The 42061-nt window shown below is 62.8% G+C and carries 38 protein-coding genes; 16 read left to right on the top strand and 22 right to left on the bottom strand.

Translation table 11 applies throughout. The features are described from left to right. The 8 genes from ABZE94_RS04145 to ABZE94_RS04110 all read left to right on the top strand — a co-directional run. On the top strand, positions 1-858 hold an 858-nt coding region (locus tag ABZE94_RS04145), incomplete at its 5' end, for an AMP-binding protein (RefSeq protein ID WP_372874263.1). A gap of 757 nt (positions 859-1615) precedes the next feature. Further along, entirely contained in the window at positions 1616-2395 is a 780-nt protein-coding gene (locus tag ABZE94_RS04140) for an ABC transporter substrate-binding protein (RefSeq protein ID WP_372874262.1), read from the top strand. Between the two features lie 116 nt (positions 2396-2511). Further along, positions 2512-3201 (top strand): ABC transporter permease, encoded by a 690-nt coding sequence (locus ABZE94_RS04135; RefSeq protein ID WP_372874261.1) that lies wholly within the window; start codon positions 2512-2514, stop codon positions 3199-3201. A gap of 16 nt (positions 3202-3217) precedes the next feature. Continuing rightward, positions 3218-3916 (top strand): ABC transporter permease, encoded by a 699-nt coding sequence (locus tag ABZE94_RS04130; protein WP_372874260.1) that lies wholly within the window; start codon positions 3218-3220, stop codon positions 3914-3916. 10 nt (positions 3917-3926) lie between these two features. Beyond that, a complete protein-coding gene (locus ABZE94_RS04125) occupies positions 3927-5039 on the top strand; it encodes a succinylglutamate desuccinylase/aspartoacylase family protein (protein WP_372874259.1) in 1113 nt (370 codons plus the stop codon). Between the two features lie 18 nt (positions 5040-5057). Continuing rightward, entirely contained in the window at positions 5058-5822 is a 765-nt protein-coding gene (locus ABZE94_RS04120) for an ABC transporter ATP-binding protein (protein ID WP_372874258.1), read from the top strand. A 167-nt stretch (positions 5823-5989) separates the two neighbouring features. Further along, the gene (argR, locus tag ABZE94_RS04115) at positions 5990-6970 is read left to right on the top strand and encodes a transcriptional regulator ArgR (protein WP_372874257.1); all 981 of its coding nucleotides are present in this window, start codon (positions 5990-5992) and stop codon (positions 6968-6970) included. Between the two features lie 484 nt (positions 6971-7454). After that, positions 7455-8342, top strand: a complete 888-nt coding sequence (locus tag ABZE94_RS04110) for a hypothetical protein (protein WP_372874256.1) — start codon at positions 7455-7457, stop codon at positions 8340-8342. Between the two features lie 331 nt (positions 8343-8673). On the opposite strand, the gene ABZE94_RS04105 is transcribed toward ABZE94_RS04110, so the two are convergent. From ABZE94_RS04105 to gcl, 8 genes are all read right to left on the bottom strand, one after another. Further along, entirely contained in the window at positions 8674-9504 is an 831-nt protein-coding gene (locus ABZE94_RS04105; RefSeq protein ID WP_372874255.1) for an ion transporter, read from the bottom strand. Between the two features lie 186 nt (positions 9505-9690). After that, positions 9691-10053, bottom strand: coding sequence for a cupin domain-containing protein (locus ABZE94_RS04100; protein ID WP_372874254.1), 363 nt, complete (start codon positions 10051-10053; stop codon positions 9691-9693). A gap of 193 nt (positions 10054-10246) precedes the next feature. After that, positions 10247-11167 carry an urea transporter gene (locus tag ABZE94_RS04095; RefSeq protein ID WP_372874253.1) on the bottom strand — a complete coding sequence of 307 codons (921 nt, stop codon included), beginning with the start codon at positions 11165-11167 and terminating at the stop codon, positions 10247-10249. Between the two features lie 147 nt (positions 11168-11314). Then, positions 11315-12730 carry a pyruvate kinase gene (gene pyk / locus ABZE94_RS04090; protein WP_372874252.1) on the bottom strand — a complete coding sequence of 472 codons (1416 nt, stop codon included), beginning with the start codon at positions 12728-12730 and terminating at the stop codon, positions 11315-11317. Then, positions 12727-14013 (bottom strand): glycerate kinase, encoded by a 1287-nt coding sequence (locus ABZE94_RS04085; RefSeq protein ID WP_372874251.1) that lies wholly within the window; start codon positions 14011-14013, stop codon positions 12727-12729. The genes pyk and ABZE94_RS04085 overlap by 4 nt, the downstream gene beginning before the upstream one ends. 224 nt (positions 14014-14237) lie before the next feature. Beyond that, positions 14238-15128, bottom strand: coding sequence for a 2-hydroxy-3-oxopropionate reductase (locus tag ABZE94_RS04080; RefSeq protein WP_372874250.1), 891 nt, complete (start codon positions 15126-15128; stop codon positions 14238-14240). Positions 15129-15140: 12 nt separating this feature from the next. Beyond that, the gene (gene hyi / locus ABZE94_RS04075; RefSeq protein WP_372874249.1) at positions 15141-15938 is read right to left on the bottom strand and encodes a hydroxypyruvate isomerase; all 798 of its coding nucleotides are present in this window, start codon (positions 15936-15938) and stop codon (positions 15141-15143) included. A gap of 57 nt (positions 15939-15995) precedes the next feature. Beyond that, positions 15996-17771 (bottom strand): glyoxylate carboligase, encoded by a 1776-nt coding sequence (gcl, locus tag ABZE94_RS04070; protein WP_372874248.1) that lies wholly within the window; start codon positions 17769-17771, stop codon positions 15996-15998. A gap of 116 nt (positions 17772-17887) precedes the next feature. On the opposite strand from gcl, the gene ABZE94_RS04065 reads away from it, so the two are divergent. Together ABZE94_RS04065 and ABZE94_RS04060 are read left to right on the top strand one after the other, a co-directional pair. Beyond that, entirely contained in the window at positions 17888-18793 is a 906-nt protein-coding gene (locus ABZE94_RS04065) for a LysR family transcriptional regulator (protein WP_372874247.1), read from the top strand. Between the two features lie 158 nt (positions 18794-18951). Beyond that, on the top strand, positions 18952-19389 hold the full coding sequence (locus ABZE94_RS04060; RefSeq protein ID WP_372874246.1) for a heme-binding protein: 438 nt from the start codon (positions 18952-18954) through the stop codon (positions 19387-19389). Positions 19390-19835: 446 nt separating this feature from the next. On the opposite strand, the gene ABZE94_RS04055 is transcribed toward ABZE94_RS04060, so the two are convergent. Continuing rightward, positions 19836-20480: a TetR/AcrR family transcriptional regulator gene (locus ABZE94_RS04055; RefSeq protein WP_372874245.1), complete on the bottom strand. Its 645-nt coding sequence runs from the start codon at positions 20478-20480 to the stop codon at positions 19836-19838. Between the two features lie 187 nt (positions 20481-20667). Here ABZE94_RS04055 and moaA point away from each other — a divergent pair, with 187 nt between their 5' ends. From moaA to ABZE94_RS04040, 3 genes are all read left to right on the top strand, one after another. Further along, positions 20668-21696, top strand: coding sequence for a GTP 3',8-cyclase MoaA (moaA, locus tag ABZE94_RS04050; protein WP_372874244.1), 1029 nt, complete (start codon positions 20668-20670; stop codon positions 21694-21696). A gap of 37 nt (positions 21697-21733) precedes the next feature. Beyond that, positions 21734-22552, top strand: a complete 819-nt coding sequence (locus tag ABZE94_RS04045; RefSeq protein ID WP_372874243.1) for a substrate-binding periplasmic protein — start codon at positions 21734-21736, stop codon at positions 22550-22552. Between the two features lie 197 nt (positions 22553-22749). Further along, positions 22750-23553 carry a methyltransferase domain-containing protein gene (locus ABZE94_RS04040; RefSeq protein ID WP_372874242.1) on the top strand — a complete coding sequence of 268 codons (804 nt, stop codon included), beginning with the start codon at positions 22750-22752 and terminating at the stop codon, positions 23551-23553. Positions 23554-23875: 322 nt separating this feature from the next. Here the strand turns inward: ABZE94_RS04040 and ABZE94_RS04035 are convergent, their stop codons facing one another. From ABZE94_RS04035 to ABZE94_RS04010, 6 genes are all read right to left on the bottom strand, one after another. Continuing rightward, positions 23876-25240, bottom strand: coding sequence for an NCS1 family transporter (locus ABZE94_RS04035; protein ID WP_372874241.1), 1365 nt, complete (start codon positions 25238-25240; stop codon positions 23876-23878). A gap of 114 nt (positions 25241-25354) precedes the next feature. After that, positions 25355-26101 (bottom strand): aspartate/glutamate racemase family protein, encoded by a 747-nt coding sequence (locus ABZE94_RS04030; RefSeq protein WP_372874240.1) that lies wholly within the window; start codon positions 26099-26101, stop codon positions 25355-25357. 444 nt (positions 26102-26545) lie between these two features. After that, the gene (locus tag ABZE94_RS04025) at positions 26546-28018 is read right to left on the bottom strand and encodes an NCS1 family nucleobase:cation symporter-1 (RefSeq protein WP_372874239.1); all 1473 of its coding nucleotides are present in this window, start codon (positions 28016-28018) and stop codon (positions 26546-26548) included. A gap of 440 nt (positions 28019-28458) precedes the next feature. Further along, positions 28459-29319: an outer membrane protein OmpK gene (locus tag ABZE94_RS04020; protein WP_372874238.1), complete on the bottom strand. Its 861-nt coding sequence runs from the start codon at positions 29317-29319 to the stop codon at positions 28459-28461. Between the two features lie 95 nt (positions 29320-29414). Further along, the gene (locus ABZE94_RS04015) at positions 29415-30914 is read right to left on the bottom strand and encodes a nucleobase:cation symporter-2 family protein (protein WP_372874237.1); all 1500 of its coding nucleotides are present in this window, start codon (positions 30912-30914) and stop codon (positions 29415-29417) included. A gap of 509 nt (positions 30915-31423) precedes the next feature. Beyond that, positions 31424-31741, bottom strand: coding sequence for a transcriptional regulator (locus tag ABZE94_RS04010; RefSeq protein WP_372874236.1), 318 nt, complete (start codon positions 31739-31741; stop codon positions 31424-31426). Between the two features lie 198 nt (positions 31742-31939). Here ABZE94_RS04010 and ABZE94_RS04005 point away from each other — a divergent pair, with 198 nt between their 5' ends. After that, positions 31940-32326, top strand: coding sequence for a hypothetical protein (locus ABZE94_RS04005; RefSeq protein ID WP_372874235.1), 387 nt, complete (start codon positions 31940-31942; stop codon positions 32324-32326). A gap of 156 nt (positions 32327-32482) precedes the next feature. On the opposite strand, the gene alaC is transcribed toward ABZE94_RS04005, so the two are convergent. The 5 genes from alaC to acnB form a co-directional block, all read right to left on the bottom strand. Further along, entirely contained in the window at positions 32483-33724 is a 1242-nt protein-coding gene (alaC, locus tag ABZE94_RS04000; protein ID WP_372874234.1) for an alanine transaminase, read from the bottom strand. A 185-nt stretch (positions 33725-33909) separates the two neighbouring features. Beyond that, positions 33910-34488 (bottom strand): ANTAR domain-containing response regulator, encoded by a 579-nt coding sequence (locus ABZE94_RS03995; RefSeq protein ID WP_372874233.1) that lies wholly within the window; start codon positions 34486-34488, stop codon positions 33910-33912. 20 nt (positions 34489-34508) lie between these two features. Then, a complete protein-coding gene (locus tag ABZE94_RS03990) occupies positions 34509-35720 on the bottom strand; it encodes a CmpA/NrtA family ABC transporter substrate-binding protein (RefSeq protein WP_372874232.1) in 1212 nt (403 codons plus the stop codon). 211 nt (positions 35721-35931) lie between these two features. Further along, positions 35932-36141, bottom strand: coding sequence for a YgdI/YgdR family lipoprotein (locus ABZE94_RS03985; RefSeq protein ID WP_372874231.1), 210 nt, complete (start codon positions 36139-36141; stop codon positions 35932-35934). Between the two features lie 137 nt (positions 36142-36278). Further along, positions 36279-38888 carry a bifunctional aconitate hydratase 2/2-methylisocitrate dehydratase gene (gene acnB / locus ABZE94_RS03980; protein ID WP_372874264.1) on the bottom strand — a complete coding sequence of 870 codons (2610 nt, stop codon included), beginning with the start codon at positions 38886-38888 and terminating at the stop codon, positions 36279-36281. A 552-nt stretch (positions 38889-39440) separates the two neighbouring features. Here acnB and ABZE94_RS03975 point away from each other — a divergent pair. Continuing rightward, the gene (locus tag ABZE94_RS03975) at positions 39441-39926 is read left to right on the top strand and encodes a DUF1289 domain-containing protein (RefSeq protein ID WP_372874230.1); all 486 of its coding nucleotides are present in this window, start codon (positions 39441-39443) and stop codon (positions 39924-39926) included. 54 nt (positions 39927-39980) lie between these two features. On the opposite strand, the gene ABZE94_RS03970 is transcribed toward ABZE94_RS03975, so the two are convergent. Further along, positions 39981-40844, bottom strand: a complete 864-nt coding sequence (locus tag ABZE94_RS03970) for a universal stress protein (RefSeq protein WP_372874229.1) — start codon at positions 40842-40844, stop codon at positions 39981-39983. 175 nt (positions 40845-41019) lie between these two features. Here ABZE94_RS03970 and ABZE94_RS03965 point away from each other — a divergent pair, with 175 nt between their 5' ends. Beyond that, entirely contained in the window at positions 41020-41622 is a 603-nt protein-coding gene (locus tag ABZE94_RS03965) for a tRNA-(ms[2]io[6]A)-hydroxylase (protein WP_372874228.1), read from the top strand. A 33-nt stretch (positions 41623-41655) separates the two neighbouring features. On the opposite strand, the gene ABZE94_RS03960 is transcribed toward ABZE94_RS03965, so the two are convergent. Continuing rightward, positions 41656-42061 (bottom strand): YbfB/YjiJ family MFS transporter (locus ABZE94_RS03960; protein WP_372874227.1); only part of this gene is annotated, 406 nt, incomplete at its 5' end.

The following is a 42061-nucleotide window of genomic DNA, read 5'->3' as shown; positions in this document are numbered from 1 at the left end:
CAGGGCGATGCCGCCATGCAGGGCGCCGATGGCTCCAGCCTGCGCCTGCTCGGTTCGGTGGGCGAGCCGATCAATCCGGAAGCCTGGAACTGGTACTACAAGGCGGTCGGCCAGGAACGCTGCCCAATCGTCGACACCTGGTGGCAGACCGAAACCGGCGGCATCATGATCAGCCCGCTGCCGGGCGCGACCGCACTCAAGCCGGGCTCGGCAACCCGTCCGTTCTTCGGCGTGCAACCAGCGCTGGTGGACAACATGGGCAACCTGTTGGAAGGGGCCATCGAGGGCAACCTGGTGATCATCGACTCCTGGCCGGGTCAGGCACGCACCCTGTACCGCGACCACGACCGCTTCGTCGATACCTACTTCAAGACCTTCAAGGGCATGTATTTCACCGGCGACGGTGCTCGCCGCGACGAAGACGGTTACTACTGGATCACCGGCCGCGTCGATGACGTGCTCAATGTCTCCGGTCACCGCATGGGCACCGCCGAAATCGAAAGCGCCATGGTCGCTCACCCGAAAGTGGCGGAGGCCGCGGTGGTCGGTGTGCCGCACGACCTCAAGGGGCAGGGCATCTACGTCTACGTCACCCTCAACGGTGGTCTGGAGCCTTCCGAGCAACTGCGTCAGGAATTGAAGAACTGGGTGCGCAAGGAGATCGGTCCGATCGCCTCGCCAGACGTTATCCAGTGGGCTCCCGGTTTGCCGAAGACTCGCTCGGGCAAGATCATGCGCCGCATCCTGCGCAAGATCGCGACGGGTGAATACGATGCGCTCGGCGATATCTCCACGCTGGCCGATCCTGGCGTGGTGCAACACCTCATCGATACTCATCGCGACATGCAGGTCGCCTAACCGGCACCGGCAAACCGCGCCCCGCCCCGGCCACGAGCCGAGGCGGGGCGTTGTCGTTTGGGCTGCCGGAATATCGGTAGGAGATCCCCCGTCGTCCAGACGCCGCGCTGTCGCGCAGCAAACTGGGTGCGCGCGGGGCCCGCCGTCGTAGGAGCGGCTTCAGCCGCGAAGCTTTGCTGTGCCGCGAAGAATTCGCGGCTGAAGCCGCTCCTACAGAAAACGGCATCACCCATAACATCGATGAAATACGGATTTTTATCAGGGCAGGCTATGCCGCTAGGCTTTGTTTTGCAGGGCTTTCGCGGGGATAGCCTAGGCGTCCCCGTTGCTCCTTCGGGTTCAGCGCTGTCACCGAAAGGGTAACGCCGCGCACGTTTTTGGGCGGCAGGGAAACACTTCGCGTCGGTGTGGCCTGGGTTGGAAAAATACCAATGCCTTGAAAGCCCCGTAACTAAGGGGTTTTGCAATATCTGGCGCACTAATTGCCTTATAAACAGGTTGCCCCCTCTATCCTGTCTCTGCATGTTCGCCGGAGGCTGTCAATACGTCCGCGGTGCCCGTCCGGGCCTTTTGTAATTACTTGTCGCATTGAAGAAATATCGACTTTCGACCTGTCGCTAGAATGCCGCACACCCAGCCGGAACTGCTTGTCTCTGCCTGTTGCCCAGCAAAGACGGCAACTTATCCATGGCTGGATGCAGGTGCGCTCACAGGGTTACTGCCAGCCGCATCCATTCCCATTCGAAGGAGTCACAAGATGAAGAAGATTGCACTTCTCGGCGCATTGGCACTATCCGTGTTGTCGCCGCTGACCATGGCTGAAGAGACCAAGCCCCTGCGCATCGGTATCGAAGCGGCTTACCCGCCGTTCGCCTACAAGACTCCCGACGGCAATATCACCGGCTTCGATTACGACATCGGCAATGCCCTGTGTGAAGAGATGCAGGTCGAGTGCAAATGGATCGAACAGGAGTTCGATGGCCTGATCCCGGCGCTGAAAGTGCGCAAGTTCGACGCGGTGCTGTCGTCCATGTCGATCACCGAGGACCGCAAGAAGTCGGTCGACTTCACGGGCAAGTATTACGCCACTCCAGCCAAGCTGGCGATGAAGGCCGGCACCGAGATCAACGATCCGCTGGTCGACCTCAAAGGCAAGAAGATTGGCGTGCAACGTTCTTCGGTCTATGACCGCTATGCCTCCGACGTATTCGCCTCGGCTGGTGCCGAGATCGTGCGCTACAGCTCGCAGAACGAGACCTTCCTCGACTTGCAGACCGGTCGCCTTGACGCCACCCTCGCTGACTCGGTGAACATCGACGACGGCTTCCTCAAGACCGACGCCGGCAAGGGCTTCGCCTTTGCTGGGCCTGACTTTACCGCCGTGAAGTACTTCGGTGAAGGGCAGGGCATTGCCGTGCGTAAAGGCGACAAGGCCCTGGCCGACAAGTTCACGGCAGCCATTGCCGGTATCCGTGCCAATGGCAAATACAAGGAAGTGCAGGACAAGTATTTCGACTTTGACGTCTACGGCGACTGATTTCCGCAATCAAGTCGCGTATCACCGAGAGTGGCACCACCGGCGGATAGCGCGCTTGTGCCACTTTCCCATTGTGCTCCTCGGCGCCGCCCGGCGCCTGCATGAGGTACTTGAGCATGCTTGAAGGCTACGGCTCGACCATTCTCGAAGGCGCCTGGCTCACCCTGATGCTGGCTCTGTCATCCGTTGCGGTGGCTATCTTCCTCGGCCTGCTCGGCGCGGCGTTCCGTCTGTCGCCGATCAGGTGGTTGGCGATTCTGGGTGAAACCTACGCCACGGTGATTCGCGGGATTCCCGACCTGGTGCTGATCCTGCTGATCTTCTACGGCGGCCAGGACCTGGTGAACCGGGTGGCGCCGCTGCTGGGTTATGACGAATACATCGATATTAATCCGTTTATCGCCGGTGTCTTCACCATGGGCTTCATCTTCGGCGCCTACCTGTCGGAGACCTTTCGCGGCGCCTTCATGGCCATCCCCAAAGGCCAGAGCGAGGCGGGCGTGGCCTACGGCATGAGTGGCATCAAGGTGTTCTTCCGCATCCTGGTGCCGCAGATGATCCGTTTCGCCATCCCGGGCTTCACCAACAACTGGCTGGTGCTGACCAAGGCCACCGCGTTGATTTCGGTGGTGGGCCTGCAGGACATGATGTTCAAGGCGAAAAGCGCGGCCGATGCCACCCGTGAGCCGTTTACCTTTTACCTGGCGGTCGGCGCCCTCTACCTGGTGCTGACCAGCGTGTCCCTGCTGGCGCTGCGTTATGTGGAAAAGCGCTACTCGGTCGGCACCAAAGCCGCCGATCTGTGAGCATGGGAGTGAACGCATGATCTTCGACTACAACGTGATCTGGGAAAGCCTGCCGCTGTATTTCGGTGGCGTCCTGGTGACCCTGCAGCTGCTGCTGATTTCCCTGGCCTTCGGCCTGGCGCTGGCGATCCCGCTGGGGCTGATGCGGGTGTCCAAGTCGCCGCTGCTGAATTTTCCGGCCTGGCTCTATACCTATGTGATCCGCGGCACGCCGATGCTGGTGCAGTTGTTCCTGATCTACTACGGCCTGGCCCAGTTCGAGGCAGTGCGTGAGAGTTTCCTCTGGCCGTATTTCTCCAGCGCGACCTTCTGTGCCTGCCTGGCATTTGGCATCAACACCAGTGCCTACAGCGCGGAAATCCTCGCCGGCAGCCTCAAGTCGACCCCGCATGGCGAGATCGAGGCGGCCAAGGCCATGGGCATGTCGCGGGCCAAGCTGTACCGGCGCATTCTCCTGCCGTCGGCGTTGCGCCGGGCACTGCCGCAGTACAGCAACGAAGTGATCATGATGCTGCACACCACCAGCCTGGCGTCGATCGTCACCCTGATCGACATCACGGGCGCGGCGCGCACCGTCAGTTCGCAGCATTACCTGCCGTTCGAGGCGTTCATCACCGCCGGGTTGTTCTACCTGGCCCTGACCTTCGTCCTGGTGCGCCTGTTCAAGCACGCCGAGCGCCGCTGGCTGGGCTATCTGGCGCCACGCAAGGCCTGAGGAGCGGAGCATGCAACGGATCGATCATGTGTTGCCCTGGAGCTGCCCCGGCACGGAACGGCGTCTAAGCGTGTTCCGCTTTGGCAACGGCCCGTGCAAGGCCTATATCCAGGCCGCGCTGCACGCCGATGAGCTGCCGGGCATGCGGGTCGCCGTGGAGCTCAAGCGGCGCCTGTGCGAACTCGAAGCCCAGGGCCGCTTGAGCGGCGTGATCGAACTGGTGCCGGCGGCCAATCCCATCGGCCTGGGTCAGTTGTTCCAGGCAACCCAGCAGGGCCGCTTCGAGTTTGCCAGCGGCAAGAACTTCAACCGCGATTTCTTCGCCCTGGCCGAGGCCATTGCCCCGGCCCTGCAAGGCTGCCTGGGCGCGGATGGCCCGGCCAATGTGCGCTTGATCCGCGCGGCGATGCAGGCCGCGCTGGAGGCGCTGCCTGCGCCGACTTCCGAGTTGCAGGCCTTGCAGCGCCTGTTGCTCAAGCACGCCTGCGATGCCGATGTGGTGCTGGACCTGCACTGCGACTTCGAGGCGGTGGTGCATCTGTACACGCTGCCGCAGCAATGGGATCAATTGCGTCCACTGGCCGCCCGCCTGCAGGCCGGCGCGGTGCTGGTCACCGAGGATGGCGGGGGCCGTTCATTCGACGAAGCCTGCTCGCTGCCCTGGTTGCACCTGGCCCGGCAATTCCCCGATGCGGCTATCCCGCTGGCGTGCCTGGCCACCACGGTCGAGCTGGGTGGCATGGCCGATACCGGCAAGGCGCAGGCCGTAGCCAGTGCCGAGAGCATTCTGGCGTTTCTCGCCGAGCAGGGCCTGATTGCCGGCGACTGGCCGGCGGCGCCCGAAGACAGCTGCGAGGCCACGCCTTTCGAGGGCGCGGAATATGCCTGCGCGCCGCATGCCGGAGTGGTGAGCTTTCTGCAGCCGGTGGGGGCGCGAGTCAAAACCGGCGATCCGTTGTTCGAGGTGATCGATCCGCTCAGCGATCGCCACAGCACCGTCTGCGCCTCCACCGATGGTGTGCTTTACGTTCGTGAACGGATGCGCTTTGCCCAGCCGGGTCTGTGGCTGGCCAAGGTCGCCGGCCGTACCCCTATTCGCCAGGGTCGCTTGCTCAGCGACTGATTCAAGAGAGTGGAAATCATGTACAAACTCGAAGTTCAGGATCTGCACAAGCGCTACGGCAGCCACGAAGTGCTCAAGGGCGTGTCCCTGGCGGCCAAGGCTGGCGACGTGATCAGCATCATCGGCTCCAGCGGCTCGGGCAAGAGTACCTTCCTGCGCTGCATCAACCTGCTCGAACAGCCCCACGGCGGCAAGATCCTGCTCAACGGCGAGGAACTCAAGCTGCTGGCCAACAAGGAAGGCGCGCTCAAGGCCGCCGACCCCAAGCAGTTGCAGCGCATGCGCTCGCGCCTGGCCATGGTGTTCCAGCATTTCAACCTGTGGTCGCACATGAGCGCCCTGGAAAACGTCATGGAGGCGCCGGTGCATGTGCTCGGTGTCGCCAAGGCCGAAGCCCGGGAAAAGGCCGAGCACTACCTGAACAAGGTCGGGGTGGTGCACCGCAAGGACGCCTATCCTGGCCACATGTCCGGTGGCGAGCAGCAGCGCGTGGCGATCGCCCGGGCCCTGGCCATGGAGCCGGAGGTGATGCTGTTCGACGAACCGACCTCGGCCCTCGACCCCGAACTGGTCGGCGAGGTGCTCAAGGTCATGCAGGATCTGGCTCAGGAAGGTCGCACCATGGTGGTGGTCACTCACGAAATGGGCTTCGCCCGCGAGGTCTCCAATCAGCTGGTATTCCTCCACAAGGGGGTGGTCGAGGAGCGTGGTGACCCGCGCGAAGTGTTGGTCAACCCACAATCGGAACGCCTCCAGCAGTTCCTCTCTGGTAGCCTTAAATAATGCTATGCATCGGTTAGCCGATCGTAGGCGCGGCGGGGACGCCTAGCCCCATGGCCGCGAAATTGGCGGCCAGATTGCTATCGCGGGCATGGCCCGCTCCTGCGACAGTCGAAACTCTTATCCGTGTGACATGCCCTTAAATGCCTGCCAGAGCCTAAACTGCCCCTATGACTGCCCATCGAATCGGCTTCCTGCTATGGCCCAACTGCAAACCCCTGACCTTGGCGTTGGCCGAGGAGGCCTTGCGCGTTGCCCAGCGCGTCCACCCGGACGTGGTCTACGAACTGTCGTTCATGCAGGCCGAGCCCCCGGTCGAAGGCGCCTGGCGTCTGCCAGGAGAAGCCTGGACGGGCAAGCTGGACGGTGTGCACAAGCTCTTCCTGCTCGCCGACGAGCCCCCCGCACCCATGCCCCTGGCCTTGTCCAGCGCGCTCAAGCACCTGGTGCGCAGCGGTTGCGTGATCGGCGCGATATCCGCCGGGGTCTATCCCTTGGCGCAGCTGGGCCTGCTCGACGGTTACCGCGCCGCCGTGCACTGGCGCTGGCAGGACGATTTCAGCGAACGCTTCCCCAAGGTCATCGCCACCAGCCACCTGTTCGACTGGGACCGTGATCGCCTCAGCGCCTGTGGCGGCCTGGCCGTGCTCGACCTGTTGCTGGCCCTGCTGGCCCGCGACCATGGCGCCGAGTTGTCCGGCGCGGTGTCGGAAGAACTGGTGGTCGAGCGTATTCGCGAGGGCAGCGAGCGCCAGCGCATTCCGTTGCAGAACCGGTTGGGCTCCAGCCACCCCAAGCTGACCCAGGCGGTGCTGTTGATGGAGGCGAATATCGAGGAGCCGCTGACCACCGACGAAATCGCCCAGCACGTCTGCGTCTCGCGCCGCCAGCTGGAGCGCATCTTCAAGCAGTATCTGAATCGGGTGCCCAGCCAGTACTACCTGGAACTGCGCCTGAACAAGGCGCGTCAGCTGCTGATGCAGACCAGCAAGTCGATTATCCAGATCGGCCTGTCCTGCGGCTTCTCCTCCGGCCCGCACTTCTCCAGCGCCTACCGCAACTTCTTCGGCGCCACCCCGCGCGAAGACCGCAACCAACGGCGCAGCAACAGCCCCTTCGAGCTGACCTCGGCACCGGTCGAACGCGGCTAGCGCGTTATCCGGCCAACGATGTCGGTGCCGGGGGCGCGACTCTAGGCGCCTGCTTGTTGTGGTTGGGCATTGCGCCGATGCCTTTCATCTCGGTCGGTCGTCGGAGTCCCATCGCGCAACGACGCAGCAGGCGCCTGGAGACGGCCGCAGTAGGCGGGCGTGTCTTCATGCTTTCTATCAAGCAACCCGTATGTCATTGACTTTATGGGTTATGACGTTTTTTGTAGGAGCGGCCGAGCGGCGTTCCGTTTTAGCCGCGAATTCTTCGCGGCACAGCCAAAGCTTCGCGGCTGAAGCCGCTCCTACAAGAGGGGCGCCCGCGCACCCAGTTTGCTGCGCGACAGCGCTCCGTCGAAGACGGCGAGCGAACCCGTACCCTTCGTATTTCCCGGCCCGGCCGGCGGTCAGCTCGCTTCGCCGTGATAGCAATTTGCTGTTTCGTTTGTTGTCCAATTCAGCAGGTCACTACGATGGAGTCCCTTCCATGAGGTTTCGCTTGCTGCTGCTGTTTGTCCTGCTCCTGCCGCTGACTGCCTGCACCGTATATTCAGGGGGTTACGGCGGTTATCGGCCGCCGTACGATCCTCCCGCGTACGGCCAATGGCGCTGGGACCCGAGCCTGAGAGTCTACGTGAGCCTCGGCCACTCCCACCTCTACTTCGGCGACCGCTACTACTACCGCTGGCGCGACGGCAGTTGGTACTGGTCCAGCCGCTTCGACGGCCCCTGGCGAGTGCGGGACTATCGCTATGTTCCGCCAGCCCTGTACAAGAAATATCCCGCTCCAAAGGGCGCTCCCCGTTACCAGGGCCGGGAGCGCGGTCAGGGTGACCCCGGCTACCAGGGCCAGGGCCGGGAGCGCGGCCAGGACGACCGCCGCTACCAGGGTCAGGGCCGGGAGCGCGGCCAGGACGACCGCCGCTATCAGGGTCAGGGCCGGGAGCGCGGCCAGGACGACCGCCGCTATCAGGGTCAGGGCCGGGAGCGCGGCCAGGACGACCGCCGCTATCAGGGCCAGGGCCGGGAGCGCGGCCAGGGCGATCCCCGCTACCAGGGCCAGGGCCGGGAGCGCGGCCAGGACGAACCCCGCTACCAGGGCCAGGGCCGGGAACGCGGCCAGGACGAACCCCGCTATCAGGGTCAGGGCCGGGAACGCGGCCAGGGCGATCCCCGCTACCAGGGCCAGGGCCGGGAACGCGGCCAGGGCGATCCCCGCTATCAGGGTCAGGGCCGAGAACGCGGCCAGGGCAACAGCCAGCAGCAAGGCAAGGGCTCGGTTAAGCGTGCACCGCAAGGCCAGCCCAGCAATCGGGATGGCGACAATAAGGATGGCCAATGGCAGCGGCAAAACCAGGGCCAAGAGCTGTATTGATCCGAACGCAGGAGCTAGCCCGGAGGCTGGTCCGGGCTAGGGTTCCTGAACCTCGGCCTCGGCGCAGGCAGCTAACGGGGGGCGGTGGCGCTTGCAGGTTCTCCCGTGCCCGCGCGTCTCAGAGGCTGTTCACGTAGCGCAATAGCGCAGCCGGCGTTTGCAGGCGGCCGCAGTAAGCGAGAGTTTTTGAGCTCCGCTAATGGCGCGAGGTCCAACAGGCACGGCGTGGTTCGGGGCCCCGGGCGTGTTGCTTCGTTGACTTGACGCGCCGCTTCGGCCTGGCCAGACGTTGCCGGCGAGGACCTCGCGGGCGCATCCCCCGCGCGCAGGGTCAAGCCTGCTCATGCGACCGCGCTGGATACAGCGGACCGCCGCAACGGTTGCAGAAGGCCGCGGTGCTGTCATGGCGATCTTTGTGGCAGTGCGGGCAGGCATGTTCGAGTTGGCCGTCGGCGCGCATCGCCGAGGCCAGTTCCGCGGTGAAGATGCCGGTGGGCACGGCGATGATCGAGTAACCGGTGATCATCACCAGGGTCGCCAGCGCCTGGCCCAGCGGCGTATGCGGGACTATGTCGCCGAAGCCGACGGTGGTCAGGGTCACTACCGCCCAGTAGATGCTGATCGGGATACTGGTGAAGCCGTTCGCCGGGCCTTCGATCACGTACATCAGGGTGCCGTACACCGTGACCAGGGTGGCGATGCCGACGAAGAATACGATGATCTTCTGTCGGCTGCCGCGCAGCGCGGTGAGCAGGAAGTTGGCCTGGCGCAGATAGCGGCTGAGCTTGAGCACGCGGAATACCCGCAGCATGCGGACCACCCGGATGATCAGCAGGTATTGGGCGTCGGCATATAGCAGGGCGAGGATCGCCGGCAGCACCGCCAGCAGGTCGACCAGACCGAAGAAGCTGAAGGCATAGCGCAGCGGCTTGGGCGAGCAATACAGGCGCGTGATGTACTCGATGGCGAACAGGGCAGTGAAACCCCATTCCAGGCCGAGCAGTTGCGCGCCGTACTGGCTGTGAATGCTGTCGATGCTGTCGAGCATCACCACCACCAGGCTGGCCAGGATGGTCAGCAACAGCCAGCGATCGAAGCGCTGCCCGGCCGGGGTGTCGGTGTGGAAGATGATGACGTAAAGACGCTGGCGCCAGTTATCCATGGCGAACTCCCTGCTTGCGAGAGGGGCAAGCCTATGCAGGATGGGGCCGGAGTGGCAAGGGTTAATCCTGGTAGGTGGCTGGATGTCGTGCGCTGGTGCGCTGCAGTCAGAGAGCTGCTTGCGCGTGGTGTTGCGCCTCGTCCGCGCTTACGCCTGGCCTGCCGGCGGGGCATAAGCGCGCCGTTGTCAGTCGACCGCCAGGTAGTGCTTGGTGAAGCTGTCGCTGACGACTTCCCACAGGGTGGGGGTGCCGCTGGCGACGAAGAAGGAATCGCCAGCCTTGTAGTGGGCGGTCTCACCGGTCTGTTCGTTGGTGATCTTCACCTCGCCGAGGGTCACTACGGCCTGCTCATGGAAGGTGTAGGGCAGGCGGAAACGGCTGCGGCGTACACCGAAGTAGCCGGCGCTGACCGACTCGTCTTCGGTGGCGAAGGTGGTCAGGGCGAACATGCTGTTGTCGCCTTCGATCATCTCGACACCGATGTCTTCGAGGGTGCCGCTGAGTTCCAGTTCTTCCAGGGTGATGCCTTGCTTGATGCTGTGCAGCATGTCGTTCTCGCTCGGTGGAGGATGGGTCTCGGACCCGGAGGGATGAGGTTCTACGCTAGCAGGGCGGGTTGCCCTTACCATGCGTATTCACGACACCGGCAGCCGGGGAAACGCCGTGCTGCAGGCAATTGCACGGACGATTGGCGACTGAGCGGCACCGCGCGATCTTTGAGCCCGGAGGGCAAGCGCCTGCCTAGTGAATTTGCCGCCCGGGCGCGCTGGCCTTTACCGCGCGTTGCCAGCTTTGTGCACTGGCCTGGATCAGCCAGCAGGCGAGGATGAAGGGCATGGTCAGTGGCGGCAGGCCAAGGGCACCGAAGCCTGGCTGCAGGAGCAGGGCGAGGCCGATCCCCAGCAACGGCAGCCAGGGACGGCGATGCACCTGGCTAAGGGCGATGGCTGCCAGTGCCGCGTTGTAACCATACAGGCCGGCGAGGGCGCTGTGCTGTTCCCAGTCCTGCTGCAGCGCCAGGCCCAAGCCAGCGGCGGAGCCGAGCAGGGCCCAGAGCGCGGCGCGGCGGTCGGCCAGCAGCAAGCCGAGCCACAGGCACAGCCCGGCCAGGGGCTTGTCGAGGAAGATCACCTGGCCCAGGCCGCGCAGCAGTGCCTGCAGGCTGGCGAGCCAGTCGAGGCTATGCGCTGCCGTGACAGGGGCGCTGTGCAGCTGCAGTTGCAGAGGCTGCGTCAGGCACACCAGCAGCCAGCTCAGGGCGACGAAGGGAAAGGTGAAGGCCGGCAGCCACTGGCGTTCGCGCATGCAACGCATCCAGGGCGCGAGAATCAGACTGGACAGCCCTGCGCCGAGCACGATCAGCAGCGGTAGCAGTGGCGACCAGCTGAACTTCAGGCTGACCAGCAGCCCCAGCAGGATGCCGTTGTAGCCGTACAGTCCGGCGTCGATGTCGGCCTGCGGGTAACCCCGGCGCTGCGCCGTGAGCATGCCGCTGCAACCGCCGAGCAAGGCGCCGCCGAGCAGGTGCGGCGCGCCGATCAGGATCGCCAGTAGCACCAGCAGGCCGCAGCCGGCGTGGCTGAGCAGGAAAATCTGACTGAAGCCGTTGAGCAGGGCGCGCAAGCCGCGCAGTGCATGGGGTGGCAGAGACAGTTGGTGCATGCACGGTCTGCCTGAATAAAAAGAGGCGCCGATCAGGGCGCCTGGAATAGATGGCAAAGCCAGCGTGGGATTGTTCGGTAGGGTGCGCCGCGCGCACCACAAACCGGATAGGCCGTTGGCAGGTGCGCAGGGCGCACCCTACGCCGCTCACTGCAGGGTTTCGATCCGCAGGCTGTTGGTGCTGCCGGGTTGGCCGAAGGGTTCGCCGGCGGTGATCACCAGGGTGTCGCCGCGCCTGGCCATGCCTTGGGCCTGGGCGATTTCCAGGGCGGTGCTGGTGACTTCCTCGACCTGGTGCAGGCGCTCGTTGACCACCGAGTACACACCCCAGGCCACCGTCAGACGCCGTGCGGTATCCAGGCTCGGCGTCAGGCTGAGGATCGGCGCCATCGGTCGCTCGCGCGAGGCGCGCAGGCTGGAGGCGCCGGATTCGCTGTAGTTGACCAGTACGGCCACCGGCAGGATCGAACTGATCCGACGGATCGCGCAGCTGATCGCGTCCGATGCGGTGGCTTCGGCCTGGGGCCGGCCGACGTCGAGCTGGGCCTGGAAGTCCGGGCCGTTTTCCACCTGGCGAATGATCTTGCTCATCATCTGCACCGCTTCCAGCGGGTAGTCGCCCGAGGCGGTTTCCGCCGAGAGCATCAGCGCATCGCTGCCTTCGGCCACGGCATTGGCCACGTCGGTGACTTCGGCGCGGGTCGGTGCCGGCGAGAAACGCATGGATTCGAGCATCTGGGTGGCCACCACCACCGGTTTGCCGAGCTGGCGGCAGGTGCGGATGATGTCCTTCTGGATGCGCGGCACGTTCTCCGCCGGTACTTCCACGCCCAGATCGCCACGGGCGACCATGATCGCGTCGCACAGACGGGCAATTTCTTCCAGGTGAATGACCGCCGAAGGCTTCTCGATCTTGGCCATCAGCAAGGCGCGATCGCCGATCAACTGACGGGCCTCGATGATGTCTTCGGGACGCTGGACGAACGACAGGGCGACCCAGTCCACCCCCAGTTCCAGGCCGAAGGCCAGGTCGCGGCGATCCTTCTCGGTCAGCGGGCTCAGTTGCAGCACCGCTTCGGGCACGTTGACACCCTTGCGATCCGACAGCTCGCCGCCGGCGATCACGCAGGTGTCTACCGCGTCCTGTTCCTTGGCGGTCACCTTCAGGCGCAGGCGCCCGTCATCGAGCAGCAGGCTCATGCCCGGTCGCAGGGCTGCGATGATTTCCGGGTGCGGCAGGTTGACCCGGCACACGTCGCCCGGGGTGCTGTCCAGGTCCAGGCGAAAGGCTTGGCCCCGCGGCAGATTGACCTTGCCGGCGGCAAAACGGCCGACCCGCAGTTTCGGCCCCTGCAGGTCCATGAGGATGCCGATCGGCGTGTCCAGCTGCCGCTCCACTTCGCGCACCCAGGCGTAGCGCTGGGCGTGGTCGGCGTGCTCGCCGTGGCTGAAGTTGAGGCGAAACAGATTGACCCCGGCCTCGACCAGTTGACGGATGTCGTCGCTGCCTGCGACGGCTGGACCGAGGGTGGCGAGGATTTTGACTTTCTTATCAGGACTCATTGGGCAGGGCTCTCGAGAATCAGAATGGCGCGAAAATCGTTGACGTTGGTACGGGTCGGCCCGGTGACGATCAGCGCGTCGAGGGCGGCGAAATAGCCGTAGCCGTTGTTGTCATGCAGTTGGTCGCTGGCGCTCAGGCCCAGTTGGGCGGCACGGGCGTAGCTGTCGGGGGTCATGATGGCGCCGGCGTTGTCTTCCGAACCGTCGATGCCGTCGGTGTCGCCGGCCAGGGCATAGACCCCGGGCAGGCCCCTGAGGCTGTCGGTCAGGCTCAGGAGGAACTCGGCGTTGCGCCCGCCACGGCCGTGGCCGCGCACGGTCACGGTGGTCTCGCCGCCGGAGAGGATCACGCAGGGCGCCTGGATCGGCTGGCCATGCAGGACCACCTGTTTGGCGATGCCGGCATGCACCTTGGCCACCTCGCGCGACTCGCCCTCCAGGTCGCCGAGGATCAGCGCATTCAGGCCGGCTTCGCGAACCTTCGCCGCGGCGGCGTCGAGGGATTGCTGCGGGGTGGCGATCAGCTGGAAGTGGCTGCGCGAGAGCATCGGGTCGCCGGGCTTGAGCGTTTCCGAGGCCGGGCTCTGCAGCCAGGCGCGCACATTGGCCGGCGTTTCGATGTGATAGCGGGCGAGAATCGCCAATGCCTGGGCCGAGGTGGTGGGGTCGGCCACGGTCGGGCCGGAGGCGATCACCGTGGCCTCGTCACCCGGCACGTCGGAAATTGCATAGGTGTACACGCTGGCCGGCCAGCAGGCCTTGGCCAGGCGGCCGCCCTTGATCGCCGAGAGGTGCTTGCGCACGCAGTTCATCTCGTCGATCGCCGCGCCGGACTTGAGCAGCGCCCTGTTGATCGCCTGCTTGTCCTTGAGGCTGATGCCCTCGGCGGGCAGGGCCAGCAGGGAAGAGCCGCCGCCGGAGAGCAGGAAGATCACCCGATCGCTTTCCGTCAGATTGCTGACCAGTTCCAGCACGCGGCGGGCGACCCGTTCGCCGGCATCGTCCGGTACCGGATGGGCGGCCTCGACCACCTCGATTCTCGTGCAGCTGGCGCCGTGCTCGTAGCGGGTCACCACCAGGCCGCTGACCTCGCCCTGCCATTCGCGCTCGATCACCTCGGCCATGGCCGCGGCGGCCTTGCCGGCACCGATGACGATGACCCGGCCGCTACGATCCGCCGGCAGATAGTCGGCCAGCACCTGGCGCGGGTGGGCGGCGTCGATGGCGCTGGCGAACAGCTCGCGCAGCAGAGACGTTGGATGGAAAGACGGATCGAGGGGCATGGCGATCTCTCTTGGTATGACTGGATCAACATTGATTCTAGTGCGCAGCGTCCGCTCGGCAGGCGCTGCGCACTAGAATCGACCATCCCGGCAGGCGGGCCGTGACACCTTCTGCCGGGCGGTCGAAAGGGTTCCACGCCGAAGCATGGGGCGTGGTGCGTGGTGCGCATGGCGCACCCTACGGGGTATCGCGATCCGTAGGGTGCGCTGTGCGCACCGCGGGTTCATTCACCGCGGATCGAGAAGTTGGCCATGTGCTCCAACCCCTTGATCAGCGCCGAGTGGTCCCAGTTGCTGCCGCCGATGGCCGCGCAGGTGCTGAACACCTGCTGGGCGTTGGCGGTGTTGGGCAGGTTCAGGCCCAGTTCGCGGGCGCCGGCCAGGGCCAGGTTGAGGTCTTTCTGATGCAGGCTGATGCGGAAGCCCGGATCGAAGGTGCCCTTGATCATACGCTCGCCGTGCACCTCCAGGATCTTCGAGCCGGCGAAGCCGCCCATCAGCGCCTCGCGCACCTTGGCTGGATCGGCGCCGTTCCTGGCGGCGAACAGCAAGGCCTCGGCCACCGCCTGGATGTTCAGGGCGACGATGATCTGGTTGGCGACCTTGGCGGTCTGGCCGTCACCGTTGCCGCCGACCCGGGTGATGTTCTTGCCCATGGCCTGGAACAGCGGCAGGGCGCGCTCGAAGGTCTGCTCGCAGCCACCGACCATGATGCTCAGGGTCGCGGCCGTGGCGCCGACTTCACCGCCGGATACCGGCGCGTCGAGGTACTGCGCGCCGGTGGCCTTGATCTTCTCGGCGAACTGCTTGGTCGCGGTGGGGGAGATCGAGCTCATGTCGATCACCACCTTGCCGGCACCGACGCCTTCGGCGATGCCGTTCTCGCGGAAGAGGACGTCCTCGACCTGGGGGGTGTCCGGGACCATGACGATGATGAACTCGGCTTCCTGGGCGACTTCCTTCGGGTTGGCCAGGGTGATGCCGTTGTCACCGAGCAGGTCGGCCGGGGCCTTGTCGAAGTGCTCGGAGAAGAACAGGGTGTGGCCGGCGTTCTGCAGGTTCTGCGCCATGGGCTTGCCCATGATGCCGGTGCCGATAAATCCGATTTTAGCCATGTGGTTGTCTCCTTAGATGGCGTTATGGATGCTCTTGTGGAAAGGAGCGAGCCAGCCCAGGCCGGCGGCGGTGGTGGTGGCCGGCTTGTATTCACAGCCGATCCAGCCCTGGTAGCCGATGCGGTCCAGGTGCTCGAACAGGAAGCGGTAGTTGATCTCGCCGGTGCCCGGCTCGTGACGGCCCGGGTTGTCGGCAAGCTGCACGTGGTTGATCGCGGCCAGGTTGCTCTCGACGGTGCGGGCCAGATCGCCTTCCATGATTTGCATGTGATAGATGTCGTATTGCAGGTACAGGTTGGCGCTGCCGACCTTGTCGCGAATGTCCAGCGCCTGCTTGGTGGTGCACAGGTAGAAGCCGGGAATATCGCGGGTGTTGATCATTTCCATGACCAGCTTGATCCCGGCTGTTTCCAGCTTGGCTGCGGCGTAGCGCAGGTTGTCGACCAGGGTTTGTTCGATACTCGCGCAGTCGACACCCTGCGGGCGAATGCCGACCAGGCAATTGACCTGGCGGTTGCCGAGCACCTGGGCGTAGGCGATGGCCTGGTCCACGCCGGCGCGGAATTCCTCGACGCGGTCGGGGTGGCAGGCGATGCCGCGCTCGCCCTTGGCCCAGTCGCCGGCGGGCAGGTTGAACAGCACCTGTTCGAGCTTGTTGGCGTCCAGGTGGGCTTTGATTTCTTCGGCGGCGAAATCGTAGGGGAACAGGTATTCGACTCCGCTGAAACCGGCGTCGGCGGCAGCGGCGAAGCGGTCGAGAAAGTCCACTTCGGTGAACAACATCGACAGGTTGGCGGCAAAACGGGGCATGTGATGCTCCTTGTTTTGGTAGCCCGGATGGCATCCGGGCTACGGGTTAGCGGGAAATCAGTCCAGCGGCATGATGCTGGTGGGGGCATCTTCGCGAATGGTGGCCAGTGCCTCGAACTCGTTGATCGCGTCGATCTCGGTGCCCATGGCGATGTTGGTCACCCGCTCGAGGATGATCTCTATCACCACCGGTACCTGGTACTGCGCCATCCAGGCTTCGGCCTGCTCGATGGCCGGGCGCAATTCGGCCTGGCTGCGCACGCGGATCGCCTTGCAGCCGAGGCCCTCGACCACGGCGATGTGATCGACCCCATAACCCGCGACTTCCTCCGAGTTGATGTTGTCGAAGGCCAACTGCACGCAGTAGTCCATGTCGAAACCGCGCTGGCTCTGGCGGATCAGGCCGAGGTAGGCGTTGTTCACCAGGATGTGCAGGTAGGGCAGCTTGAACTGCGCACCCACGGCCAGTTCCTCGATCATGAACTGGAAGTCGTAGTCGCCGGACAACGCCACGATCTTGCGCTGCGGGTCCGCCACGCGCACACCCAGGGCTGCCGGGATGGTCCAGCCCAGCGGGCCGGCCTGACCGCAGTTGATCCAGTGCCGCGGCTTGTAGACATGGAGGAACTGCGCGCCGGCGATCTGCGACAGACCGATGGTGCTGACGTAGCAGGCGTCCTTGCCGAACGCGTTGTTCATGCACTGGTAGACGCGCTGCGGCTTCATCGGCACGTCTTCGAAGTTGGTCTTGCGCAGCATCGTGCTCTTGCGCTCCTGGCAGTCGGCGGCCCAATGGCTGCGGTCTTTCAGGCGGCCGGCGGCCTTCCACTCGCTGGCCACCTGGACGAACAGGGCCAGGGCCGCGCCAGCATCGGAAACGATGCCGAAGTCCGGCGAGAACACCCGACCGATCTGGGTTGGCTCGATATCGACGTGAACGAAGGTGCGGTCTTTTGTATACACCTCGACCGACCCGGTGTGCCGATTGGCCCAGCGGTTACCCACGCCGAGGACGAAGTCCGAGGCCAGCATGGTGGCGTTGCCGTAGCGGTGGCTGGTCTGCAAGCCGACCATGCCGGCCATCAACGGATGGTCGTCGGGGATGCAGCCCCAGCCCATCAGGGTCGGGATCACCGGTACGCCGACCAGTTCGGCGAATTGCAGCAGCAGTGCCTCGGCACCGGCGTTGTAGATGCCGCCACCGGCGACGATCAACGGCCGCTCGGCAGCGTTGAGCATGTCCAGCGCCTTCTCGATCTGCGCCCGGCTGGCCGCCGGCTTGTACGGCTGCAGCGGTTGATAGGTGTCGACGTCGAACTCGATCTCGCCCATCTGCACGTCGAACGGCAGGTCGATCAATACCGGCCCCGGACGGCCCGAACGCATCACGTGGAAGGCCTGTTGGAACACCCGCGGCACCAGCGCCGGCTCGCGTACGGTGACTGCCCACTTGGTCACCGGCTTGGCGATCGACTCGATGTCCACCGCCTGGAAGTCTTCCTTGTACAGACGCGCACGGGGCGCCTGACCGGTGATGCAGAGGATCGGAATGGAGTCGGCAGAGGCCGAGTACAGCCCGGTGATCATGTCGGTGCCGGCCGGGCCGGAAGTGCCGATGCACACGCCGATATTGCCGGCCTTGGCGCGGGTATAGCCTTCGGCCATGTGCGAGGCACCCTCGACGTGACGAGCGAGGATGTGACGAATGCTGCCGTCCGCCTTCAAGGCGGAGTACATCGGGTTGATGGCCGCACCCGGTATGCCGAAGACGACGTCGATGCCTTCCTTTCGCATTACCGCCACTGCTGCATCGATTGCTCTCATACGCGCCATGAAAAATTCCTCCAGGCTTTAGTCGATATTTTTTCTACATGTCAAAAGCATGAAGGCAAGGGGTTAATGGGGTAAATTGCAGGATTCAGCATTTCTGTCGGTATCAGGAGTATCGAATGGACCGTTACACCGCTTTGCACAGTTTCGTTCTGGTGGCCGATCACGGCAGCTTCGCCGCCGCCGCCCTGGTCGAAGGGGTGACCCCGGTGGTGATGGGTCGGCGCCTCGACATGCTCGAGCGCCACCTGGGGGTCAAGCTGATGCACCGCTCGACCCGTGGCTTGTCGTTGACCGATCTGGGCGAGCAATACCTGGAACGTGCCCGCGGGTTGCTGCGCGATTTCGCCGAGGCCGACGCCAGCATCACCCACGGCAGTCATTCGGTGAGCGGGCACCTGGTGGTGTCGGCGCCGGCGGCATTCGGCCGTCGGCATATCGCGCCGCATGCGCCGGCGTTCCAGGCGCGATATCCGGACCTCAACCTGTCGTTCAACCTGACCGACAGCGTGGTCGATCTGGTGCGCCAGGGCTACGACATGGGCATTCGCATCGGCGAGGTGACCGACCCCAACTACGTGGCGGTCAAGTTGTTCCCCAATCGGCGGGTGGTCTGCGGTTCGCCGGACTATTTTCAGCGCCATCCCACCCCCCAGTCCCTTGAGGACCTGGCCCAGCACAACTGCTTGGCGTTCAATCTGCAGGGTGGCCAGCAGCGCGGCTGGACCTTCCTGCGTGATGGCAAACAGGTGGCGGTCAAGGTTTCCGGCAATCTCGATTGCAATGACGGCGAACTCCTCTACGACTGGGTCAAACAGGGCCTGGGCATCGGCTGGCGCTCGACCTGGGAGATCCAGGCCGAGCTCAAGCGCGGGCAACTGGTAACGGTGCTCGACGAGTTCGCCGTGCCGGCCTACGACATCCAGGCGGTCTATCCGCAGCAGCGCTATTTGCCTGCCAAGGTGCGTTTTTTCATCGACTACCTGAAAGCGATCTACAACACCCCAGGGTATTGGGAAGGATGAAGTAGGGTGATCATGTATACAAATAATATTTTAAATGTACTAAAAATATTATTTTTTGTGTACGATTTGTTCGTTGGGCTTGTCCCGCCTGTCCGCTGCGGACGCCGACGTCGTGGTGCAGGCCCTGTTTCCATCCATTGCCGAGGAGGGCTCCAGATATGAGCGCTTTGAACCTGCACACCGCGACCACCATCAGCAACCATGCCCTGGCGCTTGGCCGGGAGCGGTCCGCGGCACCCTTGACCGTTGCCGTGCTGGATGCCGGCGGCCACCTGGTCAGCCTGCAGCGTGAAGACGGCGCCAGCCTGCTGCGTCCGCAGATCGCCATCGCCAAGGCCTGGGGCGCGGTGGCACTGGGCAAGGGGTCGCGTGCCATCGCCGCAGACGCGCAGCAGCGCCCGGCCTTCATCGGTGCGCTGAACAACCTGGCCGACGGCAAGCTGGTACCCGCGCCGGGTGGTGTCTTGATCCGTGACGAGCGGGGCGAAGTGATCGGCGCCATCGGCATCACCGGCGATACCTCGGATGTCGACGAGCAGTGCGCGATCGGTGCGGTGCAGGCGGTGGGGCTCAAGGCCGATGCGGGGGCGGCGTAGGTTGGGTCGGGCCACGCTGGCTGAGCTCCGCGAAGCCCCACTAGGCGACCACGACCTTGGGCTTCGCCGCGTGTAGAGCGGGTTAGGCGCGTGACAGTTGGGCAATGGTTGCCACCGAAACCAGGCGGGCCGTAACCCGCCATGGTGTTGTCGACGATTTACCGTGGGTTGGCGGGGTACGCGGCGCTTCGAATCCGCAGGCGGTCGTGGGTAAGCTGGCCCCGCGCCGCTAACCCGCCCTACAGGTCGGATGCGATTGGCCGCCTGGTGGAGCCGTCGATTGGACCAACAAGTCCCTTCCTGCAGGGCTGTAGTGCTCTTGTGGGAGGGGCCTTGGCCGCGAACCGCCAACCATCCATCGCTGTTTTGTCGGTTAGGCACCGCCCGGCTTTATTGGCCGTTTGCGAGCGGGTGCTCTGCGCCGCTAACCCAACCGGACCACAGGATCAGGCGCGGGTGACTTGCTCGGAGGCGGCGCTCTGGGTTTCGTCGATTTCGCAGCCCTTGATCACCAGGCGGATGATGGTCTGGGCGGCAGCTTCGTAGTCGGCGTCGTCCAGGCTGGCCTTGCCGGTGACAGTGGCGATCTGCCAATCGAAGTCGGCATAGGTTTGGGTCGCGGCCCAGATGCTGAACATCAGGTGATGCGGGTCGACCTTGGCCATCAGGCCCTGGCCGATCCAGCGCTGGATGCAGGCGATGTTGTGCTGGGCCTGGGCGTTGAGCTGTTCGGCCTGTTCGGCGGACAGATGCGGCGCACCGTGCATGATCTCGCTGGCGAATACCTTGGAGGCCGAGGGCTGCTCGCGGGAGATGCGGATCTTCGAGCGGATATAGGCCGTCAGCACATCTGCCGGTTTGCCGGGCTGATTGAACGGCGCCGAGGCCTCCAGCAGCGGTTCGATAATGCTTTCCAGCACCTCGCGGTAGAGGTTCTCTTTCGACTTGAAGTAGTAGTAGACGTTGGGCTTGGGCACACCAGCCTTGGCGGCGATATCGCTGGTCTTGCTGGCGGCAAATCCCTTGTCGGCGAATTCTTCACTGGCTGCGCGCAAAATCAGCTCTTTGTTGCGCTCGCGAATACTGGTCATAAGCCCCTGTGCTTGCATGTGCCGCCCGGCGCTGGGCGGCGGTCGGGCATGGTAGCACCGGCTCTGCGCCAGGCTCAAGCCAGCGGGGGCTGGGGGTTTGGCTAACTTAACTGACCTTGTGGTCAGTTTATTGTGTACAAAAAACAGCTTTTCTGTTTCTATCTGCGCACTGCATTTCATAACAAAAATGTCTCGACTCCCTGAGTACAGGAGACTCGCTGTGTCTCACGCGCAACTGCTCGACCCCTTCGGTCGACGCATCACCTACCTGCGATTGTCGGTCACCGACCGCTGCGATTTCCGTTGCACCTATTGCATGAGCGAGGACATGGTCTTCGCCCCGCGTGCGCAGATCCTCAGCCTGGAAGAACTCTACGCCGTGGCCGATGCCTTTATCGGCCTGGGGGTTACACGCATCCGCATCACCGGTGGCGAGCCGCTGGTGCGCAAGAACTTGCTCAGCCTGCTGACACGCCTGGGTCAGCGCCCGGAGCTGGAAGACCTGGCCATCACCACCAATGGCTCGCAGCTTTGCGAGATGGCCGATGAGTTGCGCGCAGCCGGGGTCAAGCGCCTGAATATCAGCCTGGATTCCCTGCGCCGCGAGCGCTTCGCCGCCTTGACCCGGCGTGACCGGCTCGATCAGGTGCTGGCCGGTATCGAAGCGGCGCAGGCGGCCGGATTCCACAAGATCAAACTCAACAGCGTGGTGCAGCAGGGGCGCAACGACGACGAGGTACTCGCGCTGGTCGAGTACGCCGTGGCCCGCGGCCTGGATATCAGCTTTATCGAAGAGATGCCCCTGGGCAGTGTCTCCAGTCATCAACGCGAGCAGACCTTCTGCTCCAGCGACGAGGTGCGCGCGCGCATCGAGCAGCGCTACGCGCTGGTCCGCAGTGGCAAGCAGACTGGCGGCCCGTCGCGCTACTGGCGGGTGCCGGGCAGCGACACGCACGTCGGTTTTATCTCGCCGCACAGCCACAACTTCTGTGGCGACTGCAACCGTGTCCGGGTCACGGCGCAAGGCAAGCTGGTGCTCTGTCTGGGCCACGACAATGCCCTGGATCTCAAGGCGCTGATCCGCCGTTATCCGGGCGACAGCCAGCGTCTGCGCGAAGCCTTGCTGGCAGCCCTGTGGCTCAAGCCCGAGCGCCATCATTTCGAACGCGACGAGCAGGTCCAGGTGTTGCGGTTCATGAGCGTGACCGGCGGCTAGGGCCCGATTCGATTCAGGAACCATCAGGAGCGTTGCCGTGAAGTCCACACGCGTCTGCAGTCTGTTAGCCCTTTTGTTTGCCAGCGCTGTCAGTGCCGAAAGCTATGTGATCGGGGTGGAAAACCTGCCCTTTGCGCCGCACTACAGCATCGACCAGCAAGGTCGCTATCAGGGCTTTGCCCGCGAGCTGTTCGACCGGTTCGCCAGCCACAGCGGCGTGCAGTTGAGCTACCTGCCGTTGCCGGCCAGTCGCTTGCTGGCGGCCTTGCTGGAGGGCGAGGTGGACTTCAAGTACCCGGACAGCGGCAACTGGGCGCAGGCGCAAAAGGCCGACAAGGCGCTGCACTACAGCCAGGCGGTGGTCGCCTATGTCGACGGTGTGCTGGTTGCGCCAAAACACCAGGGGCACGCTATAGAGCAGCTCAAGCGTCTGGGCATGGTCAGCGGCTGGACCCCCTGGGGTTACCAGCAGGGTATCGAGGCGGGACAGATCCAGCTGACTTACAGCGATGACCTGCGCACCTTGATCCGGCAGACGCTGAAGCAGGACACCGACGGCGCCTACTTCAACGTGGTGGTCGCCACCCATTACCTCGACAACATCCGCGCCCGCCCCGGCGCCCTGGTGTTCGACCCCAAGCTGCCGCACACCCGCGGCAACTTTCACCTGTCCACGCTCAGGCATCGCCAGTTGCTCCAGCGCTTCGACCGCTTTCTGCTCGAGTGTCAGGAGGAGGTGGATGCGCTGAAGGACAAGTATCGGGTCGAGGCCAACCTGGATTCGGAGTACATGGGGGTCGAACAGTGGAAGCTGGACTTCCTCAAGCGGCAGAAAGCCAAGGCGCGCCTCGAGTAGCCGGTCGAGCCGCGCACGGCCCCGGCTTCAGGTCTTCTATGCTTGCAATGAGAAGGCGCGATCCGTCCTCAACAGCAAGCGGCCGTTGCGGCAGATTCTTTCTGTCCGGGTGGCGGCCAAACTCCGTTTCGGCAGTCTGCAGTGGCCGCCAAGGCATGACTCGCAGGCTCCGGCACAGGGTGCACAGGAGGCCTGAAATGAACGATTCCGACTTGCAAGCACAGATAGATGAGGCGAATGCCTACCAGGCACTCTTGGTCCCGGCATTGTTCCAGGAGTGGGCGCCCTGGGTGGTCGCCGCCGCCAACCTGCAGCCCGGACAGCGCGTATTGGATGTTGCCTGTGGCACCGGTGTACTCGCTCGGGTGGCGGCTGATTGCGTCGGCAATAGCGGTTCGGTGGCCGGTCTGGATGCCAATCCGGGCATGCTGGCCGTGGCCGCCGAGCTCGCACCCGATATCGACTGGCGGCAGGGCCCGGCGGAGTCGCTGCCGTATCCGGATGAGTCCTTCGACGCGGTTGTCAGCCAGTTCGGCCTGATGTTTTTCGACGATAGGCGACAAGCCCTGCGTGAAATGTTCAGGGTCCTGGTGCCGGGCGGTCGACTGGCCGTTGCCGTCTGGGATTCACTGGAAAATACTCCGGCCTATGCGGCCGAAGTCGCCTTGCTGGCACGGCTCGCTGGGGAGCAGGCGGCGGACGCCCTGCGGGCACCGTTCGTGCTTGGCGACAAGCAGGCGCTGGTGGCGCTGTGCACCAGCGCCGGAATCGACGCGCCAGGCATTGTGAGTCACACGGCTACGGCCTGCTTTCCCAGTGTGCGGGCCATGGTCGAGGCGGATCTGCGCGGCTGGTTGCCGGTCATGGGGGTCAACCTCGATGAGCAAGTGATCGCGCGCATCCTGGCTGAAGCGGAGCAGGTGCTGGCGCCCTACGTCGGTGCGGACGGCAAGCTGCGGTTCGATTCACCGGCGCATATCGTCAGAGCGCGCAAACATTAGCGGCGCCAGGCCAGCTAAAAAGGGGAAGCAAGACCAGCCTGCTTCCCCTCTACTTTGCCACTACCGCCTACCCGGCAACGATCCAGTGGGTTGTCATCAGAAGTGGTATTTGACCAGGGCTTGCACAGCCGTCTGGTCGAAGCCGTCGGTTGAGCCATGGATGGGCTTAATGTCGTCCTAGGTGGGTCATCCATTCAGCGCGCTGCCCCGTGGCGACGCGTAGAGCCAGTGGGTTACCTCAAGTTCGGATGACCGAGATCCTCAGGCCCGGCGCCGCGAGGAGTCAGATTGAACTGGCCACACGGGTCGCAGGGGCGCGGGCTCAGCAGCGGAAGCGCGCGCAGGCCGGCCAGTATTGCATCAGCAGGTAGTAGCTCAGGCCGGCCGGGACCAGGCTGGCGTACCAGGACACCATTGGGAGGCTCAGGGCGGCGCCGGTGCCCAGCAGCGAGGCTGCCACAGCAGCGTAGTTCACCCCGCGGTAGGGACCGTTCTCGTCATACAGTTTGGCGATATCCAGCTTGCGGCGGCGCAGGATGAAGTAGTCCACCACCATGACTGCGAAGATCGGTCCGAGGAACGCCGAGTAGGTCTGTACGAACACCTGCAGGCCGGCGGAGGACTCTGCCTTGACCAGCTCCCAGGGGAAGGTGCCGAACGCCAGCAGGCCAACGATGATGGTGGCGGTACGGAACGGCAGCTTGAATACATCCATCAGGATGTAGGTCGGCGGCACCACGTTGTTCAGCACATTGGTGGTCACCTGGGCGAAGGCGATGAACAGCAGGGTAATCACCAGCAGGGGGGTGTTGTCGACCGCGCTGGAGAACACCTGGATCGGGTCGCTGACCCCGGTGGCGCCGGATACCATCAGGCCGATCAAGCCCATGAACAGGGTGGTGGGCAGGATGGACATGGCATAGAGGGTGGTCAGCAGGCCCGGGCCGCTGCCTTTCTTCAGCTCGCGGGAGTAATCGCTGACGTTGAGCATCATGGTGCTATAGATGCCCAGGAACAGCATGGTCGCGCCCCAGAACGGCAGACCCCAGGTGCCCTCAATGTTCACCAGATTGGTCATGATCTCGTCGCCGTAACGATTGATCACGCTGTAGAACATGTAGACCAGCGACGCCAGGATGAAGCCGCTGCCGACGTTCTCCAGCCACTTGATGCCCTGGAAGCCGAACATCGACAGGCCGATCTGCAGGAACTGGAAGACGATGAAGTAGAACACCAGGTTATCGAAGCCGAACAGGGTGGCGGAGACGGCGTTGATCGCCGCCGCGCCGATCCAGCTCTGAAATCCGTACCAGACGATGGCCGGGACCGCCCGCACCAGGCCGGGGAAGCGGGTGCCGGCGAAGCCGAACGCGCTGCGGGCCTGCACCATGAACGGAATGCCGTACTTGTAGCCGGCGGCACCGTTGAAGGCCAGGGCTATGCCGATGACGAAGCAGCCGATGGCGATCGCCAGCGCCGTCTGTAGCAGGTTGAGGGTGCCGACTATGCTCGAACCCATGGCGAAGGTGCCGATCGATACACAGCCGCCGAACCAGGCCAGCAGGTAGGAGACCCGGCCCATGATGCGGGTTTCCTGGGGAGCCAGCGATTCCGAACCCGCGGCTTTGGTGGCTACCTCGGGTTCTGCGTAATCCGGTACTTGCGAGGCAACATTTTCATTGTTCATTGCGTGGACCTCATTGGAGGGAGTTGGACCAGTCCCTTTTGTAATTTTCCTGGAGTTGCTCGACTCCGCCGGGCGGGCGCCGTTCCATCCATGGCGCGGCGCCTGGGCCCGTGATCAGTGCTGTGGCGCGGCCGCGGAGAGGTGCTCGAACTGCCCGGTGAAGGCCTTGGCGGGGGGGAAGTCCAGGTCGCCGTACTTGCTGGTACCCAGCCCCAGGCTCACCAGCGATTCGGCCAGCTTCACCGCGGCGGTCACGCCTTCGACTATCGGCAAGCCGACCGCTTCGCGGATTTGGCCGGTCAGGTCGGCCATACCACCACAGCCGAGGACGATGGCGCCGATGTTGTCTTCGGCCTTGGCCCGCAGGCATTCGGCGATGATTCTGTCCAGGACTCTGTCGCCGCTGTCCTCGAGATCGAGCACGGGTATCTCTGCGGCGCGTACCCGTCGGCAGTGGTGGGCGAAGCCATAGCTCTGCAACAGGTGCTCGGCGATGATGCCGGTGCGTCCGAGGGTGGTGACGATGGAGAAGCGGGTGCTGATCAGGCTGGCCATGTGAAAAGCCGCTTCGGCGATACCGATCACCGGGGCGCGCGTCAGCTCGCGGGCGGCCAGCAGGCCGGGATCGCCGAAGCAGGCCAGGATGTAGGCGTCAGTTTGCTCGAGCTCGCCGGCTCGCACTTCTTCGATGACTCCCACTGCACTGATCGCCTCGTCGAAATGGCTCTCGATCGAGACCGGGCCGCTGCGTGGATTGCTGGCCAGGATGCGGGTTCCGGGACTGGCAACCCGGCAGGCTGCCTCGCCGATCTTGGCGGTCATGCTGGCGGTGGTATTGGGATTGATGACGCGAATTTTCATGCTGTCCTCTTCGTGGCAGGTGGCTGCGCTTAAAGTTGTACACAAAAATATAAAAATAAGAAATATTTTATTTAGATTTTGTATACAAAATTAAATTGGATTGTGCTAGTAAGCTGGCCTAATGGTCAGCTTACTGATTCTAGTAAAGGAAATTCATTTATTTATCAGTCGGTTGTGAAGAACCTAGGTTGTTATGGAGTTCCCGGATAGTGGCCGTTTCGGCGGCGCCCTCAAGCACGGCTTCGCCAGGCGACCGGATCGGGTGCTGTCAATGGGGGAGGCCGGGCTGGTGGCGCTCGTCGGGAAAAGCCGGCATCGACTTGCGGTGGGGGCAGGCGAGGGCGCTCGCGCCATGCCAGGGCAAGCCGTCCCCACGGGGAACGGCCTGGTTGTCTGCATGTGCTAGCGCGCCGGGGTTGCCTGCGATGCGCCGTCCGGCGGGTTCTAGTTGCGTGAGCCGAGCGCAGCCGAGGCGCCTTTGGCGGCACAGTGCTTGCGCATCAGCAGGTAGTGGAACAGCGCGCCGAGCATGGCGCCGAACAGCCAGGAGTAGCCGGACAGCTCGTTGAGGCCCGGCGTCCACACCGAGGCGACCGAGAAGACCGAGGCCACGCCGAAGGCGATCATGGCGTTACGGTTCCAGCCGCCGTTGTAGTAGTAGGTCGAGCCGGCTTCGGCGCTGAACAGGTCCTGCAGGTTGAGGTGCTGCCTGCGCACCAGGTAGTAGTCGGCGACGAGAATGCCGTACAGCGGCGCGAGCACCGCGCCCAGGGTGTCGACGAAGGCGGCGATACCGACGTTGCTGATGAAGGACACCCAGAGTGCGCCAATGAAGAAGGCGATGGCCGCGGTGATGAAACCGCCGGTGCGCGCACTGATGTGGGCGGGCGCCAGGTTGGCGATGTCGTAGGCTGGCGGGATGAAGTTGGCGACCAGGTTGATCCCGACCGTGGCGGCGAAGAAGGTCAACGCCGCGATGATGGTCAGGGTCAGGTTGTCGACCCGGGCGACGATGTCAGTCGGGTTGGTCAGGGTCTCACCGAACACCACTACGGTGCCGGCGGTGATCACCAGGGCGATCAGCGAGAAGATCGCCAGGCTCACCGGCAGGCCGAGAAAGTTGCCGATGGTCATCTGTTTTTCGCTTTTGACGAAGCGCGCGAAGTCACCGTAGTTGATCACCACCGCGGCGAAGTAGGCGACCATGGTGCCGACCACCGCGATAAAAGCGGCGACCGGGCCGGCGGCATATTCGCCGGTACCACGGAAGATCTCGCCCAGCTCACCGAGCAGGCTGGGACCGGCCTTGTACCAGATCATCAGCATCAGCGCGATCATCACCAGGTAGACCAGCGGGCCGGCCCAGTTGAGGAACTTGGTGATCCAGTCGATGCCGCGGATGAACAGGGCGACCTGAAATACGCAGACGATCACATAAGAGAGCCAACCGATAGCGGTCATGCCCAGAAATGTCGCACTCGAGCCGTTGCCGAGCAGTGAATTGAGCAGCAGGGCCACGGCGGTGGAGGCGAAGTAGGTCTGCACGCCGTACCAGAAGATCGCCACGATGCCGCGCACCACGGCGGGGAAGTTGGCCCCGCGCACGCCCATGCTGGCACGGGCCATGACCGGGAAGGGAATGCCGTATTTGACGCTGGGCCTGCCGGTCAACTGCACCAGACCCATGACGATGCAGCCGGCCAGGATGATTCCAGCGAGCACCGCCCAGCCGTTCAGGCCATAGGAGATGAACAGGGTGGCGGCGAGGGTGTAGCCGAACAGGCTCTGGATGTCGTTGGACCAGACATTGAATATCTCGAACCAGCCCCATTTGCGTTTTGCGGGAGGTAAGGGCGCCAAGTCCCCGTTGTACAGCGAGGTGTCGATTTGCTTGATGCGGAAGTCATCGGTGGACATGGCGGCTCCTGGTATTTTGTTGTTGGCGCCACTATGGCGCGCATCTGAGGAGATATTGTGTGCACGTTCTGTTCCACATCTTTCGTTCGCTTCCCTTGGGATGACCAGGGTTGGCTGGCTAGCGCCATGCGAATGAGTGTGGCGACCTAATTGTTGTACACATAAAAATTTGTCTTGGAAACAAAATTGTCCACAAAAAGCTACTTTTATGTGTGCATATACTTGACCTGATGGTCAAATTGTGATGGATGATTTCTCTGCATATTGTTGTATCTGATTGGTTTTTCGGTTTGTTTGATCGTGCTGGTGACTCATTCGCCGAGGGCATTTTTTGCTGCCTGCGAGGAATACTTTTGTACACAAAAAAGGGGATCACGCTCAGCGTGATCCCCTCTACTTTGCCACCGCCGCCTACCCGGCAGCGATCCAGTGGGTTGTCATCAGAAGTGGTATTTGACCAGGGCTTGCACAGCCGTCTGGTCGAAGCCGTCGGTGGAGCCGTCGATGGGCTTGATCCCGTACTTGTTGTGCCACATGTTCAGTTCGGTGCCGACGTAGAGCTTGCGTTCCTTGCCGAACAGGGCCTTGCCCGCGTCCCATTTGACCTGGATCGAGGAGCCGACCGAGGTCTGGGTGCCAGCTTCGTCGGACGGTGAGCGCCAGTCGAGGTAGCCGTCGACCACGAAGTCCTGCTCGCCGATGGCGAAGGGGTAGGCGCCGGCCACGGTCAGCTGGGTGGCGTAGCCGTTGCTGTCCTGGTCGGCGAAGAACACCTGGTTGTTGATCTTGACTCGGTACAGGTTGGTCTTGAGGTAGGCGAAACCTGGCACGTCCCAGTCGAAGCCCAGGCCGTACAGGTAGTTCTCGGTAGCGGGACCGCCTTCGCCTTTTTCATAGGTGAAGGCGGCCTTGACGTCCTTCAGCGGGCCGACGGAAAGATCCTGGCCGGTCAGCCAGCTGAGGCTGACGCGCGGCGAGAACTCCATGTAGTAGAAGCTGCTCTTGTTGTCTTGCTCGAAGCTGCCGTTGGTGAAGCTGCCGCGGGACTGGACGTTGTCCGCGCGGACGTAGTCGAGGAAATAGAACATATCGCCCCAGGCCCAGCCGCTGGCGTGCTCGAAGGTGAAGGTGGTCTGCGAGCGCTGTTCTTCGCCGTTGAAGTTGAGACGCTGGAAGTTGTCGCCATAGAGGTAGGACAGGCTGTTGTCTTGCCAGTGCAGCAGGTCGCCGGCAGTGGCCTGCTGGCCGGCGAAGAGGCCGGTAGAAAGAGCAATGCAGAGAGGCAGGTGCTTGAGTTTCATCGGGTTTTCCTTGTTTTTAGAGGGCGCAAGGGTTCTCGCCCCTGCGGCTGACCGCAGGGAGCTAAGGGGGAAAGGTTGTTAGCCGGGCCGCTGGTTCAGCTTGGGCGGCTGAGTGGCTCCGGGTCGCCGGCCAGGTTGTTCAGGTGCGGCTCCTGGGCAGCCAGGGGCTGCGGGTTCTGCAGCACGTTGTGCAGGTGGGACTCTGGTTCGTAATCGTTCTCTTCCAGTTCCACATGTTCTTCCGGGAGGAAGATGTTCAGCAGGATGGCGCTGAGTGCGCCGGTGGTGATTGGCGAGCCGAAGATGTTTTTCAGGGTGTCCGGCATATGCGCCAGTGCTTCCGGCACGGCCGCCACGCCAAGGCCAAGGCCAAGGGATATGGCCACGATCAGCACGTTGCGCCGATGCAGGCCGGCTTCGCTGAGGATCCTGATCCCGGCCACGGCGACGGTGCCGAACATGATCAGGGTGGCGCCGCCGAGTACCGGCTTGGGCATCAGCTGCAATACCGCGCCGATTGCCGGGAACAGCCCGAGCAGGATGAATATCCCGGCGACATAGAAGGCCACGTGGCGGCTGGCGACGCCGGTGAGCTGGATGACCCCGTTGTTCTGGCTGAAGGTGGTCATCGGCAGGCTGTTGAACATCGCCGCCATGGCCGAGTTGCAACCGTCGGCGAGGACCCCGCCCTTGATCCGGCGCAGGTAGAGCGGGCCCTTGACCGGTTGCTTGGAAATGATCGAGTTGGCGGTCAGGTCGCCGGCGGTTTCCAGCGGGGTGATCAGGAAGATCACCGCGATCGGCACGAAGGCCACCCAGTCGAAATTGAAGCCGTACTTGAACGGCACCGGCACGCTGACCAGCGGCACGGCAGCCATGCTGGAGAAGTCCACCCGGCCATTGAACCAGGCGACGGCAAAACCCAGGGTCAGGCCGATGATCACCGCCGACAGGCGCACGGCTTGGGACTTGAAGCGATTGAGTACGACTATGGTGACCAGCACCAGTGCTGCCAGCCCGAGATGGTGCAGGGCGCCGAGGTCGGGTGCACCATAGCCGCCGGCGATGTCGGTCATCGCCACCTTGATCAGCGACAGACCGATCAGGCAGATGATGGTGCCGGTGACCACTGGGGTGACGACCTTGCGCAGTTTTGAGATGACCCGGCTGAAGGCGATCTCGACGAAGGCGGCGCAGAAGCACACGCCGAACAGGGTGGCGAGTATTTCCTCCTCGCTGCCGCCGCGCCCCTTCACCAGAAAACCGGCGCTGAGGATGGCGCTGAGAAAGGCGAAGCTGGTGCCTTGCAGGCACAGCAACCCCGAGCCGACCGGGCCGATGCGCTTGGCCTGGACGAAGGTGCCGAGCCCGGAAACGAACAGCGCCATGCTCACCAGGTAGGGCACGTAGGCGCCCAGGCCGAGCACGTTGCCGACGATCAGGGTGGGGGTGATGATGCCGACGAAGCTGGCCAGCACATGTTGCAAGGCGGCGAAAATCGCCGGAGCGAAGGCCGGTCGGTCGTCGAGCTGGTAGATCAGGTCGTTGCTACCCGCAGACGGAGCTGGGGTGTGCGTGGTGCGAGTCGTGGTCATGTCAGAGCCTGCCAGTTGTTTTTATATGGTCATGGGCTTGCACGAGGCTTCACGGCGCCTCTATCTGATCTGTGTTCGAAGTTGTCCGATCGGTCAGAATGGGCCGACTATAGCAACTTGTTCACATGGTTTAAAACAATTTATTTTAAGATTGTGTACAGGAATTATCGTGCGGGCAGCAGGTAGCATGGCTGGCAGTGTTATGCCGCTGAGAATGGCGTATTGCTTACGCCCTAGGGGGGTCTGTTGCGATGCCTTCAGGGACACAGAGCGCGGCGACACAGCCCGCCGGATCTTCTTTAGTGGTCGAGTTTCCGGACATCGATATAGGTGTTCTATCGAGCGATCGGCCGAGCCGAAAACCCATTCGCGGACAAGGCCCCTCCTGCAGGGGGAGGCAGATTTTGCTGCTCATCTAGAAGGGCTTGGCGCTGGATATTCTCACGGCCTCTGAGCCATTACGGCGCTACGCTACAGTCTGTGCGCTCGAGGTGTCGTGGCGCCAAGGCTTATCGAGTGGCAGGTCTCAGCTGCGCCTCCTCGACAAACTCCTTGAGCCACTTGAGCACATCGACGGCGTCCCAGCGCGCCGGGTCGAACATGGCGTAGGCCAGCCCCTGGTAGCCCACCACGTCCAGCTGCTTGTGATAGCCGGCGCGTTGCAGCAGGGCTTCGATTTCGGCGAAGCAGGTGTTGAAGTGCACGCGGGTAAAAGGGGTTCGGCCCTCGGTGACAATACCCTCCAGCTGCAGTTCGGCGACTGTGGCGCGAACTTTATCCAGGTGCATCCGGTTCACGCTGTGTTTCAGTTGCAAGACGTCCAGCATCGTTGTGCTCCCGATTGACGCTGTTGATTGGCAGGTGTCCTGATGAGATAGCTGTGACAAGGGTAGCCTAAAAATACTGTACAAATAAACAGTATTCGGCAATAGTAAAGCCAAGGCCCACCCGGGTATTCGCTCGACCCCCCCCGCCAGTCGCTTGCATAGCCACTGAGCGTCGGGACTGCAGAGGAGCAACTGGTAATGCAACAGATACTGATGACAATTGTGTTGTTGGGACTGCTGGCAGGCTGCGCTCAGCCGCAGGTTGAGCAACCCAGGGCCAATGGTTCTTATCTTGTGATTGAAAACAGCCAGGCTTGGGCGGTGCTGGTCTCGGATGGCAAGCGGGTGGAGGAGCGCGGCACCGTGGTGGATGTGCTCAAGCGCCAGCATTCTGCAGTCGCCGCCAGCTATGTGATCGAAACGGCCAACTGCGGCCGGGTGCAATGGCTGACCGAGCGCGCCGATGACGCGGACGGCGCCACCACCCTGATGTCGTTGCACGACAACCAGCAACTGGACGAGGCTGGCTGCGTGATTGGCAACGGGTTGACGCGGGTGTGGACGGTGCTGGATTACTCGGGGTAATGCGTGTGAGCGCTTGTGAAAAAACTCGCGCCTGCTGCGACCATCAGGAGACGCTCTCGCTACGGCGCTCGATATTTTCACAACCTCTTAGGGCTGTTCGGTGCGTGCCCGCGCAACGCGTTTGCGCGGGCACGCACCGGCGGGGTGACAGCTTGCTCAGCTAGGCGGGGCCTTGCGTGGCTTGCTCGGCGCTGGGGCTTGAATCAGGCCATCGGCCCGGAACATCGTCTTGATCCCGCGGACGGCCTGGCGCGTGCGATCCTGGTTCTCGATCAGGGCAAAGCGCACGTGGTCATCGCCGTAATCGCCAAAGCCGATGCCGGGTGATACGCAGACCTTGGCATCCAGCAGCAGCTTCTTGGCGAACTCCAGCGAGCCGAGCCCGGCATAGGCTTCGGGGATTTTGGCCCAGACGTACATCGAGGCTTTCGGGTTGGTCACCATCCAGCCGATCTCATGCAGCCCCTTGACCAGCACATTGCGGCGCTGGCGGTACTGTTCGGCGATATCGCGCACGCACTGCTGGTCGCCCTCCAGCGCCGCGATGGCGGCGACTTGCAGCGGCGTGAAGGTGCCATAGTCGTGGTAGCTCTTGATCCGCGCCAGGGCGTTGACCAGTTCCTTGTTGCCGACCATGAAGCCGATGCGCCAGCCGGCCATGTTGTAGCTCTTCGACAGGGTGAAGAACTCCACGGCAATGTCCTTGGCCCCCGCTACCTGCATGATCGACGGAGCCTTCCAGCCGTCGTAGACGATATCGGCATAGGCCAGGTCGTGGATCACCAGTACGTCGTACTGTTTGGCCAGCGCCACCACCCGCTCGAAGAAGTCCAGCTCCACGCACTGGGCAGTGGGGTTGGAAGGAAAGCCGAGGATCATCATCTTCGGCTTGGGGATCGACTCGCGGATGGCCCGTTCCAGTTCGGCGAAGAAGTCCACCCCGGGTACCAGCGGCACCGAACGCACTTGGGCGCCGGCAATCACTGCGCCATAGATGTGGATCGGGTAGCTGGGGTTGGGCACCAGTACGGTGTCGCCATGATCCAGGGTGGCGAGCATCAGGTGCGCCAGGCCTTCCTTGGAACCAATGGTGACGATGGCTTCGCTGTCCGGGTCGATCTCGACCTGGTAGCGATCCTGGTACCAGCGCGAGATGGCACGACGCAGACGCGGGATGCCACGGGAGGTGGAGTAGCCATGGGTGTCGTCGCGCTGGGCGACCTGCACCAGCTTCTCGACGATATGTGGCGGTGTTGGCCCGTCGGGATTGCCCATGCTGAAGTCGATGATGTCCTCGCCACGGCGGCGGGCAGCCATCTTCAATTCGGCGGTGATGTTGAATACGTAAGGCGGGAGTCGATCGATGCGCGCAAAGCGGCGCGGAGCCTGGTCAGCCATGCTTTCCTCGGAAACGTAAGCGCCCGGAACCGTCCGAGCGACGTTGGCCAGTGCGCTGGCCAGGTGGCGAAGATAAGCGCGAAGGCTAGGGTCTGTCGAGAGGCAGGAAGGCTGGATATGGGTAATTTGTCCAGCCTCCCCGCTGTTACTGGCAGCTTATGGCTTGCAGCTTGTCGCTGGCGGCTTCAGCCGCCCAGCATGTCGTGCATGGCGATGATCTGCTCGGCGACCTGCGACAGTTTCTGCTGCCGGCTCATGGCTTGGCGGCGCATCAGAGTGTAGGCCTCCTCCTCGTTGCAGCTTTTCATCTTCATCAGCAGGCCTTTGGCCAGTTCGATTCGTTTGCGCTCGGCAAGCTGTGCGTCGCGAGCCTGCAGCTGTGCGCGTAGCGCCTGATCACTCTCGAAACGGGCCATGGCCACGTCGAGTATCGGTTGCAGGCGTTGAGCGTGGATGCCTTCGACGATATAGGCGCTGACCCCGGACTGAATGGCCTGACGCATTACCCCGGGGTCGTGCTCGTCGGTGAACATGACGATCGGACGCGGTTGATCGCGGCTGACCAGTACCACTTGCTCCATCACATCGCGGCTTGGGGATTCGGTGTCGATGAGGATTACGTCGGGACGTACGGCCTCGACCCGTTCGGGCAGGTCGATGGTCAGCCCTGATTCGTCGATCACCTCGAAACCGGCTTCGATCAGCGCGGTTTTCAAGCGCCCGACCTTCTTCGGGGTGTCGTTGATCAATAGAATACGCAGCATGGGTGTGGCTCTCCGGGCAATTACAGGGCGACAGCGTCGCTGTCGGCCAAGGCGTGGAGGGTAAAGCTGCGGGCATAGCCAGCCGGATCTGAACCATCCCAGCCCTTGCCATCGAGCAGCGTCGCGCTGCGCTGTTCGGCCGGTACCCTGATGTTCAAAGCCTCTGCCGCTTGGCGGTAGAGGTCAAGCTGTTGTACCTGACGGGCGATGCCGAGGTAGTCGGGGTCGTCGCGCAGCAGACCCCAGCGACGAAACTGGGTCATGAACCACATGCCGTCGGAGAGGTAGGGCATGTTGACTGCACCCTCAGCGTGAAAGCGCAATGGGTGCCGGTCCAGCCAGGCATGGCCAAGACCATCCTGGTACTGACCGAGGAAACGCGGCTGGATGGCGCTCAGTGGCGCATCCACATAGTCACTGCCGCTGAGCAATTGCGCGGTGCTGCGCTTGTTTTCTTCACTCTCGTCGATGAAGCGGCTGGCCTCCAGCACGGCCATCATCAAGCCGCGCGCGCTGTTGGGGTAGTGCTCGACGAAGGCGCGGGTACAGCCGAGCACCTTCTCCGGATGGTCCGGCCAGATCGACTGGGTGGTGGCCAGGGTGAACCCGAGGTTCTCATCGACCGCCTGGGCGCACCAGGGCTCACCCGCGCAGAAACCGTCGATGCGGCGGGCCTTGAGATGAGCGACCATTTGGGGCGGTGGCACCACCACGCTGTCGACATCGTCAAGCGGGTGAATGCCCTGGCTGGCCAGCCAGTAGTACAGCCACATGGCGTGGGTCCCTGTGGGCAGGGTTTGGGCGAAGGTCAGTCTTGCGCCTTTTTGGTGCGCGCGCAGTTTCAGTGCGTCGCTTGAGGTCACGCCGGCGAATTGCAGTGCGTGTGACAGATTGATGCTCTGGCCGTTCTGGTTCAGGCCCATCAAGACCGCCATGTCGGTGGCCGGTGCACCGCCAAGGCCGAGCTGTACCCCATAGATCAGGCCGTAGAGGCTGTGCGCTGCATCGAGTTCGCCACTGAGCAGCTTGTCGCGCAGGCTTGCCCAGGACGCCTGGCGCTGCAGGTTGATGGTTAGCCCATGCTTCTCGGCGAAGCCTTGAGTGGCGGCGACAATCACCGAGGCGGCATCGGTCAGGGCCATAAAGCCCAGGTTCAGTACGCGCTTTTCCGGAGCCTCGTTGCCGGCTGTTCCTGCTTGTGTCTCGATACGGCCGTTTTTCTGCTCGTTCATGGCGCTTTTCCCAGATCAACACAAATAGGTGCCGTGCCAATGGCTGAGTGACCCAGCGATTGGCGCGACACCATTGTCTATTAAGCCGCTCCCGCCGTTGGAAGGGCTCTGTTGTTTGGGATTAAGCAAGTGATATGCCAGTACACGCCAAGTGTTGCTGAAAGCACCATTGTCGCGCGGCAATGGTGTGAAAAGATGAGCAGGACTTGGCTCAGCGTTCGAGCATCTGCTTGACATCGCTTTGCGGAATCTGTTGCTTGCGCCCTTGGCTGTCGGTGAGCTCGATCATGCCGGTGTCTCTATCCAGGTGCGGCTTGCCATCGCTGGTCAGCATCTGACCATCGGTGGTGGTGATGATGTATTCGCTGCTGCAGCCCGCCAAGGCGAAAGCGCACAGAGCTGCGATGAGCCAGATTTTCATGAATTTCTCCTTGTTGCTGGAAGTTAGGGCGCTGTTTCCGTTATTGGAAAAGGTAGCTGCTGGGCATTCGCCTGCAAGGGCTTCAGCCAAGAAAAAGCCCCGCACGGTGGCGGGGCTCTTTTTGTAGCGTTGTAGCCTTAGGCTTGAACGACCGGGATGTTGGCGTTCGCTGCCGCTTCACGGAACTCGGCGATCTGGTCGAAACTCAGGTAGCGATAGACATCGGCTGCCATGGTGTCGATTTCCTTCGCGTAGACCATGTACTCCTCGACGGTCGGCAGTTTGCCGGTGATCGCCGCAACCGCAGCCAACTCGGCCGAAGCCAGGTAGACGTTGGCACCATCGCCCAGACGGTTGGGGAAGTTGCGGGTCGAGGTCGATACCACGGTGGAGTTCGCTTCAACGCGTGCCTGGTTGCCCATGCACAGCGAGCAGCCTGGCATTTCCAAGCGGGCGCCGGCTTTGCCGTAGATGCCGTAGTAGCCTTCCTCGGTGAGCTGATGCTGGTCCATCTTGGTCGGCGGCGAGAGCCACAGGCGAGTCGGCAGGGAGCCTTCGACTTTTTCCAGCAACTTGCCGGCTGCGCGGAAGTGACCAATGTTGGTCATGCACGAACCGATGAACACTTCGTCGATCTTTTCGCCTTGAACGCTGGACAGCAGACGGGCGTCGTCCGGGTCGTTCGGGGCGCAGAGAACCGGCTCGTTGATATCGGCCAGATCGATTTCGATGATTTCAGCGTACTCGGCGTCCTTGTCGGCAGTCATCAGCTTAGGATCGGCCAACCAGGCTTCCATCGCCTGAGCGCGGCGTTCCATGGTGCGTGCATCGCCGTAGCCTTCGCTGATCATCCAGCGCAGCAGGGTGATGTTCGAGCTCAGGTACTCGGCGATGGCCTTTTCCGGCAGCTTGATGGTGCAACCGGCAGCGGAACGCTCGGCGGAGGCATCGGACAGTTCGAAGGCTTGCTCGACAGTAAGTTCGTCCAGGCCTTCGATTTCGAGGATGCGGCCGGAGAAGGCGTTGATCTTGCCCTTCTTCTCGACGGTCAGCAGGCCTTTCTGGATCGCGTAGTAAGGGATCGCATGGACCAGGTCACGCAGGGTGATGCCTGGTTGCAGTTTGCCCTTGAAGCGCACCAGGATGGACTCCGGCATGTCCAGCGGCATGACGCCGGTGGCGGCGGCGAAGGCGACCAGGCCGGAGCCGGCCGGGAACGAGATGCCCATCGGGAAGCGGGTGTGCGAGTCGCCACCGGTACCGACGGTATCCGGCAGCAGCATGCGGTTCAGCCAGCTGTGGATGATGCCGTCGCCTGGCCGCAGGGACACGCCACCACGGGTGCGGATGAAATCCGGCAGGGTGTGGTGGGTGGTCACGTCGATCGGCTTCGGGTAGGCCGCGGTGTGGCAGAACGACTGCATGACCAGGTCGGCGGAGAAGCCCAGGCACGCCAGGTCTTTCAGCTCGTCGCGAGTCATCGGGCCAGTGGTGTCCTGGGAGCCGACGGTAGTCATCTTCGGTTCGCAGTAGGTGCCAGGGCGCACGCCTTGACCTTCCGCCAGACCGCAGGCCTTGCCGACCATCTTCTGCGCCAGGGTGAAACCCTTGGTGCTTTCAGCAGGCGGCTCAGGCAGCTTGAACAGATCGGTTGGGCCCAGGCCCAGTTCGGCCCGCGCTTTCTCGGTCAGACCGCGACCGATGATCAGCGGGATACGGCCACCAGCACGGACTTCGTCGAGCAGGACCGGGGTCTTCATCTCGAAGGTAGCCAGTACTTCGTCGCTGCCGTGCTTGCAGACTTTGCCCGCATGCGGGTACAGGTCGATCACGTCGCCCATGTGCATGTTCGATACGTCGAACTCGATCGGCAGAGCGCCGGCGTCTTCCATGGTGTTGTAGAAGATCGGAGCAATCTTGTTGCCGAAGCAGAAGCCGCCCGCGCGCTTGTTCGGCACGTTTGGTACGTCGTCGCCGAAGAACCACAGCACCGAGTTGGTGGCGGATTTGCGCGAGGAGCCGGTACCGACCACGTCACCCACGTAAGCGATAGGGAAGCCTTCGCCACGCATGGTTTCGATTTGCTTCATCGGGCCGGTGACGCCTTGCTCATCGGGCACGATGCCATCGCGAGCCATCTTCAGCATGGCCAGGGCGTGCAGCGGGATGTCCGGGCGCGACCAGGCATCAGGCGCAGGGGAAAGGTCGTCGGTGTTGGTTTCGCCAGTCACCTTGAACACGCGCAGGCTGATCTTGTCGGCCAGGGTCGGGCGGTTCTTGAACCACTCGCCATCGGCCCAGGACTGCAGCACGCCTTGAGCGTGAGCGTTGCCGTTCTTGGCTTTTTCCGCAACGTCGTGGAAAGCGTCGAACATCAGCAGGGTGTGCTTCAGTTGGGCGGCAGTAGTAGCGGCCAGTTCGCTGTCGTCGAGCAGCTCAACCAGGGTGGCGATGTTGTAGCCGCCCTGCATGGTGCCGAGCAGTTCGACGGCGTGTTGCTTGTCGATCAGCGGGGAGGTAGCTTCGCCTTTGGCGATGGCAGAGAGGAAACCGGCCTTGACGTAGGCAGCTTCGTCCACGCCTGGCGGTACGCGGTTGGTGATCAGGTCGAGGAGAAAGGCTTCTTCGCCAACCGGCGGGTTCTTCAGCAGCTCGATCAGGCCTGCGGTTTGTTCGGCGTTCAGCGGCTGGGGCACGATACCCTGAGCGGCACGCTCTGCTACGTGTATGCGATAGGCTTCAAGCACAGTTATTACCCTCATCAGTGGTCCCAAAGGGTTGTCCGGGACGCGATCCAGAAAACCCTGAACCAGGCGCATCGTGGCTTTATGGGCCCCTCAGCCGAGGTTTCAGAGGTTTCTTGCGGAAGCTGTTTTCAAAGTTTTACGCCGGCAGGACGGTTTGATGAGGGCTGACGCAGGCACTTGAAAGGGCGCTCCAAGGGCCTGCGTCAACATCGTACCTGCAGGATTTACTGTGCTCGTGACGCTTTGAAAACAGCTTCCAACGGACATTGGCGCCTACAAAAGGCGGGCCGATTCTACTGGAAAGCGTGGATAAAGTTAAGCTAAAGCCCCGCGGCGAGCAGGTTGGGTAAATATCTTCGCGGCAACGGGGGAGATGCGGGGGAACGTCGGTGAAAAGCAGGGTTTCCCTGCGGTTAAAGTGGGTATCGAGTGTTTTATCCATGCAGCAGCCAGGCGCGAGGTGGTTTTCATCCGGTCTGTCGACAGGGATGAACTGGCTTAGACAAAGGGCTAACATGCCTGCCTTTCCGCCAGCATGTATCCAGCCTCGCCATGTCCAACCAGCGCATCAAAACCCCCTGTGTCGGCCTTTGCTCCACTGTCTACGGTGATCTGGTGTGCCGTGGCTGCAAGCGCTTTCACCATGAAGTGATCAACTGGAACGGCTATAGCGACGAGGAAAAATACGCCGTCTGGCTGCGTCTCGAGGTGCTGTTGGTGCAGGTGATGACGGCCAAGCTGGAGGTGTTCGATGACGTGCGCCTGCGCCGCCAGTTGGAGCAACGGCAGATTCGTTTCGTGCCGCAGCAGTCGCCTTATTGCTGGGCTTATCAGCTGATTGCCCGTGGCGCTCGGGCGATCCATCAACTGGAAGCCTATGGCATGGTGTTGCTGCCCGAGTTTCGTGACTGGACCCTTCCGTCACTGCGTGACGCCATCGATCGCGAATTCTTCCTGCTCTCCGAGGCGCACTACCAGCGCTATATCGCGCCGAAATTCCTCCTGGAAGGTCTGCAGTCGCGCACGCAGAGCAGATAGGACAAGGCCACCTGAGTCGGTGGCCCTGTCATACCTGCCAATACCCGGTTTTCTTCAGTGCTGTGCCACCAGTTCCTCGAGGTGGGCGATGATGTCGTCGGGCTTGAGTACCAGTACGTCGCAATCCAGTGCGTCGAGGATCACTTCGGCAGTGTTGCCGATGAGCGCCCCGGACAGACCGGTGCGGGCCACGGTGCCGATGACGGTGACGGCGGCATTCAACTGGTGGGCAACTTGTGGAATCAGTACGTCAGCCGGGCCTTCGGCTACATGCAGGCGCTCCTCGGCGATGTCGTATTCGGCCTGGAAGGCCTTGCATTCATTGCGGTAGCGCGCCTCGATGGTTTCTTTCAACTGGAAGGTCGGGTCTGCGGCCGACAGCATGGGTGCGGGGTGGGCGCTGATCACATGCAGGTCGGCCTTGGCCAGGGCGGCGATGTCATAGCCATGGTTGACGATGCTGTCGTGCAGGGTGCGGTGCTCACCGTCGGCATTACCGACATCGACAGCCGCGAGTATGGTGCCACCAGTCCAGGACTTGTCGGTTTTCACCATCAGCACCGGGGCCGGGCAATAGCGCAAGAGTTTCCAGTCATCCGGCGTGAGCAGGGCTTTTTTCAGCGGATTGTCGGGAAAGTGCTGCTTGATCACCAAGCCACAGCCTTCGGCCTGCTGCACGGTGATGATGGTCTGGTGCAGGTTTTCATGCCAAGCCTGCTGACTGGAGGTACTGTAACCCTCCTTCTCGAGCGTGGCGCACAGGTCACTGAGATAGCTCGCGTGGTCATGTTTCTTGCCACAGACCAGCAAGTGCAGGTGCGATTGGGTCACGCCAGCGATCAATTTGGCCCGCTTGAGTGCCAAGCCTTCGGGTCGTTCTGGTTCCATGACGACTAAAATATTACGAATGGCTTGCATGCTCGTCTCCGTTCGAAGTGGTTGTGACTCGTAATTACTATAGATGCAGCATAGAGGCAGTGACAGTAGCCAGTTCTTGACCGGTATCAATGGCATGGCTGGCTGTTCGCGCCGGCATTCGTATAATGGCCCGCCCGGCCTGCCAGACGAGGCGGCCATCGAACTTCGTGAGCCTATGCAACTGTTCCCTGAAATTGAAGCCTTCCTATTGTGCCCAACGCCTGACGCCTGGATTGCCCAAGCCTTGCAGAATCAGGACGTGATGCTGATAGATCACGCCAATTGTGAGAAGAAGGCCGCCTCAACGGCGTTGACCCTGCTCTTTCGCTATATCGAAAAGGCCGATTTGCAATATAACTTGTCGCGTTTGGCCCGTGAGGAACTGCGTCATTTCGAGCAGGTCGCAGCGCTGATGAAGAAGCGTGGGATCGCCTATCGTCCGGTCAGTGCTGCCCTGTATGCCCAGCGCCTGCACAAGCACATGCGCACCAGTGAGCCGCACAAGCTGGTGGACACCCTGATTGTCGGGGCTTTTATCGAGGCGCGCTCCTGTGAGCGGTTCGCTCGCCTGGCGCCGCATCTGGATGAGGAGCTGGGGCAGTTCTACCGCTCGCTGCTGAAGTCCGAGGCGCGGCACTACCAGGGTTACCTGAAGATGGCGCGCGACTATTCGGCAGAGCCTATCGATGAGCGAGTGGCGTACTTCGCCGAGGTCGAGCGCGAGGCGATCCTCACGCCCGACAAGGAATTCCGCTTTCACAGCGGCGCAGCCGCTTAGGGCAAGCGCCACCTTTATCGGAAATCAGCAGGACTACGCGGCTGCCGGCCTCGCCATCAGCGCTGCCTGGCGGTCGCCGCGCAGGATGACGATGGCCAGGGCCACCAGCAGCAGCGAGGCGCCTGTCAGCACGAAGAACACGTCCTGCAGCGAGCCGGTGGTTTCGCGGATATAGCCGGCCAGCAGGTTGCCCAGGGTGCCGCCCAGGCCGAAGGTCACCATGCAGATGCCGCTGATCTGCATGGTTGCGGTCGATGAATAGTGCTGGTTGAGCCAGCCGGCGACTATGCCCCACATAGGGAAGTACATCAGGCCATAGCCGAAGCCGGCGACCAGGGCGAACTTGCCCGGGTCCGCGACGAATGCCAGCAAGCCCAGGGTGAAGCCGCTGAAGATCACCATCAGCGCGGTGCCATGGCCCTTGCGGTCGGCCAACTTG

The organism is Pseudomonas sp. (assembly GCF_041601375.1).
In the GTDB taxonomy this organism is placed as follows: Bacteria; Pseudomonadota; Gammaproteobacteria; order Pseudomonadales; family Pseudomonadaceae; genus Aquipseudomonas.
This window is presented reverse-complemented; position numbering and strand designations above follow the sequence as displayed.

Bases quoted from the DNA above. Each gene is read 5' to 3' on its own strand.
- pyk (WP_372874252.1), bottom strand. From the start codon at position 12,730: ATGAGTCCTGATAAGAAAGTCAAAATCCTCGCCACCCTCGGTCCAGCC.
- moaA (WP_372874244.1), top strand. From the start codon at position 20,668: ATGTCTCGACTCCCTGAGTACAGGAGACTCGCTGTGTCTCACGCGCAA.
- hyi (WP_372874249.1), bottom strand. From the start codon at position 15,938: ATGCCCCGTTTTGCCGCCAACCTGTCGATGTTGTTCACCGAAGTGGAC.
- alaC (WP_372874234.1), bottom strand. From the start codon at position 33,724: ATGGCTGACCAGGCTCCGCGCCGCTTTGCGCGCATCGATCGACTCCCG.
- ABZE94_RS03985 (WP_372874231.1), bottom strand. From the start codon at position 36,141: ATGAAAATCTGGCTCATCGCAGCTCTGTGCGCTTTCGCCTTGGCGGGC.
- ABZE94_RS04035 (WP_372874241.1), bottom strand. From the start codon at position 25,240: ATGAACAATGAAAATGTTGCCTCGCAAGTACCGGATTACGCAGAACCC.
- ABZE94_RS04110 (WP_372874256.1), top strand. From the start codon at position 7,455: ATGAGGTTTCGCTTGCTGCTGCTGTTTGTCCTGCTCCTGCCGCTGACT.
- ABZE94_RS04060 (WP_372874246.1), top strand. From the start codon at position 18,952: ATGAGCGCTTTGAACCTGCACACCGCGACCACCATCAGCAACCATGCC.
- ABZE94_RS03965 (WP_372874228.1), top strand. From the start codon at position 41,020: ATGCAACTGTTCCCTGAAATTGAAGCCTTCCTATTGTGCCCAACGCCT.
- ABZE94_RS04010 (WP_372874236.1), bottom strand. From the start codon at position 31,741: ATGCTGGACGTCTTGCAACTGAAACACAGCGTGAACCGGATGCACCTG.
- ABZE94_RS04055 (WP_372874245.1), bottom strand. From the start codon at position 20,480: ATGACCAGTATTCGCGAGCGCAACAAAGAGCTGATTTTGCGCGCAGCC.
- ABZE94_RS03995 (WP_372874233.1), bottom strand. From the start codon at position 34,488: ATGCTGCGTATTCTATTGATCAACGACACCCCGAAGAAGGTCGGGCGC.
- ABZE94_RS04120 (WP_372874258.1), top strand. From the start codon at position 5,058: ATGTACAAACTCGAAGTTCAGGATCTGCACAAGCGCTACGGCAGCCAC.
- gcl (WP_372874248.1), bottom strand. From the start codon at position 17,771: ATGGCGCGTATGAGAGCAATCGATGCAGCAGTGGCGGTAATGCGAAAG.
- ABZE94_RS04125 (WP_372874259.1), top strand. From the start codon at position 3,927: ATGCAACGGATCGATCATGTGTTGCCCTGGAGCTGCCCCGGCACGGAA.
- ABZE94_RS04015 (WP_372874237.1), bottom strand. From the start codon at position 30,914: ATGACCACGACTCGCACCACGCACACCCCAGCTCCGTCTGCGGGTAGC.
- ABZE94_RS04005 (WP_372874235.1), top strand. From the start codon at position 31,940: ATGCAACAGATACTGATGACAATTGTGTTGTTGGGACTGCTGGCAGGC.
- ABZE94_RS04095 (WP_372874253.1), bottom strand. From the start codon at position 11,167: ATGCACCAACTGTCTCTGCCACCCCATGCACTGCGCGGCTTGCGCGCC.
- ABZE94_RS03990 (WP_372874232.1), bottom strand. From the start codon at position 35,720: ATGAACGAGCAGAAAAACGGCCGTATCGAGACACAAGCAGGAACAGCC.
- ABZE94_RS03970 (WP_372874229.1), bottom strand. From the start codon at position 40,844: ATGCAAGCCATTCGTAATATTTTAGTCGTCATGGAACCAGAACGACCC.
- ABZE94_RS04080 (WP_372874250.1), bottom strand. From the start codon at position 15,128: ATGGCTAAAATCGGATTTATCGGCACCGGCATCATGGGCAAGCCCATG.
- ABZE94_RS04130 (WP_372874260.1), top strand. From the start codon at position 3,218: ATGATCTTCGACTACAACGTGATCTGGGAAAGCCTGCCGCTGTATTTC.
- ABZE94_RS03975 (WP_372874230.1), top strand. From the start codon at position 39,441: ATGTCCAACCAGCGCATCAAAACCCCCTGTGTCGGCCTTTGCTCCACT.
- ABZE94_RS04025 (WP_372874239.1), bottom strand. From the start codon at position 28,018: ATGTCCACCGATGACTTCCGCATCAAGCAAATCGACACCTCGCTGTAC.
- ABZE94_RS04105 (WP_372874255.1), bottom strand. From the start codon at position 9,504: ATGGATAACTGGCGCCAGCGTCTTTACGTCATCATCTTCCACACCGAC.
- ABZE94_RS04135 (WP_372874261.1), top strand. From the start codon at position 2,512: ATGCTTGAAGGCTACGGCTCGACCATTCTCGAAGGCGCCTGGCTCACC.
- ABZE94_RS04030 (WP_372874240.1), bottom strand. From the start codon at position 26,101: ATGAAAATTCGCGTCATCAATCCCAATACCACCGCCAGCATGACCGCC.
- ABZE94_RS04065 (WP_372874247.1), top strand. From the start codon at position 17,888: ATGGACCGTTACACCGCTTTGCACAGTTTCGTTCTGGTGGCCGATCAC.
- ABZE94_RS04040 (WP_372874242.1), top strand. From the start codon at position 22,750: ATGAACGATTCCGACTTGCAAGCACAGATAGATGAGGCGAATGCCTAC.
- ABZE94_RS04085 (WP_372874251.1), bottom strand. From the start codon at position 14,013: ATGCCCCTCGATCCGTCTTTCCATCCAACGTCTCTGCTGCGCGAGCTG.
- argR (WP_372874257.1), top strand. From the start codon at position 5,990: ATGACTGCCCATCGAATCGGCTTCCTGCTATGGCCCAACTGCAAACCC.
- ABZE94_RS04140 (WP_372874262.1), top strand. From the start codon at position 1,616: ATGAAGAAGATTGCACTTCTCGGCGCATTGGCACTATCCGTGTTGTCG.
- ABZE94_RS04020 (WP_372874238.1), bottom strand. From the start codon at position 29,319: ATGAAACTCAAGCACCTGCCTCTCTGCATTGCTCTTTCTACCGGCCTC.
- ABZE94_RS04100 (WP_372874254.1), bottom strand. From the start codon at position 10,053: ATGCTGCACAGCATCAAGCAAGGCATCACCCTGGAAGAACTGGAACTC.